The 57,671-nt window shown below is 72.5% G+C and carries 46 protein-coding genes and 3 tRNA genes; 26 read left to right on the top strand and 23 right to left on the bottom strand.

Annotated elements, in window-relative coordinates; all coding sequences use genetic code 11:
- Nucleotides 1-36: 36 nt before the first annotated feature.
- Nucleotides 37-1,215 (top strand): YibE/F family protein, encoded by a 1,179-nt coding sequence (locus tag ACWPXV_RS11070; RefSeq protein WP_454085284.1) that lies wholly within the window; start codon nt 37-39, stop codon nt 1,213-1,215.
- Nucleotides 1,216-1,419: 204 nt separating this feature from the next.
- On the top strand, nt 1,420-2,634 hold the full coding sequence (dusB, locus tag ACWPXV_RS11065) for a tRNA dihydrouridine synthase DusB (RefSeq protein WP_454085283.1): 1,215 nt from the start codon (nt 1,420-1,422) through the stop codon (nt 2,632-2,634).
- A gap of 82 nt (nt 2,635-2,716) precedes the next feature.
- On the opposite strand, the gene ACWPXV_RS11060 is transcribed toward dusB, so the two are convergent.
- The 3 genes from ACWPXV_RS11060 to ACWPXV_RS11050 all read right to left on the bottom strand — a co-directional run bounded on the left by ACWPXV_RS11060 (nt 2,717) and on the right by ACWPXV_RS11050 (nt 6,490).
- Entirely contained in the window at nt 2,717-3,544 is an 828-nt protein-coding gene (locus ACWPXV_RS11060) for an ABC transporter permease (RefSeq protein WP_454085282.1), read from the bottom strand.
- Nucleotides 3,541-4,527: an ATP-binding cassette domain-containing protein gene (locus ACWPXV_RS11055; protein ID WP_454085281.1), complete on the bottom strand. Its 987-nt coding sequence runs from the start codon at nt 4,525-4,527 to the stop codon at nt 3,541-3,543. Before ACWPXV_RS11055 ends, ACWPXV_RS11060 begins: the two co-directional genes overlap by 4 nt.
- A 169-nt stretch (nt 4,528-4,696) precedes the next feature.
- A complete protein-coding gene (locus ACWPXV_RS11050; RefSeq protein ID WP_454085280.1) occupies nt 4,697-6,490 on the bottom strand; it encodes a glycoside hydrolase family 13 protein in 1,794 nt (597 codons plus the stop codon).
- A gap of 181 nt (nt 6,491-6,671) precedes the next feature.
- On the opposite strand from ACWPXV_RS11050, the gene ACWPXV_RS11045 reads away from it, so the two are divergent.
- Nucleotides 6,672-8,219 (top strand): asparaginase, encoded by a 1,548-nt coding sequence (locus ACWPXV_RS11045; protein WP_454085279.1) that lies wholly within the window; start codon nt 6,672-6,674, stop codon nt 8,217-8,219.
- 211 nt (nt 8,220-8,430) lie between these two features.
- Here the strand turns inward: ACWPXV_RS11045 and ACWPXV_RS11040 are convergent, their stop codons facing one another.
- Entirely contained in the window at nt 8,431-9,444 is a 1,014-nt protein-coding gene (locus ACWPXV_RS11040) for a LacI family DNA-binding transcriptional regulator (protein ID WP_454085278.1), read from the bottom strand.
- Nucleotides 9,445-9,618: 174 nt separating this feature from the next.
- On the opposite strand from ACWPXV_RS11040, the gene ACWPXV_RS11035 reads away from it, so the two are divergent.
- The 3 genes from ACWPXV_RS11035 (at nt 9,619) to ACWPXV_RS11025 (ending at nt 13,460) form a co-directional block, all read left to right on the top strand.
- Nucleotides 9,619-10,863, top strand: a complete 1,245-nt coding sequence (locus tag ACWPXV_RS11035; protein ID WP_454085277.1) for a sugar ABC transporter substrate-binding protein — start codon at nt 9,619-9,621, stop codon at nt 10,861-10,863.
- An 82-nt stretch (nt 10,864-10,945) separates the two neighbouring features.
- On the top strand, nt 10,946-12,559 hold the full coding sequence (locus ACWPXV_RS11030) for an ABC transporter permease subunit (RefSeq protein ID WP_454085276.1): 1,614 nt from the start codon (nt 10,946-10,948) through the stop codon (nt 12,557-12,559).
- Between the two features lies 1 nt (nt 12,560).
- Nucleotides 12,561-13,460: a sugar ABC transporter permease gene (locus ACWPXV_RS11025; protein WP_454085275.1), complete on the top strand. Its 900-nt coding sequence runs from the start codon at nt 12,561-12,563 to the stop codon at nt 13,458-13,460.
- Nucleotides 13,461-13,466: 6 nt separating this feature from the next.
- Here the strand turns inward: ACWPXV_RS11025 and ACWPXV_RS11020 are convergent, their stop codons facing one another.
- The 3 genes from ACWPXV_RS11020 to ACWPXV_RS11010 are packed head-to-tail and all read right to left on the bottom strand — an operon-like array spanning nt 13,467 to nt 15,694.
- Nucleotides 13,467-14,654 (bottom strand): DUF3459 domain-containing protein, encoded by a 1,188-nt coding sequence (locus ACWPXV_RS11020; RefSeq protein WP_454085274.1) that lies wholly within the window; start codon nt 14,652-14,654, stop codon nt 13,467-13,469.
- A 4-nt stretch (nt 14,655-14,658) separates the two neighbouring features.
- Nucleotides 14,659-15,270: a GNAT family N-acetyltransferase gene (locus tag ACWPXV_RS11015; protein ID WP_454085273.1), complete on the bottom strand. Its 612-nt coding sequence runs from the start codon at nt 15,268-15,270 to the stop codon at nt 14,659-14,661.
- A gap of 4 nt (nt 15,271-15,274) precedes the next feature.
- The gene (locus tag ACWPXV_RS11010) at nt 15,275-15,694 is read right to left on the bottom strand and encodes a pyridoxamine 5'-phosphate oxidase family protein (protein ID WP_454085272.1); all 420 of its coding nucleotides are present in this window, start codon (nt 15,692-15,694) and stop codon (nt 15,275-15,277) included.
- Between the two features lie 78 nt (nt 15,695-15,772).
- Between ACWPXV_RS11010 and ACWPXV_RS11005 the strand changes: the two genes are divergently transcribed.
- Entirely contained in the window at nt 15,773-17,026 is a 1,254-nt protein-coding gene (locus ACWPXV_RS11005) for a deoxyguanosinetriphosphate triphosphohydrolase (RefSeq protein ID WP_454085271.1), read from the top strand.
- Between the two features lie 12 nt (nt 17,027-17,038).
- Here the strand turns inward: ACWPXV_RS11005 and ACWPXV_RS11000 are convergent, their stop codons facing one another.
- On the bottom strand, nt 17,039-18,523 hold the full coding sequence (locus ACWPXV_RS11000; RefSeq protein ID WP_454085270.1) for a PP2C family protein-serine/threonine phosphatase: 1,485 nt from the start codon (nt 18,521-18,523) through the stop codon (nt 17,039-17,041).
- A 4-nt stretch (nt 18,524-18,527) separates the two neighbouring features.
- Nucleotides 18,528-19,238, bottom strand: a complete 711-nt coding sequence (locus ACWPXV_RS10995; protein ID WP_454085269.1) for a GAF and ANTAR domain-containing protein — start codon at nt 19,236-19,238, stop codon at nt 18,528-18,530.
- Nucleotides 19,239-19,527: 289 nt separating this feature from the next.
- Here ACWPXV_RS10995 and dnaG point away from each other — a divergent pair, with 289 nt between their 5' ends.
- Both dnaG and ACWPXV_RS10985 read left to right on the top strand, forming a co-directional pair.
- Complete coding sequence (dnaG, locus tag ACWPXV_RS10990) at nt 19,528-21,543, top strand: DNA primase (protein WP_454085268.1); 2,016 nt, start codon at nt 19,528-19,530, stop codon at nt 21,541-21,543.
- A 122-nt stretch (nt 21,544-21,665) separates the two neighbouring features.
- Nucleotides 21,666-23,588: an amidase gene (locus tag ACWPXV_RS10985; protein ID WP_454085267.1), complete on the top strand. Its 1,923-nt coding sequence runs from the start codon at nt 21,666-21,668 to the stop codon at nt 23,586-23,588.
- A gap of 42 nt (nt 23,589-23,630) precedes the next feature.
- Here ACWPXV_RS10985 and ACWPXV_RS10980 read toward each other — a convergent pair whose 3' ends face one another.
- On the bottom strand, nt 23,631-24,425 hold the full coding sequence (locus tag ACWPXV_RS10980) for an endonuclease/exonuclease/phosphatase family protein (protein WP_454085266.1): 795 nt from the start codon (nt 24,423-24,425) through the stop codon (nt 23,631-23,633).
- 36 nt (nt 24,426-24,461) lie between these two features.
- On the opposite strand from ACWPXV_RS10980, the gene ACWPXV_RS10975 reads away from it, so the two are divergent.
- Nucleotides 24,462-25,028 (top strand): nucleotidyltransferase family protein, encoded by a 567-nt coding sequence (locus ACWPXV_RS10975; protein WP_454085265.1) that lies wholly within the window; start codon nt 24,462-24,464, stop codon nt 25,026-25,028.
- 111 nt (nt 25,029-25,139) lie between these two features.
- Here the strand turns inward: ACWPXV_RS10975 and ACWPXV_RS10970 are convergent, their stop codons facing one another.
- On the bottom strand, nt 25,140-25,796 hold the full coding sequence (locus ACWPXV_RS10970; protein ID WP_454085264.1) for an SMI1/KNR4 family protein: 657 nt from the start codon (nt 25,794-25,796) through the stop codon (nt 25,140-25,142).
- A 561-nt stretch (nt 25,797-26,357) separates the two neighbouring features.
- A complete protein-coding gene (locus ACWPXV_RS10965; protein WP_454085263.1) occupies nt 26,358-26,933 on the bottom strand; it encodes a hypothetical protein in 576 nt (191 codons plus the stop codon).
- A 180-nt stretch (nt 26,934-27,113) separates the two neighbouring features.
- On the opposite strand from ACWPXV_RS10965, the gene ACWPXV_RS10960 reads away from it, so the two are divergent.
- A complete protein-coding gene (locus tag ACWPXV_RS10960) occupies nt 27,114-27,518 on the top strand; it encodes a hypothetical protein (protein WP_454085262.1) in 405 nt (134 codons plus the stop codon).
- A 64-nt stretch (nt 27,519-27,582) separates the two neighbouring features.
- Here ACWPXV_RS10960 and ACWPXV_RS10955 read toward each other — a convergent pair.
- Nucleotides 27,583-27,659 (bottom strand) — tRNA-Ile (locus tag ACWPXV_RS10955).
- Nucleotides 27,660-27,725: 66 nt separating this feature from the next.
- Between ACWPXV_RS10955 and ACWPXV_RS10950 the strand changes: the two genes are divergently transcribed.
- The 3 genes from ACWPXV_RS10950 to ACWPXV_RS10940 all read left to right on the top strand — a co-directional run bounded on the left by ACWPXV_RS10950 (nt 27,726) and on the right by ACWPXV_RS10940 (nt 29,242).
- On the top strand, nt 27,726-28,232 hold the full coding sequence (locus ACWPXV_RS10950; RefSeq protein ID WP_454085261.1) for a hypothetical protein: 507 nt from the start codon (nt 27,726-27,728) through the stop codon (nt 28,230-28,232).
- Between the two features lie 81 nt (nt 28,233-28,313).
- Nucleotides 28,314-28,389, top strand: a tRNA-Asn gene (locus tag ACWPXV_RS10945).
- Nucleotides 28,390-28,660: 271 nt separating this feature from the next.
- Nucleotides 28,661-29,242 (top strand): 4'-phosphopantetheinyl transferase family protein, encoded by a 582-nt coding sequence (locus tag ACWPXV_RS10940; protein ID WP_454085260.1) that lies wholly within the window; start codon nt 28,661-28,663, stop codon nt 29,240-29,242.
- Between the two features lie 10 nt (nt 29,243-29,252).
- Here the strand turns inward: ACWPXV_RS10940 and ACWPXV_RS10935 are convergent, their stop codons facing one another.
- Nucleotides 29,253-29,897, bottom strand: a complete 645-nt coding sequence (locus ACWPXV_RS10935; RefSeq protein WP_454085259.1) for a response regulator transcription factor — start codon at nt 29,895-29,897, stop codon at nt 29,253-29,255.
- A gap of 161 nt (nt 29,898-30,058) precedes the next feature.
- Here ACWPXV_RS10935 and ACWPXV_RS10930 point away from each other — a divergent pair, with 161 nt between their 5' ends.
- From ACWPXV_RS10930 to ACWPXV_RS10895, 8 genes are all read left to right on the top strand, one after another.
- Nucleotides 30,059-31,432, top strand: a complete 1,374-nt coding sequence (locus ACWPXV_RS10930; protein ID WP_454085258.1) for a histidine kinase — start codon at nt 30,059-30,061, stop codon at nt 31,430-31,432.
- A gap of 95 nt (nt 31,433-31,527) precedes the next feature.
- On the top strand, nt 31,528-32,391 hold the full coding sequence (locus ACWPXV_RS10925) for a thioesterase domain-containing protein (RefSeq protein ID WP_454085257.1): 864 nt from the start codon (nt 31,528-31,530) through the stop codon (nt 32,389-32,391).
- 126 nt (nt 32,392-32,517) lie between these two features.
- Nucleotides 32,518-33,291: an ABC transporter permease gene (locus tag ACWPXV_RS10920; protein WP_454085256.1), complete on the top strand. Its 774-nt coding sequence runs from the start codon at nt 32,518-32,520 to the stop codon at nt 33,289-33,291.
- Nucleotides 33,292-33,475: 184 nt separating this feature from the next.
- Entirely contained in the window at nt 33,476-35,782 is a 2,307-nt protein-coding gene (locus ACWPXV_RS10915; RefSeq protein ID WP_454085255.1) for an MMPL family transporter, read from the top strand.
- A gap of 9 nt (nt 35,783-35,791) precedes the next feature.
- Nucleotides 35,792-36,040, top strand: coding sequence for an MbtH family protein (locus ACWPXV_RS10910; RefSeq protein ID WP_454085254.1), 249 nt, complete (start codon nt 35,792-35,794; stop codon nt 36,038-36,040).
- Between the two features lie 2 nt (nt 36,041-36,042).
- A complete protein-coding gene (locus ACWPXV_RS10905) occupies nt 36,043-36,978 on the top strand; it encodes an ATP-binding cassette domain-containing protein (protein ID WP_454085253.1) in 936 nt (311 codons plus the stop codon).
- A gap of 157 nt (nt 36,979-37,135) precedes the next feature.
- Nucleotides 37,136-37,981 carry an aldo/keto reductase gene (locus tag ACWPXV_RS10900; protein ID WP_454085305.1) on the top strand — a complete coding sequence of 282 codons (846 nt, stop codon included), beginning with the start codon at nt 37,136-37,138 and terminating at the stop codon, nt 37,979-37,981.
- A 72-nt stretch (nt 37,982-38,053) separates the two neighbouring features.
- A tRNA-Asn gene (locus ACWPXV_RS10895) sits at nt 38,054-38,125 on the top strand.
- Between the two features lie 56 nt (nt 38,126-38,181).
- Here the strand turns inward: ACWPXV_RS10895 and ACWPXV_RS10890 are convergent.
- On the bottom strand, nt 38,182-42,192 hold the full coding sequence (locus ACWPXV_RS10890; protein ID WP_454085252.1) for an endo-1,4-beta-xylanase: 4,011 nt from the start codon (nt 42,190-42,192) through the stop codon (nt 38,182-38,184).
- A 287-nt stretch (nt 42,193-42,479) separates the two neighbouring features.
- Nucleotides 42,480-45,857, bottom strand: coding sequence for an immunoglobulin-like domain-containing protein (locus ACWPXV_RS10885; protein ID WP_454085251.1), 3,378 nt, complete (start codon nt 45,855-45,857; stop codon nt 42,480-42,482).
- A 254-nt stretch (nt 45,858-46,111) separates the two neighbouring features.
- On the opposite strand from ACWPXV_RS10885, the gene ACWPXV_RS10880 reads away from it, so the two are divergent.
- From ACWPXV_RS10880 to ACWPXV_RS10865, 4 genes are all read left to right on the top strand, one after another.
- Complete coding sequence (locus tag ACWPXV_RS10880) at nt 46,112-47,761, top strand: FAD-binding dehydrogenase (RefSeq protein ID WP_454085250.1); 1,650 nt, start codon at nt 46,112-46,114, stop codon at nt 47,759-47,761.
- A 154-nt stretch (nt 47,762-47,915) separates the two neighbouring features.
- Nucleotides 47,916-48,404: a peptide deformylase gene (gene def / locus ACWPXV_RS10875; protein ID WP_454085249.1), complete on the top strand. Its 489-nt coding sequence runs from the start codon at nt 47,916-47,918 to the stop codon at nt 48,402-48,404.
- Nucleotides 48,405-48,719: 315 nt separating this feature from the next.
- Nucleotides 48,720-50,156 (top strand): dicarboxylate/amino acid:cation symporter, encoded by a 1,437-nt coding sequence (locus tag ACWPXV_RS10870; RefSeq protein ID WP_454085248.1) that lies wholly within the window; start codon nt 48,720-48,722, stop codon nt 50,154-50,156.
- Nucleotides 50,157-50,304: 148 nt separating this feature from the next.
- Nucleotides 50,305-50,805, top strand: a complete 501-nt coding sequence (locus tag ACWPXV_RS10865) for a DUF3145 domain-containing protein (RefSeq protein WP_251838040.1) — start codon at nt 50,305-50,307, stop codon at nt 50,803-50,805.
- Nucleotides 50,806-50,926: 121 nt separating this feature from the next.
- Here the strand turns inward: ACWPXV_RS10865 and lipA are convergent, their stop codons facing one another.
- The 7 genes from lipA to ACWPXV_RS10830 form a co-directional block, all read right to left on the bottom strand.
- The gene (lipA, locus tag ACWPXV_RS10860; RefSeq protein WP_454085247.1) at nt 50,927-51,925 is read right to left on the bottom strand and encodes a lipoyl synthase; all 999 of its coding nucleotides are present in this window, start codon (nt 51,923-51,925) and stop codon (nt 50,927-50,929) included.
- Complete coding sequence (gene lipB / locus ACWPXV_RS10855) at nt 51,922-52,629, bottom strand: lipoyl(octanoyl) transferase LipB (protein ID WP_454085246.1); 708 nt, start codon at nt 52,627-52,629, stop codon at nt 51,922-51,924. Before lipB ends, lipA begins: the two co-directional genes overlap by 4 nt.
- 114 nt (nt 52,630-52,743) lie before the next feature.
- Nucleotides 52,744-53,985 carry a beta-ketoacyl-ACP synthase II gene (fabF, locus tag ACWPXV_RS10850; protein WP_454085245.1) on the bottom strand — a complete coding sequence of 414 codons (1,242 nt, stop codon included), beginning with the start codon at nt 53,983-53,985 and terminating at the stop codon, nt 52,744-52,746.
- 65 nt (nt 53,986-54,050) lie between these two features.
- The gene (locus ACWPXV_RS10845) at nt 54,051-54,302 is read right to left on the bottom strand and encodes an acyl carrier protein (protein ID WP_152191752.1); all 252 of its coding nucleotides are present in this window, start codon (nt 54,300-54,302) and stop codon (nt 54,051-54,053) included.
- An 80-nt stretch (nt 54,303-54,382) separates the two neighbouring features.
- Nucleotides 54,383-55,390, bottom strand: a complete 1,008-nt coding sequence (locus tag ACWPXV_RS10840; RefSeq protein WP_454085244.1) for a beta-ketoacyl-ACP synthase III — start codon at nt 55,388-55,390, stop codon at nt 54,383-54,385.
- Nucleotides 55,387-56,313, bottom strand: coding sequence for an ACP S-malonyltransferase (locus ACWPXV_RS10835; RefSeq protein ID WP_454085243.1), 927 nt, complete (start codon nt 56,311-56,313; stop codon nt 55,387-55,389). Before ACWPXV_RS10835 ends, ACWPXV_RS10840 begins: the two co-directional genes overlap by 4 nt.
- Before the next feature lie 122 nt (nt 56,314-56,435).
- Entirely contained in the window at nt 56,436-57,629 is a 1,194-nt protein-coding gene (locus ACWPXV_RS10830; protein WP_454085242.1) for a PucR family transcriptional regulator, read from the bottom strand.
- Nucleotides 57,630-57,671: the final 42 nt, after the last annotated feature.

Raw genomic sequence — 57,671 nt, 5'->3', positions numbered from 1 at the left:
GACGACGGCGCCGCGGCCCGGGTTAGGTTCGCCCCGATGACCCACACCCACGTGCTCGACGAGACGCCCGCGCAGCTGCCGCCCGACCAGGCCCGCCGCGCCCGGCTCGTGCTCGCCGCGATCGTCGTCCCGCTGCTCCTCGCGACCCTCGCCGGGCTCGCGTGGATGTGGCCCACGGGGGAGACCCCGGTCGGCTCCCAGCCGCTCGTCGCCGACGGGATGTCGATCGAGACGGCGGAGGTCGTCGAGGTGACCGGCACGCCGGGCGCCGAGGTCCGCGCCGAGCTGCTCACCGGCCAGGGCGAGGGGCAGGTCATCCCGGTCCAGGTCCCGCCCGAGATCCTCGAGAACGGCACCGCCGAGGGCGACCGCATCCGGCTGCTCTTCACGCCCGCGGCCCTCGGCTCGGGAGTGCCCTACGTCTTCTGGGACTTCGAGCGGGCGGTGCCGATCGGGTGGCTGGCCGCCCTGTACGCCGTCGTCGTCCTGCTCGTGGCACGGTGGCGCGGCCTGGCGGCGATGGCCGGGCTGGGCGCCTCGCTCGCCGTCGTCGTCCTGTTCATCCTGCCCGCGCTCATGACGGGCGCCCCGCCGCTCGCCGTCGCGCTCGTCGGGGGCAGCGCGATGATGTTCTTCTCCGTCTACCTCGCCCACGGCGTCTCCATCCGCACGACGACGGCGCTGCTCGGCACCTTCATCGGCCTCGCCGTGACGACGGGGCTGGCCCTGTGGGGCACCCGCGCCGCGAACCTCACCGGCACGACGTCGGAGACCTCGCTCATGCTCTTCGGCACCTACCCGGGCCTGCGGCTGCAGGACCTCCTCCTGTGCGGGATCGTCATCGCCGGCCTCGGCGCGCTCAACGACGTGACGATCACGCAGGCCTCGGCGGTGTGGGAGCTGCACGCCGCGGACGGGACGATGGGCCGGCGCCGGCTGTGGACGGGCGGCATGCGGATCGGTCGCGACCACATCGCCTCGACGGTCTACACCCTCGCCTTCGCCTACGTCGGCACCGCCCTGCCCGTGCTCCTCATGGCCGCCTCCTACGACCGCGCCTTCCTCGACACGCTCATGGCGGGGGAGCTCGCCGAGGAGGTCGTGCGCACGCTCGTCTCCTCCGTCGGCCTCGTCCTCGCCATCCCCGCGACGACGGCGATCGCCGCCGCCCTCGTCCGCGTCAGCGCCGCCCGCGCCGAGCCCGCCGCCCGCTGAGCCCGCGACCGCGCCCACCACGTGGGCTCCCCGGTTCTCCTCCGAGCTCCCCCCGTCGCTCACCTCGCGCGGAGGGCAGGCGGGGAGGTCGACGAGCGAGACGGGACGCGGCCGACGGGGACGGCTGCCCCGCGAGCGGTGCCGGGCACCGGGCGTGAGGTCACCCACGATGACGGCCTCGCCGCGGCCTGGGAGAATGCCCGGGTGACCTCCCTCCAGATCGGCCCGGTGTCGGTGGGCAGCCCGGTGGTGCTGGCCCCGATGGCCGGCGTCACCAACCCGCCCTTCCGTCGGCTGTGCCGCGAGGCCGGCCTCGCCGCCCTCGACGAGGACGCGCGCGCCGCCGCCCGCCCCGGCGAGCACGCCCCGGCGGGCCTGTACGTCACCGAGATGGTCACCTCGCGGGCGCTGGTCGAGCGCACGCCGGAGACGATGCGGATGGTGAGCGCCGACCCGCTCGAGCCGGTCCGCTCCGTCCAGCTCTACGGCGTCGACCCCGCGACGGTCTCCGCGGCCGTGCGCCTCCTCGTCGAGGAGGACCGCGCCGACCACGTCGACCTCAACTTCGGCTGCCCCGTCCCCAAGGTCACCCGCAAGGGCGGCGGCGCGGCCCTGCCGTGGAAGCGTGACCTCTTCCAGGCCATCGTCACCGGCGCCGTCGCCGCCGCGCGCGAGGGCTCCCGCCACCGCGACCGCGAGGTCCCGGTGACGGTGAAGATGCGCATGGGCATCGACGACGACCACCTCACCTACCTCGACGCCGGCCGCATCGCCGAGCAGGCCGGGGTCTCCGCCGTCGCCCTCCACGCCCGCACCGCCGCCCAGCACTACTCCGGCGAGGCCCGCTGGGAGACGATCGCGCGCCTCAAGGAGACCGTCCGCAGCGTCCCGGTGCTCGGCAACGGGGACATCTGGTCCGCCGAGGACGCCGTCGAGATGATGAAGCAGACCGGCTGCGACGGCGTCGTCGTCGGGCGCGGCTGCCAGGGGCGGCCGTGGCTGTTCACCGACCTCGTCGCCGGCTTCGCCGGGTCCCCGCTGCGGGTGCGCCCGGGGCTCACGGAGGTCGCCGCCGTCATCCGCAAGCACGCCGAGCTCATGGTCGAGCACTTCGAGAGCGAGACCAAGGCGCTGCGCGAGCTGCGCAAGCACATGGCCTGGTACCTCAAGGGCTACGTCGTCGGTGGGGACGCCCGGCGCGAGCTCGGCCTGGTGAGCACCCTCGCCGAGCTCGACGAGCGCCTCGCCGCTCTCGACCTCACCCAGCCCTACCCGGGCGAGGGCGCCGAGGGCCCGCGCGGTCGCGCCGGGACCCCGAAGGTCCCGCACCTGCCCGAGGCCTGGCTGGAGAGCCAGGACATCGACGAGCGGCTGCGCCGGCTCCTCACCGAGGCCGAGCTCTCCATCTCCGGCGGCTGACCGCCTCCCCGCACCGCCGAGAGCTGAGCTGTTCCGCGGAACAACTCAGCTCTCGGCGCAGGGTCCGGGGTGAGGGGCCCCGTCAGCCGCGGGTGCGGTAGATGTGCATGGTGATCGGCGCGAAGACCGCGGTGAGCACGGCCGAGGCGACGAGCACCCAACCGACGTCGGAGAACGTCGCCACGCCGCCCATGAGGCCGCGCACCGCCGTGACGAGGTGGCTCACCGGGTTGAGCTCGACGACGGTCTGCAGTCCCGAGGGCATCGTCCGCGGGTCGACGAAGATGTTCGACGCGAAGGTCAGCGGCATGAGCACGAGCATCGACACGCCCATGACGGCGTTGGGGCTGCGCATGACCAGGCCGAGGATCGTGAAGATCCAGCTGAGCGAGAACGCGAAGACGAGCAGGAGCAGCAGCGCCAGCACCACCCCCGTGACCCCGCCCTCCGGTCGGAAGCCGAGGAGCAGCCCGAGCACGAGCGTGACGCACGAGGCGATCGTGTACCGCACCGTGTCCCCGAGCAGCGCCCCGACGATCGGCGCCGGCCGCCAGATGGGCAGCGAGCGGAAGCGGTCGAAGACGCCCTTGGTGATGTCGGTGTTGAGCGTGAAGCCGGTGTACACGCTGACGACGAGCACCGTCTGCACCATGATCCCCGGCAGGAGGAACTGCAGGTAGGTCCGGGTGTCCCCGGCGATCGCCCCGCCGAAGAGGTAGGTGAACATCAGGGTGAAGATGATCGGGGTGAGCGTGACGTCGAAGAGCTGTTCGGGCACGTGCTTGATCTTGAGCAGCGCCCGGTGGGCGAAGGTGAGCGTCGAGCTCACCGCCGAGGCGCGCCCGGGCCGGTCGAGGACCTCCACGGCCTCGCGCAGGGCGGTGTTGGAACCGATGTCGAGGGATCTCATGACGTGGCCTCCGCTGTCGTCTGCTCGGCCGGCTCCTCGGCCGGGCTGCCGGTGAGGGCGAGGAAGACCTCGTCCAGGCTGGGCTGGCCGAGGGAGAACTCCGGCACCGCGACCCCCGCCGCGTGGAGGGCGGCGAGCACGCGGGCGGGGGAGTCGGGAGCGTGGTCGGGCACCCGGGCGCTGAGGCCCAGGCCGTCGGGCAGCTCGGTGACGGGGGTGCCGAGGACGTCGTCGAGGACGGCGACGGCGCGGGGCCGCTCGGCGCGCTCGGCCACCCGCAGCGTCACCGTGCCCGTGCCGACGGACGCCTTGAGCTGCGGTGCGGTGCCCTCGGCGATGAGCCGGCCGTGGTCGATGACGGCGATCCGGTCGGCGAGCTGGTCCGCCTCGTCGAGGTACTGGGTGGTGAGCAGCACGGTGGTGCCCTGGGCGACGAGGAGCCGGATGATGTCCCACACCTGGTTGCGGCTGCGGGGGTCCAGGCCCGTGGTCGGCTCGTCGAGGTAGAGCACCCGCGGGCTCATGACGAGGCTCGCGGCGAGGTCGATGCGGCGGTGCATGCCACCGGAGTAGTTCTTGACCTGTTTCCCCGCGGCGTCCGCGAGGTCGAAGGCGGCGAGCAGGTCCGCGGCCCGCTGCTTGGCCCGGGCGGCGGAGAAGCCGTACAGGCGGGCGAGCAGGACGAGGTTCTCGGTGCCGGTGAGGTCCTCGTCCACCGAGGCGTACTGGCCGGTGAGGCCGACGTCGGTGCGCACGGCGTCGGCCTGGCTGCGGATGTCGTGCCCGAGGACGCGTGCCGTGCCGGCGTCCGGCACGAGGAGGGTGGCGAGCATCCGCACGATCGTCGTCTTGCCGGCGCCGTTGGGCCCGAGCAGGCCGAAGACGGTGCCGCGCTCGACGGTGAGGTCGACGCCGTCGACGGCGGTCGTCTCCTTGAAGCGTTTGACGAGGCCCTCGGCCTCGATGGCTGGACCGTTTCCCATTGGTGGCTCCTTCGCGTGGTTGGTCGGTTGGACCGGTGCCGGACCCGGAACTCATCGCTGGGAGCGACGCTACGCCCGGCCACCGACACGCGAACAGGACTTTTCGGGCACGCGAACGGCGGGAGCCGGCCCCCGCACGGGGGACCGGCTCTCGGCGGGGCACGGGGGCTCAGGCCTGGGCGCGCAGCCAGACGGTCGTGTCGGTCGGCAGGGCGCCGCCGGCGAGCGGGCCGCTGGCGATGAGGACCTCGTGGCCCTTGGGCAGCGCGACCGGCTCGGTCCCGAGGTTGGCCATGACGACGACGGCGGGGCGGTCCTCGCCGGTGTTGCGGACGGCGACGACGTCCTCGCCCGCCGTCACGAGCTCCACCGCACCGGCGCCGAGACGGTGCTCGGCACGCAGGGCCAGGGCCCGGCGGTAGAGGCTGAGCGTGGAGTCCTCCTGCTGCTCCTGGACGTCCGGGGCGAGCGCGGCCCAGGACTCGGGCTGGGGCAGCCAGGTGCGCCCGGTGGGGGAGAAGCCCAGGCCCGGGGCGTCCGAGCGCCACGGCAGGGGCACGCGGCAGCCGTCGCGGCCCTTCTCGGCGTGGCCGGTGCGCCACCACGCCGGGTCCTGGCGCAGCGAGTCGTCCAGGGTGGTGTGCTCGGGCAGCCCGAGCTCCTCGCCCTGGTAGACGTAGGCGCTGCCGGCGAGGCCGAGCATGAGGAGGGAGGCGGCGCGGGCGCGGCGCAGACCGAGCTCGGCGTCGGGCTGGGTGTCCTCGGCGCCGATCCCGTTGGGGCCCTTGCCGGTCTCGGCCAGGCCCAGGCGCGAGGCGTGCCGCACGACGTCGTGGTTGGACAGCACCCATGAGGTGGGGGCGCCGACGGCGTCGTTGGCGGCGTAGGAGCCGGCGATCGACTGCCGCAGCTCGGCGGGGCTCCACCGCGTGACGAGGAAGTTGAAGTTGAAGGCCTGGTGCATCTCGTCCGGCCGGACGTAGAGCGCGAGCCGCTCGAGGGGCTCCACCCAGGCCTCGGCGACGAGGATGCGGTCGCCGTCGTACTCGTCGAGCACGGCGCGCCACTCGCGGTAGATCTCGTGGACGTCGTCCTGGTCGAACATCGGGCTGCGCCCGGTCTGGACGTCGTCGCTCGCGTCGGGGACGAGGACCTCGTCCTCGGCCGCGGCCAGCCCCTCCTCGACGTCGGTCCCCTCGACCATGCGCACGTGGCCGGCCCAGTCGGGCAGCCCGGGTGCCTTGACCAGGCCGTGCGCGACGTCGACCCGGAAGCCGTCGACGCCCCGGTCGAGCCAGAAGCGCAGGATGCTGCAGAACTCCTCGTGGACCTCGGGGGAGTCCCAGTTGAGGTCGGGCTGGCTGGAGTCGAAGAGGTGGAGGTACCACTGACCGTCGCGCTCCCAGCTGCTGCCGGGGGCGTCGGGGCGCTCGCTCACGCGCGTCCACGCCGAGCCGCCGAAGACGGACTGCCAGTTGTTCGGGGGCTCCTCGCCGTACTCGCCGGCGCCCTCGCGGAACATGTAGCGGGCCCGGGCCGCCGAGCCGGGGCCGTCGGCCAGCGCCTGGCGGAACCAGACGTGCTGGTCGGAGGTGTGGTTGGGCACGAGGTCGACGACGACGCGCAGGCCCAGCTCGTGCGCGCGGGCGATGAGTGCGTCGGCGTCGGCGAGCGTCCCGAAGAGCGGGTCGACGTCCCGGTAGTCGGCGACGTCGTAGCCCGCGTCCTTCTGCGGGGAGCGGTAGAAGGGGGAGAGCCACACCGCGTCGACACCGAGCCGGGCGAGGTGCTCCAGCCGCTCGGTGACGCCGGGCAGGTCACCGATCCCGTCGCCGTCGGCGTCCCCGAAGGAGCGCGGGTACACCTGGTAGATGACGGCGGTGCGCCACCACTCGGCGTCGGCGGTGGGCTGGTGCACGACCTGTCCGGTGAGGGTCTGAGGCAGGTGAGGGCTGGCGGTCACGGGCGCGTCCATCTCTCGGCGGGGTGGAGGGGGTCCGCAGTACGTTACCCGCGCTCCCGAGCCGCGCCCAACGGTCCGCGAGCCGAAACGTGGCCGACGCGCGGGTGCAACGGTCGTGAAACACCTCGTTGGGACCGTGTGCCCACCGGGGGCCCGCCCGGCCGCACACGCGAGGAGCCTCATGAACACGACTCACCCACGGGCGCGTGCCCTCACCGCCCTCACCTCCGTCGCGCTCGCGGCGGGTCTCCTGCTCGCGCCCGCGGCGGGCGCGGCCCCGGAGGAGGACCTGCCGCGCGTGACGGTCGTCGCCACCGGCGGCACGATCGCCGGCAAGGCCGAGGGCCGCGACACCTTCACGAGCTACCGCGCCGGGACCTACCCGATGGCGGACATGGTTGCCCAGCTCGAGCCCGAGATCGGGGCCTTCGCCGACGTCGACGTCGTCCAGTTCGGCAACTCCGGGTCCGGCGGGTACACGATCGAGCAGTACCGCGAGCTCACCGCGACGGTGGAGGAGGCGCTGGAGGAGTCCGACGCCGTCGTCGTCACCACCGGCACCGACACGATGGAGGAGTTCGCCTACTGGCTCGACCTCACGGTGCAGAACCGCAAGCCGGTGATCCTCACCGGCGCCATGCGCCCGTGGGCGGCGGGGGAGACGGCCGGGGAGGCCGGCGTCATCGGTGCCGACGGCCCGGCCAACCTGCTCCAGGCCGTGCGGCTGGGCGCGAGCCAGCAGACCTTCTGCTTCGGCACGGTCCTCATGCTCAACGACGAGATCCACGCGGCGCGGGACGTCACCAAGGGCAACACCACCCGCAACGACACCTTCGTCACCCGCCAGCTCGGTGCGCTGGGCTGGATCGACGGCGCGAGCGTCCACGTCCAGCGGGCCCCGGCGCGCGTCCTCGACTGCGTCGACGAGGAGTGGTTCACGCCCTTCGACCTCGGCGAGCTCGGCTCAACCGCGCTGCCCCGCACCGAGGTCTTCTACAACTACCAGCAGGCCGGTGGTGAGGCGATCACCGCCTTCGCCCAGGCCGGGGTCACCGGCATCGTCACCGCGGGCACCGGTGCCGGCGGCATCTCCTCCGCGCCTGGACAGGCGCGCCGCGCCGCGATCGCCGAGGGCGTGTGGTTCGTCAGCACCAGCCGCACCGGCAGCGGCACCGTCGACGGCGGCGGTGAGGGCATCATCGCCGGCGGGGACCTGCTGCCGCAGAAGGCCCGCCTGCTGCTCCTGCTCAGCCGCGCCTTCACCGAGGACATCGAGCAGGCGCGCGAGTGGTTCGCCACGCTCGGCACGCCGAGCTTCGACCAGTCCGCCCTCGCCGGCACCGTGAGCCCCACCCCGGGCGGCGAGCCGGGCGAGGAGCCGACGACGGAGCCCACCACCGAGCCGACGACGCCGCCCGCGACGCCCGGCGAGGAGCCGACCGCCGAGGAGCCGACCGGCGAGGTGCCGGCCGGTGAGGTGCCGGCTGGCGAGGAGCCCGGGGGTGAGGAGCCCGCTGGGGAGCAGCCCGCCGGTGAGGAGCCGGACGGCTCGGAGGACCACACGGAGGCCGCCGCCGGGGCCGGCGGCAGCGGGAGTGGTGGTGGGGGGCTGCCCGCCCTCGGTGCACCGGTCCAGGCGGCACTGACGGCCGCGGCGCTCGCGGTCCTCGCGGGCGGCACGCTCTACGCGCTGCACCGTCGCCGGACCTGGGTGGTCGCCGGGGAGTGAGCCCAGCGCCGCGGGGAGGGCCGGGCGGCTCCTCCCCGCGGCGTGCTCGTGCGCCGAGCCTCCCGTTCGGCCCGCCTCCGTGCAGCCGCCGTCGCTGATCTGCGCACAGGTGCGCGACACACCGGCGACACGCCGGGACAGGTGTCGCTCGGAGACCCGGTGACGAACCTGTGCGCAGGATCCGTGCAGGGGCGGCGGGTCGGCCCGGCCGTCAGGAGCGGGGCGCCGCCGCGGTGGAGCCCCGGACGATGAGCTCGGCGACGAAGAGCAGCTCGCTGCGCGGGGCGCGCGAGCCGCTGATCTCGGCGACGAGGGACGTGACGGCCGCGTGGCTCATCGCGTCCACCGGCTGGCGCAGCGTCGTCAGCGGCGGGTCGGTGAAGGCCATGAGCGGGGAGTCGTCGAAGCCGACGACGGACACGTCCTCGGGCACCGAGAGCCCGCGGCTGCGGGCGGCGCGGACGGCGCCGAGCGCCATGAGGTCCGAGCCGCAGATGATCGCGGTGCAGCCCTGGTCGAGGAGGATGCCGGCGGCGGCCTGGCCCCCCTCGAAGGTGAAGAGGGTGGGCACGGCGTGCCCGGCGCCGTCGGGAAGGAGAGCACCGACCGCGCGCTCGAAGCCCGCGCGCTTGCGCTGGGCGGGGACGAAGCGGTCCGGGCCGATCGCCAGGCCCAGGCGGGTGTGCCCCTGGGAGACGAGGTGGCGCACGGCCAGCTCCATGCTCCCGGAGTCGTCGGTGGAGAAGGCGGCGGCGTCGAGCTCGCCGGTGTAGCCGTTGACGAGGACGAAGGGCACGCCCTTGGACTGCAGCCGCTCGTAGCGGTCGACGTCGGCCGCGGTGTCGGCGTGGAGCCCCGAGACGAAGACGATGCCGTCGACGCCGTGGTCGAGGAGCATCTCGACGTACTGGTCCTCGGTCGTCCCGCCGGGGGACTGGGTGCACAGCAGCGGGGTGTACCCGAGGGTCGAGAGCACCGACTCGATGGACTGCGCGAAGGCGGGGAAGACGGGGTTGGTCAGCTCGGGCACGACGAGCCCGATGAGCCCCGCCGACCGCGCGCGCAGGCGCTCGGGCCGCTCGTAGCCGAGCATGTCGAGTGCGGCGAGGACGGCCTTGCGGGTGTCCGCGGCGACCTCCGGCTTGCCGTTGAGGACCCGGGACACGGTGGCGGTGCTGACCCCTGCCTGGTCGGCGACGTCCGTCAGTCTGGTGCGTCCCTGCATCGCAGACTCCTCCTTGCTGTCCTGTCCGTCGGATGTGCGGGTGCAATCGTTGCATGAAAGTTACTGCAACATGTTGCACTCCGTTGCCGGAGCGGCCTACGCTGCGCCGAAACGGCACAGCGACGCGGCTACGACGCCGGCGTCGCCTCGGCCCCGACAGAGGAGAGATACCGGATGCGCCGTAGCATCGTGATCACCGCAGCCGTCGCACTGACGCTCGGACTCGCCGCATGTGGCAGCGAGTCGGAGGAGCCGGAGGAGTCCACCCCCGAGGCCTCGCAGGACTCCGAGGAGCCCACCGCCGCCGAGGGCGGCGCCCTCACCATCTGGGTCGACGACACCCGCGAGGCGGCCGTCGCCGCCGCGGCCGAGGCCTTCGAGGCCGAGACCGGCACCACCGTCGAGCTCGTCCAGAAGAACTTCGACGACATCCGCCCCGACTTCCTCGCCCAGGTCCCCACCGGCGAGGGCCCGGACATCACCGTCGGCGCCCACGACTGGCTCGGCGAGCTCACCGCCAACGGTGTCGTCGCCCCCGTCGAGCTCGGCGACAAGGCCGGCGAGTTCGAGGACGTCGCCACCTCGGCCTTCACCTACGAGGGCCAGGTCTACGGCCTGCCCTACGCGATCGAGAACATCGCCATCTACCGCAACACCGCGCTCGTGGACGAGACCCCCGCGACCTTCGACGAGATGATCGCCATGGGCGAGGAGTCCGGCGCGGAGTACCCCTTCCTCGTCCAGATCACCGAGGTCGGCGACCCGTACACGATGTACCCGTTCCAGACGTCCTTCGGGGCGCCGGTCTTCGAGACGAACGAGGACGGCAGCTACACCGCCGAGCTCGCCCTGGGCGGCGAGAACGGCAACGCCTTCGCCCAGTGGCTCGCCGAGCAGGGTGAGGCCGGCACGCTCAACACCTCGTGGGAGTACGACATCGTCGTGGAGGCCTTCGCGAACGGCGAGGCGGCCTACCTCCTCGGCGGCCCGTGGATGCTCGCCTCCTTCGAGGGCCTCGACGTCGCCGTCGACCCGATCCCGTCCGCCGGTGGGGAGCCCGCGCAGCCCTTCACCGGTGTCCAGGGCTTCTACGTGAGCGCGCAGAGCGACAACGCCCTGCTCGCCACGGACTTCCTCGTCAACTACATGGGCACCGAGGAGGCGCAGATCGCGCTGTACGAGGCCGGTGACCGCACGCCGGCGCTGACCGCCGCCGCCGACACCGTCTCGGAGGACCCGGTCGCGGCCGGCTTCCGCGAGGTCGGCGCCGACGCCGTGCCCATGCCCTCCATCCCCGAGATGGGCGAGGTGTGGAACTTCTGGGGCGTCACCGAGGGGCAGATCATCTCCGGCCAGCTCGACCCGGTCGAGGGCTGGGAGAAGATGGTCTCGGACATCCAGGCCGCGATCGGCGGCTGACGCACACGCGCGGCACGCCCGGTGACGGGCGTGCCGCGCCCGCACCGCCAGCCCCTCGCCTCTTCGCCCCGGAAGGCACGCGATGTCCCAGCCCCAGGCCCCTCAGCTCTCGACGGCGGACTCGGAGCCCGAGACGCTCCACGTCCGGCGCACGCCGCACTCGCGGACGTACACGCCGGGCTTCTTCGTCAAGGTCGCGCTCATGGCGCTCGTCAACGCCCTCGGCGTCTTCATCGTCATCCAGGCGTGGGTGGCAGAGTCGTGGGGCGTGCTCGCGGCGATGGTCGCGCTCCTCGTCGCCGCCGACTACGTGTACTTCTCGCGCCGCTCGCTGCCGATGAAGTACATCCTCCCGGGGCTGGCCTTCCTCCTCGTCTTCCAGGTCTTCACCGTCGCCTACACCGGCTACGTCGCGTTCACGAACTACGGGCAGGGCCACAACTCCTCCAAGGGCGACGCGATCGAGGCGCTGCTCATCCAGAACGAGCAGCGGGTGGAGGGCTCCAGCTCCTACCCGCTCGCCGTCGTCGAGCGCGACGGCGAGCTCGGCTTCGCCGTCGTCGACGACGGCACCGTCCGGGCCGGCACCGTGGAGGAGCCGCTCGCGGACGTCGACGGCGCCGTCGTCACCGACGGGGCGGTCGCGGAGGTGCCGGGCTGGGAGCTCGTCGACCGGCAGACGGTCATCACCCGCCAGACCGAGGTCGTCGAGCTGCGCGTCCCGGTGTCCGACGACGCCGAGCAGGGCTCGATCCGTACCCAGGACGGCCGCAACGGCTTCGTCTACCGCTCGGTCCTCGAGTACGACGAGGCAGCGGACACGATGACCAACCTCGAGACCGGCGCCGTCTACCGCCCGAACGACACCGGGCAGTTCGAGGCGGAGGACGGCACCATCCTCAACGTCGGCTGGCGCGTGCCCGTGGGCCTGGACAACTTCACCACGGCCTTCGGCGACTCCCGGTACGCGGAGCCCTTCCTCCAGGTGCTCGTGTGGACCTTCGCCTTCGCGATCCTCACCGTGGGCATGACCTTCTTCCTCGGCCTGTTCTTCGCGCTCGTCCTCAACGACGAGCGGGTCCGGGGGCGCAAGGTCATGCGGGCGCTGCTCATCCTGCCCTACGCCTTCCCCGCGCTCATGTCCTACCTGCTGTGGCGCGGCATGCTCAACACTGACTTCGGCTTCGTCAACCAGGTGCTCCTCGGCGGGGCGGAGGTGCCGTGGCTGACCAACGAGTGGCTCGCCCGCGCCGTCGTCCTCGGCGTCCAGCTGTGGGTGGGCTTCCCCTACATGTTCCTCATCACCACCGGTGCGCTGCAGTCGATCCCGAGCGACGTCATGGAGGCGGCCCGTATCGACGGCGCCGGGCGGCTGCGGATCTTCCGCTCGCTCACCCTGCCGCTCCTGTTCATCGCGGTGGCCCCGCTCCTCATCTCGTCCTTCGCCTTCAACTTCAACAACTTCAACGGCATCGAGATGCTCACCGAGGGCGGGCCACGCTTCCAGGACACCTCGGTGCCCGTGGGCGCGACCGACATCCTCATCACGATGGTCTACTCGATCTCCGGGCTCGACGGCCGGGCGGCGACCAACTACGGCCTCGCCTCGGCGCTGTCCCTCGTCATCTTCCTCATCGTCGCGACGATCTCGGCGATCACCTTCCGCAAGACCCAGGCGCTGGAGGACATCAACTGACATGGCCACCACGACCGTCCCCACCGGGCGCACCGCCGCCCCGCAGCACCGCCTCAGCCGCCGCCGCTGGTGGAGCGAAATCGGCTGGCGCTACGTCGTCGCCGTCGTCGCGATCGTCTACGCCGTCTGGCCCATCGTCTACATCGTCTCGGCCTCGCTCGCCGAGCGCGGCACCCTCACCGGCTCGAACGCGCTCTTCGCCGACATCAGCCCCGCCAACTACGGCAAGCTCGGCGACACCTACTTCTGGACCTGGCTCGCCAACACCCTCGTCATCGCGTCGACGACGGCGGTCGGCACGGTCCTCATGGGCGCGGCGGCCGCGTACGCCTTCTCCCGCTTCCGCTTCCGCGGGCGCCGCGGCGGGCTCATCGCCCTCCTCATCGTCCAGATGTTCCCGCAGCTGCTCGCCTTCGTCGCGATCTTCCTGCTGCTGCTCGTCCTGGGCGAGGTCACCCCGGTGCTCGGGCTCAACTCCCGGGTCGCGCTCATCATGGTCTACCTCGGCGGGGCGCTGGGCGTGAACACCTTCCTCATGTACGGCTTCTTCAACACCGTGCCACGGGAGCTGGACGAGGCCGCGAAGATCGACGGCGCCACCCACGCGCAGACCTACTGGACGATCATCCTGCGCCTCGTCGCGCCGATCCTCGCCGTCGTCGCGCTCCTGTCCTTCATCTCGAGCTTCTCCGACTTCCTCCTCGCCAAGCTCGTCCTGCAGTCGGAGTCGAAGTGGACGCTGGCGGTGGGCCTCTACGGGTGGGTCTCGGACCAGCTCTCGGCGAACTGGGGACTCTTCGCGGCCGGTGCGACGATCGGCGCGATCCCGATCGTGCTCATCTTCCTCTTCCTCCAGCGCTACATCGTCTCCGGCCTCACCGCCGGGTCCGTCAAGGGCTGAGCGGCCTCAGCGGCGGACGCGGGGGTCGTTCTCCCGGGGCTGCGGCTCCAGCCACTGCCACACGGCGGCGTGCGGGGGCAGCATGAGACGGCCGCCGGGGCCGGTGGTCAGCGGCGCGGAGGAGAGCAGCACCTCGCGCTCGGGAGCCAGCGGCACGTCGTCGTCGCCGACGTTCGCGACGACGAGCATCTCCCCGCTGAGGAAGGCGAGGACGGTGTCCGGCACGGGGCCGTCCAGCTCGTCGACCCAGGCGAGCGGCGCGAGGCCCAGCCGGTGGTCCCCGCGCAGGCGCAGGGCGGCGCGGATGGTCTCGAAGCACGAGCCGGTCTGCCCGCGCTGCTCCTCCTTGAGCCGGGCGGCCAGCGCGAGGCGCTCCGGCTCGGGGTGCTGGGTGGTCTTCACCGGCATGCCGAGCTCGATGCCCTGGCGCAGGTAGACCGCGCCGGGCATGGCGAGGACGACCAGCGCCGTGGCCAGCGCGAGCTCGGGGGAGCCGGCCTCGAGGACGTCGGGGACCAGCCAGGCGCCGGCGCTGCCGAGCGCGTCGCGGATCCGCAGGCTCTCCGTCACCGACTCCATGACCTGCGCGGGGTCGCTGACGTCGAGGAGGTCGGCGTCGACGAGGTGGTGCAGCCAGTCCTCGTGGAGCATGTCCGCCACCCGGGACTGGGTGGCGGGGCTGAGCCGGGTGGACAGGATCGGGTCCTCGTCGCGGGCGTGCTCGGCGAGCACGGCGTGCAGCTCGCGGTAGCGCGCGTGGGAGACCGGCTCGGACTCGGTGACCGGGCCGAGATCGAGGCCGTCCGCGCCGCGGCTGAGCCAGTAGCGGGCACACGCCTCCTCCCGCGGGTCGAGCGGGTCGATGCGCAGGACCACGCGCAGGCCCGTGCGGTGGGCGCGGGTGAGGAGGCCGACGACGGCGTCGATGGTCTCCTCAGGCGCCTCGCCCGGCAGGGGAGGGCAGCCGATGCGCACGGCCTGGACCCCGAGACGGGAGACCGCGCGGATCTGCTCCACGCGCTCGGCGACCTCCGCGAGGGTGGTCGTGCCGCTCACGAGGGGCGGCTCGTTGACGTAGACGACGGCGGAGCGCCACCACTCCGGGGAGCCGACGGGGGCGCGGTGGACCAGGCGAGTGGTCACCGTCCCCGTCGTTGCGGCCGTCGTTGGCGCGCTGGGTACGGGGTCGGTCATGGCGTCATTGTGGCACCAACGGCGCGGGCGGGACGCGCTGACGGGCGGCCCACTCGGGCCGCAGGACCGACATGAGGACCTGGTCGACGCGCGCACCGTCGTAGCGCAGCGCCTCGCGCTCCCGGCCCTCGACGACGAAGCCCGCCTTCTCGTACACGCGCTGGGCGCGGGGGTTGAAGGCGTACACGCCGAGTGAGACCCGGTGGAGGGGGAGGTGGGTGAAGGCGTGGTCGAGCAGCAGGCGGGTGGCCTCGCTGCCCAGGCCGCGGTCGCGGCCACGAGGGCCGAGGAGGATGCGGAAGTTGCACGACTCGTTGCCGGGGTCCCAGTCGTTGAGGACCACCTCGCCCACCCAGGTGCCGGTGGCCCGGTCCACGACCATGAGGTCGAGGCGGTCCTCGCGGGCCGCGAGGCCGGAGTACCAGCCGTGCAGCTGGGCGGCGTCGTGCCCCGTGGCGCGGGCCTCCTCGTCGCTGTGGACGCTGCCGGTGAGGCGCAGCAGCTCCGGGTCGGCGAGTGCCTCGAGGATGTGCGGCAGGTCCTCGTCGCGGTAGGGGCGCAGGGTGGTGAGGGTGCCGCTGAGGACGGGCTTGTGCGCCCAGGGGGAGGGAGCCACGGCGCTACCCGAGGTCCGCGCTGAGCCAGCGCCCGGGCTGCATCTCGATGACGACGTGGTCGCCCAGCTCGCGGCGGGCCATCGCGAGGTAGCCCTCGGCGGCCTCCCCGGACAGGTAGCGGTAGGTCATCTCGACGAGGTGCTCGTCGGTCTGCGGCAGCACGCCGGTCACCGGTCCCTCGACGGAGACGTAGCGGACGGTGGGAGTGACGCGCTCGGCCATGAGGCTGAAGCGGCCGGAGGCCTCGATGAGGCGGGCCTTGCGCGACTGCCCGCCGGTGAGCACCCACAGCCGCCCACCGGGCGTGTACTGGTACCAGATCGGCACGACGAGCGGCGCCCGGCCCGGCTCGGCCGCCACGGACAGCGCACCGATGTGCGGCTCGGCCAGGAACTGCTCACGGTCCTCACGGGTCAGTGCCATGGCCCCACGCTAGTGCCGGGGTCCGACACCGGTGTGGATGAGCACCGTGTTACCGCCGATCCGCCATAGGCTCGGGCCGTGGAGGACTTGGAAGCGTACGGCCCGGCCGACCGTGAGCGCTGGTGGCAGGAGGAGCCGAAGAACCCCAACCGCACCGCCTTCGAGCGAGACCGCGCCCGCGTGGTCCACTCCTCGGCGCTGCGGCGCCTCGGCGCGAAGACGCAGGTGCTGGGGCCCTCGAGCGACGACTTCGTCCGCACCCGGCTCACCCACTCCCTCGAGGTCGCGCAGGTGGGCCGCGAGCTCGGCAAGACGCTGGGCTGCGACCCCGACGTCGTCGACACCGCCTGCCTGGCCCACGACCTCGGCCACCCGCCCTTCGGGCACAACGGCGAGCGGGCGCTGGACGAGGCGGCCGCGGACATCGGCGGCTTCGAGGGCAACGCGCAGACGCTGCGACTGCTCACCCGCCTCGAGCCCAAGGCCTTCACCGCCGACGGCAGCCCCGTGGGGCTCAACCTCACCCGCGCGAGCCTGGACGCCGCCACGAAGTACCCGTGGCCGGTGGAGGAGGCGCCGAAGAAGCCGGGCGGGCGCCCCTCGCGCAAGTTCGGGGTCTACGCCGACGACCTGCCCGTCTTCACCTGGATGCGGGAGGGCGCCCCGGACCGGCGCCTGTCGATCGAGGGCCAGGTCATGGACCTGGCCGACGACATCTCCTACTCGGTGCACGACGTCGAGGACGCCGTCGTCGGGGGGCGCATCGACCTCGCGGTGCTGCGACAGGCGGACCAGCAGGCCGCCGTCGTCGCCCAGACGCGCCAGTGGTACAACCCGGCCGTGTCCGACGACGTGCTCGGCGCGGCCCTCGAGCGTCTCGTCGCGCTGCCGGTGTGGCTGGAGACGTGGAGCGAGAGCCGGCGTGACCGCGCGGCGCTCAAGGACATGACGAGCCAGCTCATCGGCCGCTTCTGCAACGCTGCCCACGACGCCACCCGCGAGCGCTTCGGGGACGGCCCGCTCACGCGCTACGGCGCGGACCTCGTCGTCCCGGACGACACGCTCGCCGAGATCGTCGTCCTCAAGGGCGTCACCGCGCACTACGTCATGGCGCCGCGGGAGAGCGAGCCGGTCTACCAGCGGCAGCGGACGATGCTCACGCAGCTCACCGAGGCGCTCCTCGCGGCCGGGCCGGCCGAGCTCGAGCCGACCTTCGTCGCGGACTGGGAGGAGGCGGCGGACGACGGCGCCCGGCTGCGTGTGGTCGTCGACCAGGTCGCCTCCCTCACCGACACCAGCGCCCAGGCCTGGCACCAGCGCCTCTGCGGGTAGCGGGCCGGGGCCTCAGGTCCGCAGGAGCGTGGGGTCCAGGTCGGCCTGACCCTCGGTCGTCCACTGGACGAGGACGATCGACGCGTCGTCCTGCAGGACTCCCTTCTGGTGCCGCAGGAGGGCCTGCAGCACGCTGCGGGAGATCTCCGGGAGCGGCTTGCCGTCGGCGGCGGCACGCTCGATGATGTCGACGAGTCGTGCCGTCCCGAAGAGCTGGCGCGCGGAGTCGCGGGCCTCGGTGATGCCGTCGGTGTACACGACGACGGTGTCGCCGGCCTCGAGCCGCTCCTCGCCCAGCGCCGCGCTCGAGACGTCGAGCCCCAGGAGCGAACGACGGCCCTGGGCGAGAGTCTTGACGACCTTGCCACGGCGCAGGAGCAGGGGAGCGGGATGCCCGGGGACGAAGTAGCGCAGGCGACCGGAGTCGAGGTCCAGCTCACCGAACACCCCGGTGGCGAACATGGAGTAGTCGCCGAAGTGCTCGGCGAGCGTGCGGTGGACGGCGTCCGCCTGCGCGAAGAGGCCGTGGCCCTGGCGGCGGGCGTTGCGGTAGGCCGCGAGGCTCACCGCCGCGGCCATCCCGGCCCGGAGGTCGTGGCCGGTGGCGTCGATGACGGCGAAGTGGGCGCGGGTGGGGGACAGCGAGTAGTCGAAGACGTCCCCGCCGACGGCGTGGGCCGGCTCGAGCCGGCCGCTGAGGAGGACCTTGTCGGTGCCGGCGGTCAGCGGCGGGAGCAGGCTCCACACGAGCTCCGCCTCGATGCTGCGCGGGCGTGTGCGACGGACCGCGTCGATGCGGTCACCGAGCACCTCCAGCACCGTGACCAGGTGACCGAGGTAGTGGGACACCATCCACACCTGGCGGTGCAGGACAGGGTCGTGCAGGTCGAGGGAGTCCTCCAGCATGACGTCGAGCACGCCGATGCGTTCGACGCCGTCGAGCACGGGCATCCAGATGCGGGCCTGGCCGTCGCCGCTGACGGTGGTCTGCGGCTTGACGTGCCGGTAGGCCCGCCCGGCGAGGGTGGCATCGATCGTCACCGGTGGGCGGTCGGTACCGTGCCGCCCGGGGAAGGGGACGAGCAGCTCGTTGGCGTAGTCGGCGAGGTACAGCACCGTCGTGAACCCCAGGTGCGCCGCCGCGGCGTCGAGGGCTGCCGGGAGCCGGTCCGGCGGTGCGAGGTGGCTGCCACGGAGCAGCTCGCGAAGCGCGGCGAGGGCGGCGTCCTGGTCGCCGACGGAGCGCACGGGGCGCGAGTACGGTGCGCGCACCTTGCCGGCGAGCGCGTCGATGTGCTCGTTGATGGCCAGCGCCACCCGGTCGCGCTGGTCGGTCGGGAGGTCGAGGGCGCCGTTGAGGTAGGCGTCCAGCTCGACGGCGCCCGCGGTCCCGCCGACCGCGAAGTACCGCCTCCACAGCTCGTCCGTGCTGAGCCGGGCGCTCACCTGGGCGTGCCGGCACAGCTCTCGTTGGCGTCCTGGCGTGAGGACGACCATGGCGCTAGCCTCCGGCCGCGGAACGGAGCAGCCGGGCGGCGGCGTCGTGGAGCGACGTCCCCTCGCTCTGCGCCCGGCCCATGAGGTAGCTGAACGCCCGGTCCTCCGGCACCTTCTCCCGTCCCATGACGAGCCCGGTCGCGCGGGTGACGGTGTCCCGCTCCCGAAGGGCGGCCTGCACGTCCTCGCTCAGGTGTCCGGCGCGCTCGGAGGTCCGGGCGCTGTTGACGAGGATCGCCGCCTGTGCGGCGAAGAGGACCAGCGCGGACCGGTCGGACTCGTCGAAGGCCGCCGGGTCCGTCGAGTACAGCTTGATCGCCCCCACGGCGGCCTCCCCGGCGACCAGGCCGGCGCTCGCCACGGAGCGCAGGCCGAGCTCGGCGGCCCGCGGCGCCCACCGGGGCCACCGCTCGTCGGCGGTGAGGTCGTCGGCCACGATGTAGCGACGCTGGCGCCACGCGTCCAGGCAGGGGCCCTCGTCGAGCTCGTACTGCAACGCGTCAGCCCTCTCCACGAGGGGGTCGGTGCCAGCGGCCGTGACATGTGCGCCGTCGGCGCCCGGCAGGGTGATGCCGGAGCCGACTGCGGCCGGGACCACGTGGAGCGCCGTCGCCGTCAGCAGCGGCAGCACGGCCTCGACCACACGGCCGGCCAGGAGGAGGCCGGATGCCCGGGCCATGGCGGGTCCGAGCTCCTCATCGAGTCTCAGGTCCATGGCGTCACCGTCGAGGCGCGGAGTGGACGAGCGGCGGGGCAGGCGCGCGCAAGTGATCGAGTCGACATCGGGTTCTCCAGGACGGTCAGCAGGGTCTGGACCCAGGTCCTCGCTCGGAGACGACCGCCGCCCCAGGGAACGCTGGGCCGCGCCTGGGGGAAGAAGCTGAGCGCTCCTGACGGCTTACCCCAGGGTATACCCCTGGTGACGCAGCACACACTGGGGATGCGACCAGCTCCCGCCGTGCGGAGACCGCCTGGGTCCGGCGCGGACGACCTACACTCAGGGCGTGGCAGGGCTGATCAAGCGGGAGGACATCGCGACCGTCCGCGAGCGTGCCCGCATCGAGGAGATCGTGGGCGCGCACGTGACGCTCCGCCAGGCGGGCGTCGGCTCGATGAAGGGCCTGTGCCCCTTCCACGACGAGCGCACGCCCAGCTTCCACGTCCGTCCCCAGCTCGGCCTGTGGCACTGCTTCGGCTGCGACGAGGGCGGGGACGTCATCTCCTTCGTCCAGAAGATCGACAGCCTCACCTTCGCCGAGGCCGTCGAGCACCTCGCCGGCCGCACCGGGATCCAGCTGCGCTACGAGGACGGCGGGCCCGCCCGCCCGGGCGGTGACCACGGCCGCCGCCAGCGTCTCATCGACGCTCACCGGGTGGCCGAGGAGTTCTTCCGCGAGCAGCTCCTCACCCCGCAGGCGCAGATCGGGCGCCGCTTCCTCGCCGAGCGCAGCTTCGACGAGCAGGCCGCGGCCACCTTCGGGGTCGGCTTCGCCCCCCAGGGCTGGGACGGACTGCTGCGTCACCTGCGCGGCCGCGGCTTCACCGAGCCCGAGCTCATTGCCTCCGGGCTCGTCAGCCAGGGCAACCGCGGTGTCTACGACCGCTTCCGCGGCCGGCTCGTGTGGCCGATCCGCGACGTCACCGGGGACACGATCGGTTTCGGCGCGCGCCGCCTGTCCGACGACGACCAGGGGCCCAAGTACCTCAACACCCCCGAGACGCCGATCTACAAGAAATCCTCCGTCCTCTACGGCATCGACCTCGCCAAGCGGGCGATCGCCAAGGACAAGCGGGTCGTCGTCGTCGAGGGCTACACCGACGTCATGGCCGCCCACCTCTCGGGCGTGGGGACGGCGATCGCGACGTGCGGCACCGCTTTCGGTGCCGACCACGTGCGCATCGTGCGCCGGCTGCTCGGGGACAGCGGCGACGCCGCGTCCGGCGTCATGCTGTCCTCCGGCGCCACGCGTGGCGGGGAGGTGATCTTCACCTTCGACGGCGACGAGGCCGGCCAGAAGGCGGCGCTGCGGGCCTTCGGCGAGGACCAGAAGTTCGCCTCGCAGACCTTCGTCGCCGTCGAGCCCAGCGGCATGGACCCCTGCGACCTGCGCCAGCAGCGCGGGGAGGCGGCCGTCCGCGGCCTCGTCGACAGCCGTGAGCCCCTGTTCGCCTTCGCGATCCGCTCGGCGCTGCGGCAGGTGGACCTCAACACCGCCGAGGGGCGCGTCTCCGGGCTGCGGTCCGCCGCGCCCGTCGTCGCCGGCATCCGCGACCGCGCCCTGCGCGCGGAGTACGCCCGCGAGCTGGCCGGCTGGCTCGGGATGGACGAGGTCGCGGTGCGTCGCGCCGTCGGCCAGGCCGAGCGCAGCGGCGGAGGTGCCGCCGAGGCCCCGCAGCGTGGGCGCGGTGAGCAGGGCGGCCGCTACGGCGGCTCCTCGCGCGGGAACGACGGCGGACGGCACCCGGCCGAGTCCTCCTCCGCCCGCCAGGCGAGCCGTCCGGGCCGCGAGGACCCGGTGGCACGCCTCGAGCGACAGGTGCTCGAGGTCGTCCTCCAGCTGCCCCACCTGGCCCTCGGCGCCGGCTTCGACGACCTGCCGCCGGACACCTTCACCGTCCCGGCCTACCGCGGCGTCCACGACGCGATCCGCGCGGCCGGCGGCACCCGGGCGTACGGGGCCGAGCTCGACCGTGCGAGCCAGGAGCGTGGCCGCGCCGACGGCGAGCGTCACGCCGCCAGCTGGTGGACCGAGACGCTGCGGGAGAACTCCGTCGGGCCCGTCGCCGGCGTCATCACGGAGCTCGCCGTCGCGCCCCTGCCCGAGGACCGGCCGGAGGCGCTGGGCAACTACGCCCGCGGCGTCCTCATGTCCCTCATCCAGATGGGGCTGACCCGGCAGATCGCCGACCTCAAGGGCCGTCTGCAGCGCACGCCGCCGGACAGCGAGGAGGCGGTCGCGCTCTTCGCCGAGCTCGTCGCCATGGAGAACCGGCGCCGTGCCCTGCGCGAGGACAGCTGAGCGCAGCTCGTCACGTGCCGAAACGCGGGCGCAACTGCTGCGAAACACGGCGCTCCTAGCGTGCGGGACAGGGCCCCGGTGGCCCTCGCGCCCCACGCGCGTCCCGCGAGACGAGGAGCACCATGCGCACACCCGACACGAGACCAGCACGCGCCAGACGGCGCGTCGGCGTGCTGGCAGCGACCGCGAGCGTCGCCTGCCTGAGCGTCGCCGCGCCGTCCGCCTTCGGCATCGTCCCCACCCCTGAGCCCTACCCTGCCGTCGTCGAGCTCGGCGTGGCCGACGCCGCCGCGCTCCTGGACTCGGGGGCGACGACGTCCGTCGCCCTCGTCGAGCGCTACCTCGAGCGCATCGCGATGTACGACGACGCCTACGACGACCAGCCCGGGCTCTCCGCGGTCATCACCCTCAACGAGAACGCGCTCGCGGAGGCGGCGGCCCTCGACGCGGAGCGCGCCGCCGGCACGGTCCGCGGGCCGCTCCACGGGGTGCCGATCGTCGTCAAGGACAACTACGACACCGGGGACATGCCCACGTCCAACGGCTCGGTGGCGCTCGCGGAATTCCAGGCGCCCGACGACGCGACCCAGGTGGAGCGGCTCCGTGCTGCCGGTGCGATCGTCATCGCCAAGACGAACCTCCACGAGTTCGCCGCCGGCATCACGAGCATCAGCTCGCTCGGCGGGCAGACCCGCAACCCCTACGACCAGACCCGCAACCCGGGCGGCAGCAGCGGTGGCACCGGCGCGAGCGTGGCGGCCAGCTTCGCGACGGCGGGGCTCGGCTCCGACACGTGCGGCTCCATCCGCATCCCGGCCGCGCAGAACAACCTCGTCGGGCTGCGCCCGACGATGGGCCTGCTGAGCCGCGACGGGATCGCCCCGATGTCCGACACCCAGGACGTCGGTGGCCCGATCGCCAAGACCGTCGAGGACGTGGCGATCTTCCTCGACGCCACCGTCGGCCACGACCCCAAGGACCCGGTGACGGTGCGTGCGGAGGGCCTGGTCCCCGAGTCGTACCGCGACGTGCTCGACGACGGCGCGCTCGAGGGCCGCACCATCGGCCTCCTCGTCAACCCCGAGTACCTCGGGGCGACGCCGGCCGAGGAGCCCACGAGTGCCCTCGTCGTGGCCGCGACCGCGGACCTGGAGGAGCAGGGGGCGACCGTCGTCGAGATCGAGATGCCGCAGGAGTACGTCGACGCGATCGCGCAGTCCGGCGTCATCGGTGACGAGTTCAAGCGCGACCTCAACACCTACCTCGCCCAGGACGGTGCCGAGTGGCCCGAGGGGCTGGCGGCGCTGACCGCGCCGGCGGACGAGCTCACGCTGTCCGACGTCGTCGCGAGCGGTGACGTCACGCCGTCGGTGCTCACGACCCTCGAGAGCTTCGACGCCGCACCCGAGATGCCCACCCCCGAGTACCTGGAGCGGCTCGACAAGCAAGACCGCGCGCGGGAGATCCTCGTCGAGACCTTCGAGGAGGGCGGCATCGACGCCCTCGCCTACCCGACGATCCGGCAGGTCGCGCAGCCGGTCGGGGAGTCCCAGCCGGGCACGAACTGCGCCTCCTCGGCGCAGACCGGCTTCCCCTCGCTCACCGTGCCCGCCGGCTTCACCGACGCCGGCCTGCCCGTCGGGCTCGAGCTCATGGGCCTGCCGTTCAGTGAGCCCGAGCTGCTCGCCATGGCCTACGACTACGAGCAGGCGACCGGCCACCGCACCGCCCCGGCGAGCACGCCGGAGATCGCGGCGCCGGCGCCGACCGACCCGGAGCCGGCCGACCCCGAGCCGACCGAGCCTGCTCCCACCGAGCCCGAGCCGGAGCCGACGACGCCGGAGCCGGTCGAGCCCGCGCCCACCGAGCCGCCCGCCGTCGACCCGCCCACCGTGGCGCCGGTGGACGTGCCGACCGGCGGTGCGGGCGGCGGACTTGCCCAGACGGGAGCCGCCGTCGGGGTGCTGGGCGGTGTCGCGGCCCTGCTCGTCGCCGTCGGGATCGCGATCCCGGTCCTGCGCCGCAGGTTCGGGCAGGCGGGCTGATCCGGGGGAGGGGCGGCCGCTGTGGGGCCGCCCCTCCCGCGCTCAGCCGTGCCAGCCGCGCTCGACGTCGACGACGAGTGCCCGGTGGTCGGAGAGGCCGGTGGCCACGGACCGTGCCTCACCGGCGGCCCGGATGGCGCCCTCGGCGAGGATGTGGTCGATCTGCCGGTCCGGGTGGGAGACCGGGAAGGTGAGCGCGTCGGCGAGGGACCGCCAGCCGGTCGCCACGGTGGGGCGTGACCCGGCCATGTTGAGGTCGCCCATGAGGACGGCGGGGCGTGGCATCTCCGCGAGGGCGGCGACGAGCCGCTCGAGCTGCACCGTCGTCCAGTCGGGGATGAAGGTGAGGTGGGTGGAGACCGCGGTCATCGGCCCCTCGGGCGTCTCGACGACGGCGGCGACGGCGACGCGCGGCTCGTCGGTCACCATCGTCGGCTCCTCGGCGCCGTCGAAGACGACCGGTACCGGGCCGTGCATGGCGTCGAGCGGAATGACGGTCCACGAGCGGACCGGCCAGCGCGAGAGAAGGGCGACGCCGTAGCTCGCGGTCCCGGGCTGGAGCTCGCCGGTGGCGGCCGACCACGTCGTCGGGAGGCCCGCCAGGGTGGCGGCGAAGCGGTGGTCGACGGCGCCCATCGCCTCGGCGGCGATCGTCGTGAGGTCGGCGCCGTGGGAACGGGGCTGGTCGCGGTCCACCTCCTGGAGGGCGAGGATGTCGGCGTCCAGGGCGCGGACCGCGCGGGCGTACCGATCGAGGTCCACCGCGTCGTCGACGAGGGAGCGTCCGTGCAGGATGTTGAAGGTGGCCAGGCGCATGACCTCGATTGTGGTTCTCACGGTGCAGGAGCGCACACCCTCGTGTAGACCCTTGCCATGGCAGACGAGGAACGAGAGGCGCTGCACGACGCCCTGCGCATGGCGGCGGTGGCCCTGACGGAGGCGGAGATCCCCTTCGCGCTGTGCGGGAGCTACGCCGCCTGGGTGCGCGGTGCGCCGGAGCCGGAGCACGACGCCGACTTCGTCATCAAGGAGGAGCACATCGACCAGGCGCGGGCCGCGATCGGCGCGGCCGGTCTCGACGTCCACGAGCCCGCGGAGAACTGGCTGTTCAAGGCGTACCACAAGGGCCAGCTCGTCGACGTGCTCTACCGGATGTCCGGGGAGCCGGTGCACGACGAGCTCTTCGAGCGGGCCGACATGCTCGAGGTGCTGGCCGTGCGGATGCCGGTGCTCAGCGCCACCGACGTGCTGTCCTCCAAGCTGCGGGTGCTCGGGGAGCACTACTGCGACTTCGGCCGGCTGCTGCCCTTCACCCGCGCGCTGCGCGAGCAGATCGACTGGGAACGCGTACGCGACGAGGTCTCCTACAGCCCCTACGCGCGGGCCTTCCTCCAGCTGGTCGAGGACCTGCAGATCATCGACCCAGCGCCGACGAGCTGAAGCGGGCGGAGGCTCCCCCAGCCCTCCTGCCCGACCGCTCCGCGCGCCACCCCCTGTCGCCGAGAGCCGGATTCCTCCGCGGAGGAGTCCGGCTCTCGGTGAATGAGGCGCTTACGCCTGCTGGGCGAGGCGGGTGAGCTCGGCGGAGGAGAGCGGACGCTCGTAGGGGTCGGGGCGCACGTCGGGCAGGTCGGGGGAGGCCCAGGCGAGGAGGCGGAGGAAGTGCTCCTCGTCGTCGGGACTCGTCTCCGGCGGGGGCGCGCCCAGCTCGGCCAGGCAGTCCGCGACGGCAGGGTCGTCGCCCGGGTCGCCGAGCGGGAGGAAGTACGCCGACCACGCGGCGAGGAAGCCGGCGAGGCTGGTGCCGAGGACCGCGAGGTCCGGCTCCTCGGCCGGCGATCCCATCATGACGACGAGGGTGCGGCGCGCCTCGGGCACGACCCACACCGCGAGGACCTCGTCCCCGCCGTTGCCCCCGATGACGAGCAGCTCCTGGGGTACCGGCCAGTCCCACTCCCGCAGCTGCCGGGACGCCGTGGTGACGCCCTCGCCATGCGGGCCGACGAGTGGGTGGAGGACGAGGTCCCCGGAGGCGAGTGCCATCCCGTTGCACGCGGCGTAGAGCTCGCGGACCTCCTGCGGGAGGGCGAACCCGAGCTCGGACTCCGCGCGGGTGATGAGCCCGTCGTCGCCGGGAGCGCCGAGGTCGACGTGGGCGCCGGCGGCGCGCCACGCGGCGAGGACCTGGGCGATGTCAGGTGTGGTCACGAGAGCAGTGTGCCGGAGAGGACCGTGTGACGTACCGAGGGGTACGTGGCTGGAAACATCCCGGCGCGAATCCCACCCGGACCGGGGCGTTCTGTCCGGTTCGTCCGGTCGACCAAGCGGAACGCTGAAAATGAGCGGAATGTGCGTTGCGCCACAGTCGCTTGCTCCTACTTCCGGAGGAGGCGTACTTCCGACTAACGTAGGACACGCACCGCCCCGGATCCCGGGTTCCTCCTTCTCCCCCCAGAGGTAGGGACTCGCCCGGGGCGGTGCCTCCATGTGTCGGGTGCCCGTGGCCTGTGACGGTACGGTTCCGGGGCCACCGACTACATCTGCGCCAACCCGACACTGCCCACTACCGACAAGATCGACATGCCGCGTCGGGGTAGAAGGCGTTGCACCCGAGCGACGTGTGGGGCGAGTGAGGGCCGATGATCGACGATGCCGGCGACACGTTCCTCAGCATCTACCACCGCACGTCGCCGCTCCGCTGCTCGCGGAGGCTCCGGCAGAGCGTAGGCAGCCCTTATTCTCTGCCGGTGGCTTGAACGGTTCCCAGCGTCAGTGAGACCGGCTACCGCTCACCGCCTTCGCCGCCGTTTCGATGGCCTTCGCCACCTCGTGGAGCGACCCCACCTGCATGGTGGAGACACCGGGGAAGTCGTTGAAGTCGAGGTCATACTCCAGGGGCCCCACCGGCCCGAAGGGCCCATCGAAGGTGACCGACACGCGGTGCTTGGTCAGGACGTTCTGCTCGTAAACCTCCGCGTGCGATCCGATTGTCCACCGCATCTCTCTCCCCGGCGGCATCGACACGAGCCCGGTGCTCAGCGCCGCCAGCTTCGTCAGGTCGCCGAAGTCGCCGTTGTTGCGGACACGGTTGACGGGCGGATCGAGTGTGATGCGCACGTTCTCAGCCACCGTCGGCCCCTCATTCTTCACCACCAGCTGGACGAGCCAGGAGTGAGTGGGGTCCATGCGAAAGTCCACCCACACGTAGGGCGTGGCGGTATCCCGCTGCGCTTGCCGCTGCAGCTCGGTCTGCTCCTTCATGGCACTCAGTTGGAACCAACTTGCGATGCCGACTCCCAGTGCGATTGCCGCACTGACGACGGCTACCCAGGCAGCGCTGTCCATGGCGGCGTCCCCTTCCTCTCCCCGGGACCCGACGCCCCCAGGTGTGATCGAGCGACCGTACTGTTTCGCGTCAGTCGCCGCCCCCGAAACGGAGACGTCTCAGTTTCGGTGTACAGCGCGGGCGAGGATCACCGCAGAGAACCGCACATGCCTGTCGGTGGTCGGCGCCACAATCGACACATGCCCTCCAACGCTGCCCTCGCCATCACCGGGATCCTCGCCGCCCTCGTCGGCGGCGGAGCCGGCGTCCTCATCGCCGGCGCGACGATCGAGCCCGAAACTATCGTCGAGACCAAGACGGAGACGGTCACCGAGACCGTCGAGACCGTGCCCGAGGCTTGCCTCACCGCCCTGGAAGAGGCCGAGCGGGCCTTCGACCTCGCGGAGGACTACGGCGACGTCTATCAGGAGTTCCGGGACATCACGACGGAAGCGCTGCAGGCCGCATTCGACCGCGACGCCGACGCACTCGACGCAGTCAGCGAGGACGTCCAGGCAAACAACGCCGACGGCGAGCGCATCCAAGGCGACCTGTTCAATATCGACTTCAACAGGCACGCCGACACCTGCCGGGCTGCCGGTTGACGCTCCGCGATGCCCGGTGAACTGTCGCATGACCCGGTGGGCCACCGGCGGCGGCTCCGACGGCTGGTGCCCCAGGTGGGGCTTGAACCCACGACCGACGGATTATGAGTCCGCTGCTCTGACCGGCTGAGCTACTGGGGCGCGGAGCGGCACGGGCCGCCACGGCCCGGCAATCCTAGCGGCCGGCGGTCGGGATACCGTGAGGGCGTGCCGATCTTCCGTCGTTCCGCCCGCCTGCCCGACGCCGTCGCCGCGCACCTTCCCAAGGGTGACCGGCCGCTCGCCTTCGCCGCCATGACCAACGGGTCCTACGCCGTCGTCGTCCGTGACGCGCTGATCGTCGTGGGCGAGGACGGGCTCGGCCAGCGCACGGCGTGGCACGAGATCGAGAACGGCTCCTGGGACGGGGAGACCCGCACCTTCACGATCACGTGGGCCGACCGGGAGCACCCGGACCAGCCGCTCGTCCTGGAGTCGGACGAGGTCGAGGTCTTCACCTCGACGCTCCGCGAGCGGGTGCAGTCCTCCGTGGTCCACCACGAGACCGTGGAGGTCGGCGGTACCCGGGTGCGCGCCATCGTCCGCCGCCGCGAGGACGGGAGCCTGTACTCCCAGGTCACCGCCTTCGGCCCGCTGCCCCGTGGCGAGGAGGCCGACCGTGAGATCGACGCGCTCGAGCGCCGGGTCCGCGAGGCCGTCGGCCTCACCGGCTGAAGTGCGGCCCAACTCACAGCCGGGGCGCCCGTGGGCGACTCCCGGTGCACGCCGCCGTCCTGTTAGAGTCGAGCCGCACGATCCCGCGTAGCTCAATTGGCAGAGCATCCGACTGTTAATCGGACGGTTACTGGTTCGAGTCCAGTCGCGGGAGCCAGCAGCAACGACGCGCCCGTGACCGAGTGGCACGGCATGACCGTAGGCTCGTGAACATGGTCGCTCGCTCTCCGGCATCCTCCGCACCGCAGGTGGCGCCGAGTGGTGACCCCGCTCCGGACGGGCTCGTCTGCCACGTCTGGATCGCGCGCGTCGGGACCCTTCGCCCGACGGGGGACCGGGCGGACCCACCGGGCGGGTTGAGCCCCGCAGAGGTGCGGCGCTGGTCCGCGTACCGCCAGCCCGCCGACCGGGCGCGCTTCGCTGCCGGGGTGGCGCTCCAGCATCGGGCGCTCCTCGAGCTCACCGGGGTCGACGCCCCCCTCGTGCGCTCCTGCCCCGGGTGTGGCAGCGACGAGCACGGACCGGTCTCCCCGGGCGGCTCACTCGCCGGCCGCGCGTCCATGTCCCTGTCGCACAGCGACGACCTCGTCGTCGTGTCGGTCGTCGAGACCCCGCCCGGGACCGCGCCCGTGCGGGTGGGTGTCGACGTCGAGTCCTGCCGGACGCGCCGCGAGGGCATCGACGAGCTCGTCAGCACCCCGGAGGAGCGGGTGGCCGACGCGGACGAACCCGACCTCGGTTGTGCCCTGATGATGACCCGATGGACTCGCAAGGAGGCCGTGCTCAAGGCGGTGGGTGTCGGGCTCATGGTGCCCATGACGCAGGTGGCCCTCTCCCCGGCCGGGCAGCCTCCCCGGGTGCTCGCGGTAGGTAACCACCCCGACCTCGCGGGGCTCGCGCCCGAGGCCGCCCACCTCACCGACCTCGTCCACCCGCTCCTCGGCGACGCGTACCACGCAAGCGTGTGCGTCATCGGCGCAGACTTTCCCGTCGTCCTGCGCCGAGCCTGAGCGACTGTTCTCAGGACCGCAGGTAGGTGAGCACCGCGAGCACCCGGCGGGACGTCTCCGCCGACTGCGGCAGGTCGAGCTTCGCCAGCAAGCTGTTGATGAGGTTGGAGACGGCCTTCTCCGTGACCACCATCTTGGCGGCGATCTGCCCGTTCGAGTCGCCCTCTGCGATGTAGGCCAGGGCCTCCATCTCGCGCGGGCTCAGCCTGCTCAGGCGCTCCTGGTGGCGACGGCGCTGCAGCAGGCGGTTGACGACGTCCGGGTCGACGACGGTCCCGCCCGATGCCACCGTCCGCAGGTCGGAGACGAACTGCGCTCCGTCGAACACCCGGTCCTTGAGCAGGTAACCGACGGCCCCGCGTGCGTCGGACAGGAGCTCGTCGACGTACAGCTGCTCCACGTACTGCGAGAGCATGACGACGGGGTGCCCCGGGTGGAGCCGTCGGATCTCCCGCGCGGCGACGAGCCCCTCGTCCGTGAGGGTCGGGGGCAGCCGGATGTCGAGCAGGGCAAGGTCCGGCTGGTGCTCGTCGATCGCCGGCAGGATCTGTGTGCTGTCACTGACCGCCGCGACGACCTCGACGTCGTGGCTCTCGAGCAGACGCACCAACCCCTCGCGGAGCAGCAGCTGGTCCTCCGCCACGACGATGCGCATGCGGGCGCCTCTCGTTCCTGCGTCCCCCGTGCGCTGCGGTTGGGACGGATCAACCTGCGGACCGGACAAGCATAGGGGAGGTCCGGACGGGCCTATGATCGCCGACAGACAGGTGCCTGCACCCCTGTGCGACCACGTGGCTGTCGACAAGACTCGGACGCATGACATCAGCAGCGACCGCCGCCGCAGGACGCCCGACGAACGACAGGACCACCGTGACCACAGGCGAGGACACCGGCCCCACCTCGACCGACGCCACCGAGCCCGGCAGTGCGCGGGCCGGTGCCCTGCGCAACCTGGGCCGCGGGACGGTCCTGTTCGCGCTCGCCGTCCGCGACGCCCTCGTCGCCCTGTGGCTGACTGTCGTGCTCTGCCTGGTCGCCGTGCTCGTCGGCATCCCCCTCGTCCGCCCCGCCCTGCTCCTCGTGCGCTCCGACGCGCAGCAGCACAGGCGGCTCGCGGCGGCCTACTCGGGCCTCCACGTGCGCGCCGGCTACCGCTTCTACGCACGCCAGGGCAGCGGGGTCGCGTCCGGCGTGAGGCACGCCCTCGCCCTGCTCCAGGACCCGATGACGCGTCGCGACCTGCTGTGGCACCTCGTCAACCCGTTCGTCGGGGGAGCGCTCGGGCTCCTGCCACTGGCGCTCGTCGTCCACGGTGTCTGGGGGATCCTCCTGCTCGTCCTGTGGGAGCCGGTGACGAGCGCCTTCGAGAACAGCTGGTACTGGTTCCTCCCGCTCCGCAGCCAGGGCCTGGCGGTGGGGGCCTCGGTGCTCGGGGCGCTCGAGATTGCCGTCGCCCTGCGAGTGGCGCGGCCCCTGGTGGACCTCCATGCCCGGTGGGTGCGCGTCATGCTCTCCCCACCCAGCGTCGCCGAGCTCCGTGACCGGGTCGACCACCTGTCCGAGACCCGGCAGGACGCGGTCGAGATGCAGGCGGCGGAGCTGCGTCGGATCGAGCGGGACCTGCACGACGGCGCGCAGGCACGGCTGGTGGCCATGGGCATGGCGCTCGGCGCCGCCGAGCAGATCCTCGAGCGCGACCCGGAGGGCGCCCGCAAGATCCTCCGGGAGGCCAAGGGCAGCTCGTCGCAGGCGCTCACCGAGATCCGTGACCTCGTGCGAGGGATCCACCCGCCGGTGCTCGCCGACCGCGGACTGTCCGAGGCGCTGCGCGCGGTCGCGGCCGACTCACCGATCTCTGCGTCGGTGACGTCGACCCTTCGGACCCGGCTGATCGCCCCTCTCGAGTCGGCCGTGTACTTCGCGGTCTCGGAGTGCCTCACCAACGCGGCGAAGCACTCCCGGGCCGACCGCGTGGACATCCAGGTGACCGAGTCGTCCGACGTCGTCGAGGTCACGGTGCGGGACAACGGCTTCGGCGGGGCGACGGAGGAGCCTGCCGGCGGGCTGCACGGGATCCGGCGGCGTCTCGCGGCGTTCGACGGGGAGCTCGCGGTGACGAGCCCGGCCGGCGGCCCGACGACTGTACGGATTGTGGTACCAAAGGTGGAGAGCGCCAGTCCAGAAGCATAAGATGACCGGCGTTCAGGTCAACCAACGGTCACCATAAGTTCACCGATTCGTCCCTATTTGCGATCGTCGTCATCGGGCGCGGCCACGCGCAGCGGTTGGCCGCCGCGTCGGGCGCGGCCGACCCGTACGCACCCGTCCTCGGGATCCGCGGTGAGGGCGCGCTCGACCCGGTGTTCTGCGTCCACGGCGGCGTCGGGCTCGCCCTCCCGTACCTGGGCCTCACCGAGTCGGTCGACCGGGACCGCCCGATCGTCGGCCTGCAGGCTCCCGCCGCGGACCCGGACGTCCCGCTGCCGGGGTCGGTGCCGGAGGTCGCCGCCGACTACGTCCGCCGGGTGCAGGAGATCCAACCGTCCGGGCCGTACCACCTCTTCGGCTGGTCCTACGGTGGCATCGTCGCCCAGGAGATGGCGGTGCAGCTGCAGGCAGCCGGTGAACGCGTCGCGCTCCTCGTGAGCGTCGACGGCTACCCGTTCCGCGCCGGGTCGCAGGACATCCCCGCCGAGCAGGACCTGGTGAGCAGCTTCACCGAGTACCTCGACGTGGACATGAGCGGGTACGAGGGCGGCCCGGAGGGGCTGCCGGGGAACGCGGCGGAGCTGCTCTCCCTCCTCGAGTCCACGGCGAGCCCGCTCGCCGCGATGGGCCTGCGGCGCGTCGAGCGCTTCGTCGACCTCATGCGCCACCACGGCGAGCTCGTCGCGGCGCACGTGCCCCGGGTCTTCGACGGCGACATCCACGTCGTCGTGTCCATGTCCGACGGGACGCCCGACCCGCGCGAGCAGGCGGCGCGGTGGCGACCCGGCGTGACGGGCGCGGTCGTCGCCGTGGCGCTCGACGCCGAGCACAACCTCATGATGCACCCGCGGCCGGGCCGGACCATCGGCCGTGTGCTCGACGGGTGGCTCACCGACCTGCCCACGCAGGCCGCCACGCGCACTCAAGGAGCAGGACGATGACGACGACCACCCCGAGCACGCCACGACCCCCCCTTGGCGAAGCGGCAGGAGCCCACTGCCGGTCCAGGGCCGGCACGACGCCCCGTCACGGGGACGGTCTCCCGCGGGACCGCGGCGGTTCGCACCGTGCAGGAGATCGGGACGCTCGTCGGTCGTCGCCTGCGGCACGTGGCGGCGGCGCCCGGACGTCTCGTCGGCGTCGTCATGAACCCGCTCGTCATGCTCGTGGGTGTCGGGTACCTCTTCCGCGACGCGCTCGTGGTCCCGGGCGGCGGGTCGAGCTACATCGACTTCCTCCTCGCCGGGGTCGCGGCTCAGACGGCGCTGGCGAACCTCGGGCCGACGGGGGTGAGCGTAGGGATCGACGTCCAGCGGGGGCTCGTGGACCGGTTCCGGTCCCTGCCGATCTCCCGCTCCGCGGTCCTCGTGGCCCACAGCCTCAGCGACCTCGTCGTGGGGCTGGGCGGCCTCGTCGTCGTCACGCTGACGGGGCTCGTCCTCGGCTGGCGGCCCACCGGCTCGGTGGGGGAGACCGTCCTCGGGTTCGGCGTGCTCGCGCTCTTCGTCTACGTGGTCGTGTGGCTGGGGATCGCCCTCGGCATGGTCGTCCGTCAGGTGGAGTCCCTCGACGCGATCGGGGCGCTCATCCTCGTGCTGTTCACCTTCGTGTCCAGCGCGATCCTCGCCCCGAGCGCCATGCCGGGATGGCTCCGGCCGGTCGCGGAGTGGAACCCGGTGAGCGCCGTCGCCCAGGTGTGCCGCGAGCTCTGGGGGAACCCGGTGGTGGCAGGCACCTCCTTCCCGGCCCAGCACCCGGGGGTCGTCCTCGCCGTGACCTGCAGCGTCATGCTCACCGGGTGCGTGACGGTCAGCCTCCGGCGCTACCGGTCGGGGGCGTGAGGAACGGACCGGTGGAGAACGGCGCAAAAGGGGTGCAGGCACCCCTGTGCGGGCACGTCTCCACGACTTGGATTGAGCATGCAGGCGCTCCTCGGTCCTCACCGGCCACCTGACCGCACACCGCGTCGCGGCGCAGGGCCGCGCACGCACGACGACCATCCGCACCTCGAGAACGGACGACGGAATGCAGATCGCTACGGATGACAAGCACAGCACCCCTGGGGCGGCACCCGCACCGGCCGCCGGTGCGCACGACGGGATCACGACGCGGATCGCCCTGTGGAGCGCGCGCAACCCGTGGAAGGCCGTGCTCGTCTGGTTCCTCCTCATCGCGGTGACGTTCAGCCTGAGCATGGTCGCCACCCCGCGACAGGCCACCCAGGCCGAGCTCATGACGGGCGAGGCGCGGGACGCGTTCCGGATCGCCGACGACGCCGGCTACGTCGCCCCCGCGGTGGAGAGCGTGCTCGTCCGGTCCGCCGCCGGTGCCGGCGACCCGGAGGCCGCGCAGCAGGCCGCCGTCGAGATCGTCGACGCCCTGGGCGGCCTGCCAGGCGTCGCGCAGGCGACCGGGCCGGTGCCCTCCGACGACGGCTCGGCACTGCTCGTCGTGGCCGAGATGGCCGGCGACCCCGACACGGCACAGGACCGGGTCGAGCCCCTCCTCGACGCCACCGCCGAGGTCGCCGCCGAGCACCCCGGGCTGACGATCGAGCAGGTCGGTCCGGCCTCCATCCAGCAGGAGTTCCAGGAGTGGCTCGCCGAGGACGTCGAGAAGGCGACGGTGCTCAGCCTCCCGGTGACGCTCGTGATCCTCCTCGTGGCGTTCGGTGCGATCGTCATGGCGGGCATCCCGGTGGTGCTCGCGCTGTCCTCCGTCGCCTCCGCGACCGGGCTGTGGGCGGTCGCCTCCCAGGTGTTCCCGGACCAGGGCATGGTCATGCACCTCATCGTCCTCGTCGGCATGGCCGTGGGTGTGGACTACTCCTTGTTCTACCTGCGCCGGTTCCGCGAGGAGCGGCACGCGGGACGCACCAACATCGACTCCATCGGGATCGCCGCACAGACGGCGGGCCACTCGGTGATCATCTCCGGCGCTGCGGTCGCACTGTCCCTCGCCGGGCTCTTCCTCGTCCAGGACGCCTTCTTCAGCGGCATGGCCGCCGGGGCCATCCTCGTCGTCCTCGTCGCGATGGTCTCCTCGCTGACCGTCCTGCCGGCCATGCTCGCGAAGCTCGGGCGGTGGGTTGACACCCCGCGTGTGCCGTTCGTCTGGCGACTGTCCGGCGGGCGTGAGCCGCGTGTCATGCCCGCGCTCCTGCGGCCCGTGATCCGCCACCCGCGCACGGCCCTCCTCGGGTCGTTGCTCGTCCTGCTGGCGCTCGCGGCCCCCGCCCTCGGCATGAGCCTCAAGACCACACAGGTGGAGGACTTCCCGCGGAGCCTGGAGACGATGCAGCGGTACGACGCGCTCGTCGAGGCCTTCCCGGGCACGTCCAACACCGCAACGGTCGTCGTGCAGGTGCCCGCCGAGGAGACCGGCTCCCTCGCGGACGAGCTCGGTGAGGTCGCCGCCCTGGTCGCCGAGCGTCCCGAGCTCTACAGCGGTGTCGGCGAGCCGTGGGCGTCGGACGACGGCCGGACCGTCGTGGTGCCGGTGGACGTGCCCTTCACGGCGGACTCGCCCGAGGCCCGCGACGCCGTCGAGACGCTCCGCGAGACGATCGTCCCCCAGACGGTCGCGACGATCCCCGGGGTTCAGCACGCCGTCGGGGGTGACATCGCGACCGATGTCGACTACACGGGCAACCTGCTCGAGAAGCTCCCGCTCGTCATCGGCATCGTCATCGCCCTGACGTTCGTGTTCATGTTCGTCGTGTACCGCTCGCTCCTCGTCGCGCTGGTGACCGTGGGTCTCAACCTTCTGTCCACCGCGGCCGCCTTCGGCGTCCTCACCCTCGTGTTCCAGAACACGTGGGCGGAGGGCCTGCTCGGGTTCGAGTCCAACGGTCACGTGGTGTCGTGGGTGCCGATCCTGCTCTTCGTCGTCCTGTCCGGGCTCTCTCTCGACTACCACGTGTTCGTCGTCAGCCGGATCCGGGAGAACGCCCTGAGCGGCATGACCGTGCAGCGCTCGGTCTTCGACGGGGTGGTACGAACCGCCGGCGTGGTGACGAGCGCGGCCGTCGTCATGGTCGCCGTGTTCGCCATCTTCGGTTCCCTGAGTTTCATGGAGCTCAAGCAGATCGGCGTGGGCCTGTCGGCCGCGATCCTGCTCGACGCGACGATCATCCGGATCGTCACCCTGCCCGCGGTCATGGTCGCCGCGCACCGGGTCCTGTGGTGGCCGGGGCGGGTGGCCGCGCCCAGCGACGAGGTGGACGCGCCGGTCACGGTCGCGAGCATCCTCGGGACGGGTCAGGACGAGGTCAGCGGGACGTCAGCCGATGACGCGAGACTCGCACAGGCACGGTCCGGCTCGACCCTCTGAGAGGAACCCATGGCGAACCCGTTCGACGACACCGAAGGAACGTTCCACGTGCTGGTCAACGCGCGGGGCGAGTACAGCCTGTGGCCGGACTTCGCGAAGGTTCCGGGCGGGTGGGAGGCACGCCTCACGTCCGTGAGCCGCGCCGAGGCCGACGCGTTCATCGAGGAGGCGTGGACGACCCTGGACCCGCGGAGCATCGCGCTCCGAGCGGCCGCCAGGGTCTCCGAGCCGGTCACCGCTCCCGTGAGCGCGGGGTAGCGGTGTCACGCCCGGCGATCGAGGCCGAGAGCCTGGTCAAGCGGTTCGGTGACCGTACCGTGCTCGACGGCGTCGACCTCAGCGTCCCCACGGGTTCCGTCCTCGGGCTCCTCGGCCACAACGGGGCCGGCAAGACGACACTCGTCCGGGTCCTCACGACGCTGCTGCGGGCCGACGGCGGCCGGGCGTGCGTGGCGGGGTACGACGTCGCGTCCCAGGCGGGTGCCGTCCGGTCGTCGATCGCCCTCGCCGGGCAGTACGCGGCTGTCGACGACCTGCTGACGGGCCGCCAGAACCTCGAGCTCGTGGCCCGGCTCCGCCACCTCTCCCGCGCGGACGCGCGGGCCCGTGCCGCGGAGCTGCTCACCGAGCTCGGGCTCGATGATGCGGCGGACCGTCGCCTCACGACGTACTCCGGCGGGATGCGCCGACGCCTCGACCTCGCCGCATGCCTGGTCACGCGGCCGTCGGTGCTGTTCCTCGACGAGCCGACCACCGGCCTCGACCCGGCCAGCCGCCTCGACCTGTGGGCTGCGGTCCGCGGCCTCGTCGACGAGGGTGTCACGGTGCTGCTCACCACCCAGTACCTCGAGGAGGCGGACGAGCTGGCCGACTCGATCGTCGTGCTCGCTGAGGGGACCGTGGTCGCCGAGGGGACCTCCGCCGAGCTCAAGGCCCGGCTGGGTCGCGAGCGCGTCGTCGTGGACCTCGGTGCCGGCGCCGACTGGGACCGGGCCGTGAGTGTCCTGGGGCCGCTCTCGACGTCCCCCCTCGAGCTCGACGAGCGGCGGCTGAGCATCACCCTCGAGGCGCCGGCCCCGCTGGCAGCCCTGAGCAGGATCGCCGCCGAGCTCGAGCTCACGCGTGTCCCCGTCCGGCACGTCGCGCTGCGCTCACCGTCGCTCGACGAGGTCTTCCTCGAGCTCGCGGGGCGGTGACAGGGGAGGCGTCGCGCTCACCTGGCTGCGGTCCTCGGCGTCGTTGCGGTCGGCCGCCTCGCGCCCTGGCGGGGCAGCGCGCAGGATGGCGGGGGCACCTGTCAGACACCCTGGTCTGCGGTGCCGCCCACCGATCGGAAGGTCTCGCATGACTCACATCCCCACGGTCACGCTCAACACCGGCACGACGATGCCCATCCTCGGCTTCGGCGTCTTCCAGGTGCCGCCGGAGGAGACGGAGAAGGTCGTCACCGACGCGCTCGCGGCCGGCTACCGCCACCTCGACACCGCCGCCGGCTACCGCAACGAGGAGGCCGTGGGGCGCGCGATCGCCGCCAGCGGCATCCCGCGCGAGGAGCTCTTCGTCACGACCAAGCTGTGGAACCACGATGGCGGCGAGGAGGGCACCCGCCGCGCCTTCGCGACCTCGCTCGAGAAGCTCGGCCTGGACTACCTCGACCTCTACCTCATCCACCAGCCCTTCGGGGACTACTACTCCTTCTGGCGCGCGATGTCCGAGCTCCACCGGGAGGGCGCGGCCAAGGCGATCGGCGTCTCGAACTTCTTCCCCGACCGCCTCGTCGACCTCGCCCAGCACACCGACGTCGTCCCGGCGGTCAACCAGATCGAGACCCACCCCTTCTACCAGCGCACCGCCGACCAGGAGGTCATGGCCGGCCTTGGCGTGCAGATCGAGTCGTGGGGACCGCTGGCCGAGGGGAAGAACGACATCTTCTCCAACCCCACGCTCACGTCGATCGGGGAGGCGCACGGGAAGTCCGTCGCGCAGGTCGCGCTGCGCTGGCTCGTCCAGCGTGACGTCGTCGTCATCCCCAAGTCCGTGCGCCCGGAGCGGATGGCGGAGAACTTCGACATCTTCGACTTCGAGCTGAGCGAGGAGGAGATGGGCCGGATCGCCGAGCTCGAGACCGGCCGGTCGATCTCCATCGACCACCACGACCCCGAGGTCGCCAAGCGCCTCGGTGGCGTCCGGCTCGGCTAGGCCGCGTGCGCCCCGCCGTCGTGATCACGACGGCGGGGCGGCGCTCCGTCCCTGGTAGCATCGTCCCCGCAATCCCGCGTAGCTCAACGGCAGAGCATCCGACTGTTAATCGGACGGTTGCTGGTTCGAATCCAGCCGCGGGAGCAACAGAAGGGCCCCGCCAGGCAGCTGCCTGGCGGGGCCCTTCCTCACTCAGCCGGTCACCCGGTGATGGTTGTCCGACGGCGGGCGGCGAGGCCACCACCGCCTGCCACGAGGAGCAGCGCGAGCAGCAGAGCGGTGAGCTCCACACCCGTCACGGGCAGGCCGCCGCGGCCCGGACCGTCCGGTCCGCCTGCGGGCGGCGGCGTGGCGCCGTCGGTCGGCCCGTCCGTCGGGGCCGGGGAGCCGGTCGGTGGCTCCGTCGGCTCCTCGGTGGGCGGCGTCGTCGGCTCCTCGGCCGCGTCCACGAGCTGGCCCACGCCCCACCGCGCCGTGCTCTGGTAGCCGAGCCCGGTCGGGTCGGCCCAGTTGCGGATCGAGGTGCGGGTCGCGACGCCGTCGACGGTGCTCGCGTCGTTGACCTGGAAGTCCAGGCCGTGGAACGTCCCGAGACCACCCTCCTCGAGGAGGCTGATCGCCACCTCGACGACGTACCCGTCCTCGGTCACGGACGTCGCGCTCTGCACCCGGTCGGCCTGGAAGGCCTCGTCGCCGGTGCCGAAGGACACGACGTTCTCGTAGCTGACCCGGATCTGGGTGTCGTCGTAGCGGTATGGGCCGTTCTTGTAGTTGCCCGCGTCGACGTAGATCTCCACCGAGTCCTGCGCCCACGGGTCGCTGTGCTCGGCGTTCAGCTCGTCGTCGGTCACCTCCATGAGGACGTAGAGCGTGTTCTCGTCCCACAGCGTGCGGACCTCGGCCGTCGCCGTCCCGTCGGGATCCGTCCCGTCGGTGAGCAGCGTCTGCTTGTCGGTGGTGACGACGTTCGCCGACTCCCACGCGTCGTCGACGTCGCCGTCGACCTCCGGCAGCGCCTCGGCCGGCGCGACCTCGAGGTAGGACAGCGGCTCGACGAGCGTGAGCTGCGCGAGGGTGCCCGGCGAGCTCCAGCCCACCGCGCCGTCGTCGAGCAGCACCCGCAGGTCGAAGCCGAGGATGTCGCCCTCCGCGGCGCCGTCGAGCGGGACGTGGACGACGGCGAGCCAGGCGTCGTCGAGGTCCGCGGTGATGGCCTCCGCGTCGCCCACCGCGGCAGCCGTGACGGCGGCCGCGGCGGCACCCGCGCTGCCGTCGCGGGTGACGGTGTAGGTGTCCTCGCCGACGACGATCTCGACCGCGTCCGCGTCGCCCGTGACGGCGGTGAGCACCGTGAGGTGGTCCTCCGCCCAGCGCAGCTGGAAGGCCGCGAGCTCGTCGAGCGCCTCGTCCTGGACCGAGTGGAGGGGCAGCTGGGCCCACTCGACGGCGTCCCACGCGTCGTCGTCGAGCGCGACGTCGCCGGCGAAGACGAACGCCGAGCGCTGCCGCGGCGGCAGCTCCTCGCTGTCGACGGCGCCGTAGTACGCCGGCTTGGCGCGCAGGCTGCCGTCGAAGAGCAGCGGCGCGCCGTTGTCGTTGCGCCAGCTGCGGGTGTCGATGAGCCCCCAGACCGTCACCGAGTACAGGTCGTCGGCGTACTCCCGGAAGACGCGGAAGGCGTCGCGGTAGTAGTAGCCCTGCTCGACGAGCAGCGCCTGCGTCACCGGAGTGCCGGTGGTGACGTCGAGCTCGGTGACCACCTGGAAGAGCCCGGTGTCCTGGAAGCGGACGATCGCGTCCTCCAGCGCCTGGACCGGCATGGCGAGGTTGACGTGGAACTGGTGGCCCACGCCGTCGATCGGCACGCCCCGGTCGATGAGCCGGTTGACGAGGTCGTAGTACCGCGTCTGCTTGCCGGACTGCTCGGTGTTGTAGTCGTTGATGAACAGCGTGACCGGGTCCGCGTCGGGGACGGCGTAGACGTCGTTGAAGGCCTCGTCCGCGTACTCGAAGGCGAGGTCGATGAACTCCTCGCCGAGAATTCGGTACCACTCGCTGCGGCGCAGCCCGTCGGAGAACTCGCCGCTGTCGGAGACGACCTCGTTGACGACGTCCCAGGCGTTCAGCGGGTTCGTCGCGCTGCCGAAGAGCCCGGACTCGTCACTCATCGTCTCGGCGATGGAGAAGATGTGCTCGCGCATGCGGTCGCGCAGGACCTGCTGGTCCGTCTCGCTCGTGGTCAGCGGGGCGCCCGCTGAGTCCTGGAAGAACCAGGCCGGGGTCTGGCTGTGCCACACGAGGACGTGGCCGTACACGTCGAGGTCCTCGGCCTGGGCGAAGTCCATGATCGCCGCGGCCTCGGGGTGCATCCGGAAGTCGCCCGCGTCGTCGTACCAGGCCTCCGGCTTCATGTGGTTCTCGCCGGTCACCTGGTTGAAGTGGCGGGTGGTGAGCGCCGCGGAGTCACCGAGGGTCTCGCGTCGGTCGATGGCCACGCCCACCGGGAAGGGGACGGTGTCCTGCAGCGGCGTGAGGTCCTCGATGCCGGTGCTGTCCTGGGACCGGATCGTCACGTCGTCGACGAGGAAGTCGCCGTCGCCGCCGGTGTTGTAGCTCGTCTCGAAGTAGATCCGGGCGCTGTCGGCGGCCGGCATCGTGACGGTGGCCGTCACCTGGCTCCACTCCGAGGCAGTGACGCCGGGGACCTGGGCGAGGGTGTCGAAGGCGTCGGCGCCGTCGGTGGTGCGCTGCATGCTCAGCCAGATGTCGTCGGGCTCCTCACCGGCGGCCATCTTCACCCACGCGGTCACCTCGTAGGTCGTGCCGGTCTCGACCAGGCCGGTGAGGTCGAGGCCGATGCCGTCGCCCTGGGAGGTGCGGTCGGACACGAGCGCAGCCTGCGCGCCGCCGTGCGCCGCGGCGTCCGTCACCGAGACGGTGGGGTCTCCGTCGGCGTCGCCGCGCGGGGCCCAGCCCTGCAGGCCGTCCTCGAAGTCGAAGGTGAGGTCGAGCGGGGCGACGGAGTCGAGGAGGCCGCCGCTGGGGAGCGTGAAGGTGAAGCCCTCGGTGAGCCGCTCGGTGACGACCGTGCGGACGGCCGCGACCGAGCTCGCCCGGTCCCCGCCGCCGTCGTGCACGAGGACGACGGCACCCGGGGTGACGGCGTCGCGCAGGCGGGCGCTCAGCGCCTCCACGGACCGGTCGAAGGTGGGGTCGTCCCAGTCCATGATGAGATTGCCCAGCCCGAGCGGCTGCATGCCGAGCGCGACGGCGACCTCGGGCGTCACACCCCAGCTGCCGTTCGGTGCGCGGAAGTAGGGGACCGGGTGGTCGGGGTCGCCGAGCGCCTCGCGGATGATCGCGAGGTTCTCCTTGAGGTCAGCCTCGACCTCCTCGTGGGACCAGGCGCCCATGTCGGCGTAGCTCGTCGTGTGGTTGCACAGGGTGTGGCCCTCGTCGACCATCCGGCGCAGCAGCTCGGCGCCGCCGTCGGCCTGGATGTTCTGGCCGATGACGCAGAACGTCGCGGTGAGGTCGTTCTCGGCGAGGAAGTCGAGGAGGTCCGCGGTCTCGCCCGGGTTGGGTCCGTCGTCGAAGGTGAGCGCGGCGACGTCACCGGTGCCGCGCGCCGTCGTCACCTGCGCCTCGACCGGGCTGGTCGCCCCGCCGGGGACGAAGTCCGGGTCCGGGGTCGGCTCCCAGTCCTCGCCGCCGCCGCCGTCGTCGGGCGCGGCCGTGATGAGGAGGTCGTCGAGGAGGTAGGTGTAGGTGCCCTCGGGCAGGTCACCGGTGCCGATGTAGACCTGGCCGTCGGCGGGCGCCGTGAGGGTGCCCGACACGGTGGTCCAGGCGTCGGCGGTCATCGTCGTGTTGCCGATCCACGTGTAGCCCGGCTTCATGACGAAGCGGACGCCGGCCTCGCCGGGCGTCCCCTCGGCGAGCCGGGCGCGCATGGAGAAGGTGTACTCGGTGCCCTCCTCGAGGAGCCCGGCAGGGGTCTCGATGCCGATGTAGTCCGCGCTGCGGCCCGCGACCTGCAGTGCCTTGGTGCCGTCGACGTCGACGACGGACAGGGTGGGCTCACCGCTGAGGGCCCAGGGCTCCCAGGAGTCGTTCTCGAGGTCGGTGCTCACGACGACGACGGGGTCGCCTGCCGCCGCGGGTGCCGGGGTGTCGCCCGGCGCTGCCGCGGCCGTGACCCCTCCGGTCATCGTGAGGGCCAGGAGGCCGGCCCCCAGGGGTCTCCAACGTGGTCGGTTCCGCGTCATCACTGCTCCTTCGCAGAGGGTCACTGGTGCCGCACAGCACCGCGGGCGGAAGCCCGGAGCGCTGTGCGGTGCCTGAACGGTAGGGCGTCGACAACGATGTCGATAACGGTATCGATGATCCCTGTCACACAGTAGAGCACGGGAGCCGGAGACGCAGAACGCCCGGCTGGAGAGCTCCAGCCGGGCGTTCCTGCGTCCGGTGTCGTGCGCGCCGCCGAGCGGCGCCGGTCCTAACCGGCCGCGGGGCGACGGATCCCGAGGGTGTCGGTCCCGTTGCCGTCCCAGTCGCCCACGTGCACCTCGTCGCCCGCGCGACCGAAGGTCACCACGCGGTCCGCGTCCCCGCCGCGCAGGGAGTTGCTCACGTAGTACGTCCGGCCTCGCTGGACGGCAAAGGTGTCGGTGCCGTTGCCGTCCCAGTCACCGGCGAGGGTGGTGTCCCCGTCCCGGCCGTAGCGGAACGTCACGTCGGCGTCGCCGCCACGCAGGGAGTTCTTCACGTGGTAGGTCGCCCCGCGGCGCACCGCGAAGGTGTCCGACCCGTCCCCGTCCCAGTCGCCCACGAGCACGAGGTCGCCCTCCCGGCCGTAGCGGAACACCGAGTCGGCGTCCCCGCCACGCAGGGAGTTCTTCACGTGGTACTCGTTGCCACGGCGCACCGCGAAGGTGTCCGTCCCGTCCCCGTCCCAGTCACCCACGAGGATGACGTCACCGGGCCGGCCGTAGGTGAGGACCACGTCCGCGTCCCCGCCCTGCTGGGCGTTGGACACGTGGAAGACGTTGCCGCGGCGCACCGCGACCGTGTCCTTGCCGTCCCCGTCCCAGTCGCCGACGTACACGGCGTCGGTCCACCGTCCGTAGGTGAAGGCGACGTCGGTCGACCCGCGCCAGGTGTTGGACAGGTGGAACTCCGCGCTCCGGCGGTCCGTGGGCTCCTCGGGCTCGTCCGGTCCGGGGACGACGACGAGCACCGCGCGGTCCTCGGAGCCCTCGAGGATGTCGAAGCCGAGGAACTCGGCCGTGACGGTCACGTCGCCGGGGGCGAGGTCCGCAGGCAGCGTCGCCGTGGCGACGCCGTCCTCGAGGAGAACCGTCTCGGACCACGAGCCCGCGCGGAAGGTGACCCCGCCGCCGGTCTCGAAGCCGTCCTCCGCCACGACCGTCGCGGTGGCCGTGGCGGTCTCGCCCTCCTGGACCTCCGCGTCGACGGTGAGCTCCGTCGTCGTCGGCACGTCCTCGTTCTCGATGCCGCGGATGTCGTTCCACTCCCGCAGCGTGATCGGGATGACGGTGCCGTGGCGCGGCCGCGGCACGCCGGCGTTGGTCATGGTGATCGCCTTGGGGTCCCAGGTGGGTGCCTCGATGTCCTCGCTGCACGCCGCCTGGTAGCCGCCGCCGTTCGTGTACCGGTCGCCCCAGAGGTAGAACTCGCCGGGGCACGAGGTGTCACCGGGGTTGGCCTGGAAGATCACCGGGCCCTCGTAGCCCTGGTTCGGGTCCCACGTGGTGCGGCCGAGCGCCGGGGCGAGCAGCTCCCAGTTGTCGATGTCGCTGTCGAGGAAGTCGGTGTGCTTCTCGGAGAAGAGGTCCGAGCCGGCGTTGCCCGCCTCGTTCTTCGTCACCCGGTAGTACTCGTCGCCCACCTTGATCGCCGTCGTGTCGATCCGGGACTGCGGCGCGGGGTCCTGCCACACCTGGGGCTCGGAGAAGGTCTGGAAGTCGCGCGTGGTGTTGTACCACATCTGGGCGTTGCCCTGACCGGTGCGGTTGACCGGGTCGTCCCACAGCGACTGGGCCCAGAACACGGCGTACGCGCCGATCTCCTCCACCCACAGCGACTCCGGCGCGAAGGCGTTGCCGGCGTCGTCCGGAGCGACCTTGACGTGCCGCTGCGGCGTCCAGCTCACGAGGTCGTTGGACTCGAATACCTCGATGTACTGGGTGTCGTTGATGTTGTAGCCGCCCTGGTCGTACCAGTTGAGGTCGGTGGCGATCATGTAGAAGGTGTCGCCCTCGGGGGAGCGGACGATGTGCGGGTCGCGCAGGCCCTGGTCGCCCAGCTGGGAGATGAGCGAGGGCTGCCCGCCGGTGAGGCCGGTCCAGTCGAGGGCGGTGTTGCCGTTCGACGTCGCGAACATGATCTGCTCGCCGTCGGCCAGGTGCTCACCCTTGAAGTAGCCGAGGAAGTAGCGCTCGAACTCCTCGACGCGGGGCGTGGCCTTGACGGTGACCTCGAAGGTCTTCGTCTCCGACGCCTCGCCCTTCGTGGCGGTGGCGGTGAGCGTGACGTCGACGTCGGGGTGGCCGTAGGCCGGGCGGGTCACCTCGCCGGTGGGGCTGACAACCTCGGGGGCGCTGGACTCCCACGTGATCGTCGAGCCGAACTCGCCCTCGGCGGGCAGGGTGATGTTCCCGCGGACGTCGTCGCCCGCGTCGAGCTCGAGGTCGTAGACGTCGCGCTCGACGGCGGGGGAGTCCTGGAACTCGGCCTTGACGGTCACCTCGATGTCCCGGGTGACGACCTCGCCGCCCTTGCGGACGGTCGCGGTCAGCGTCGCGGTGGCGTCGGGCTGCCCGACGGCTGGCCGGGTGACCCGGCCGGTGACGTCGACCTTCGGCGCGCTCGCCGGCGGCGTGTACACCTCGACGACGGACGGGTCGGAGGACTCCCACGTGATCGTCGACCCGGCCACCGTGCCGAACTTCGGCAGCGTGATGTCACGGACGATGGCCTCGGTGAGGCCGAGGTCGATCGCGGCGGCGTCCGCCTGGGCGCCGGTGGCGACCGTCTCGGCGGCGAGGGCCGCGGCGTCGTCGGCGTCCACGGCGCGGTCGTAGACGCGGAAGTCGCGCAGGGTCCCGCGGAAGGAGTAGTCGCCGGACACCTGGGACCGGCCGAGGAAGTTGCAGCTCGTGCCCGCGGCGTTGACCGACGGGGGCGTGGTGAGGTTGGCGACCTGGCTCTGCTGGGCGCCGTCGACGTAGACCGTGCCGGTCCAGGTCCCGTCCTCGTTGAGCGCCTGGGTGTAGGTGACGTGCTTCCACGCCCCCTCGCGCAGGCGCTCCTGGTGCAGCGCCTGGTTCCCGACCTGGACGCGGAAGCGGGAGCCGGGCCGGTTCGCCGCGGTGTTGGACGCGAAGATCGAGCCCTGGACGCCTGTGTCGGCGTCGCAGGAGCCGGCCTTGCTACCGAGGCTCCAGATCTGGTGGTGGCCGACGTTCGCGGGGTCGACCCACACGTCGTAGTCGACGGTGAGGTTCGACATGCCCGCGGTGAGGTTGTCCGGCAGGTCGACGTACGCGCCCTCGAGGGCGGTCTCGTAGGAATCCGGGTTGAGCCTCACCCCGTCCCCGGTGAGCGTCGCCTTGTCGGCGTTGACGAGGGTGGCCGGGGTCCCGGCGGAGCCCGAGTTCGCCAGCACGGTCCCGCTCGTCTCGTCGAGGAGGAAGTGGTGGACAAGGCCCTCGAGGTCCGGTGCCGGGTCCGGTGGGACGGTGCCCGCTGAGGCCGAGGTGGCGGCCAGCCCACCGATCCCCACGGTGACGGCGGTGATGGCGCCGAGCAGCCGCGTGCGCCGCTGCCTCGTCGCGGTCGGGTCAGGTGTCATGGATCGCGTACTCCTTCGTCGTGATCGGGCCCTGCGTGCGCACGCGGCTGGAGGGTCCCCCGACCACGGCGCGCCACCGGTCCGCGTCGGCGTGGACCGGTGAGGAAAAGCGCCTGAACCGGCGATGTTGCCGCTCACATCCGCGGGTGTCAAGGGTGTGCCCACGGAGGGGACACGGACCGTGCACCGGCGGCGCGGCGGCCCGCTAGCCTGGCTCGCGACGGTGAGGGAGCCGTCTCGGGAGGGGAGGTCGTATGGACGCGGACGTCATCGTCGTCGGGGCGGGACTGGCCGGGCTCGTCGCCACGGCCGAGCTCGCCGGAGCGGGCCGCCGGGTCCTGCTCGTGGACCAGGAGCCGCTGCAGAACCTCGGCGGGCAGGCCTACTGGTCCTTCGGCGGGCTCTTCCTCGTCGACTCGCCCGAGCAGCGACGCATGGGCGTGCACGACGACGCCGAGCTGGCCTGGCAGGACTGGCAGGCCACCGCCGGCTTCGACCGCCCGCGCGAGGACCGCTGGCCCGAGCGCTGGGCACGCGCCTACGTCGACTTCGCCGCGGGCGAGAAGCGGGCCTGGCTGCACTCCCTGGGCGTGCGGTTCTTCCCGGTGGTCGGCTGGGCCGAGCGCGGCGGCACCCTCGCCACCGGTCCGGGCAACTCCGTGCCGCGCTTCCACATCGTCTGGGGGACCGGCCCCGGCCTCGTCGCGCCCTTCGCCCGCCAGGTGCGTGCCGCCGTCGACGACGGGCTCGTGCGCCTGGCCCCGCGCCACCGCGTCACCCGGCTCACCACGAGCGGGGGAGTGGTCGACGGCGTCGCGGGGCAGGTCCTCGCGCCGGACACCGCCGCGCGGGGTGCGCCGACGAGCCGGGAGGTCGTCGGCGAGTTCGCGCTCCGGGCGCAGGCCGTCGTCGTCGCGTCCGGGGGGATCGGTGGGAACCACGAGCTCGTGCGGCGCTGGTGGCCGCAGTCCCTCGGCACGCCGCCGGAGCGGATGCTCACGGGCGTCCCCGCGTACGTCGACGGCTCGATGCTCGAGGTCGCTGCGGAGGCCGGTGCCAATCTCGTCAACCGTGACCGCATGTGGCACTACACCGAGGGCATCGAGAACTACGCGCCCGTGTGGCCGGGGCACGGCATCCGGATCCTGCCCGGCCCGTCGTCGCTGTGGCTCGACGGCGCCGGCCGTCGCCTGCCCGCGCCGCTGTTCCCGGGCTTCGACACCCTCGCCACCCTGCGTCACCTGCGCACCACCGGGTACGACCACAGCTGGTTCGTCCTCACCCAGCGGATCATCGAGAAGGAGTTCGCGCTCTCCGGCAGCGAGCAGAACCCCGACCTCACCGGCAAGGACCTGCGCCGGCTCGCCGAGCGGCTCCGTGCCGGCGCGCCCGGGCCGGTGGCCGAGTTCATGCGGCAGGGAGCGGACTTCGTCGTCGCCGACACGCTCGAGGAGCTCGTCGCGGGGATGAACCGGGTGACGCCTGAGGCGCCGCTCGAGCTCGACGTCGTCGCCCGGGAGGTTCGCGCCCGGGACCGGGAGATGGCCAACGAGTTCACCAAGGACGCCCAGGTGACGGCGCTGCGCCAGGCCCGCACCTACCGCGGCGACCGCCTCATCCGCGTTGCCCCGCCCCACCGCCTCCTCGACCCCGAGGCCGGTCCCCTCGTGGCGGTCAGGCTCCACGTCCTCACCCGCAAGACCCTCGGCGGCATCGAGACCGACCTCGACGGCCGGGTGCTGGGCGCCGACGGCGACCCGCTCCCCGGTCTTTTCGCCGCCGGGGAGGCCGCGGGCTTCGGCGGCGGCGGGGTCCACGGCTACCGCTCCCTCGAGGGCACCTTCCTCGGGGGCTGCCTCTTCTCCGGCCGCCAGGCCGGCCGCGGGGCCATCGCGGCGACGTAGCGCGTCCGGTGATCGTGTGGCTTGCGGGTTCTCCGGGAACCCGAACCCCACACGATGCGCCGGGCGGCGAACGTCGGCAATGCCACATCCCGCAGGACCGAACCGCCCCCGCGGCGGCTCGGAGCACCTCGCGGGTCGTGGGAAACTGGTCCCCATGGCTATGCGAGACATCCGTGTCGTGGGTGACCCCGTCCTGCGCACCCCGTGCGAACCGATCACGGACATCGACGAGCGCGTCAAGGCACTCGTCGAGGATCTCCTCGAGACGGTCGACCACGAGGGACGCGCCGGACTGGCGGCCAACCAGATCGGTGTCAGCCTCCGCGCCTTCTCGTGGAACATCGACGACGAGATCGGCTACGTCCTCAACCCGCGCCTCGTCGAGGTCTCCGAGGAGGAGTACCAGGACGGCGACGAGGGCTGCCTGTCCGTGCCGGGCCTCTGGTTCCCCACCGAGCGCGCCTGGTACGCCCGCGTCGAGGGCACCGACCTGGACGGCAAGAAGGTCGTCGTCGAGGGCGAGGAGCTCATGGCCCGCTGCCTCCAGCACGAGTGCGACCACCTCGACGGCATGCTCTACATCGACCGCCTCGAGCGGGCCCAGCGCAAGAAGGCGATGCGCGCGATCCGCGAGATGCTCTGAGCTCTTCCGCCGGCGCTGATTGTCGGTTAAAGTGAGCGGCTGGTCCGGCCGTCGGACCTCACCTTGGGGAGGGTGCGTGCTCAACCTCTGGAACCTCACCGCGCGCTACGACCGCGACCTCGGTCGTCTGGCCAGCGCGCTGTGTTGTCGACCCTGAGCACCCGCGGGACCTGAGCCCCGGACGCCCCCGGCGACGACGCCGACCCTGAACCACCACGCCGACCCGTGTCGGCACGCGTCCGAGTACCCGCGCCGGCGCGCGCACTGCGCGTGCGCCGCCACCCTTGCCACCTTCGCGTACCCGGAAAGGCAGTCATGTCCACGTCCACTGCACCTACCCGACGGCGTCTGCGCGCGCCGTCCTTCACCGTCCAGATCCTCGCCGCCCTCGTCCTGGGCGTGCTGCTCGGCTGGTGGGCGCTCGCGATCGGTGAGGGCCCCAACGAGGAGCCCAACGGGCTCACCGTCGCGCTGAGCACCATCGGCTCGACCTTCGTCAGCCTGCTGCGCGCCACCGTCCCGCCGCTGGTCTTCACCGCGATCGTCGCCTCGATCGCCAACCTGCGCGGCGTCGCCAACGCCGCGCGCCTCGCCGGCCAGACCCTCCTGTGGTTCGCCATCACCGCGGCCGCCTCCGTGGCGATCGGCATCGGCCTGGGCCTGGTCATGCAGCCGGGCATCAACACGTCCGTGGGTGCCGACGCGGCGCAGGACCCGGGCCGCTCCGGCAGCTGGCTCGACTTCCTCAGCGGCCTCGTGCCGGTGAACTTCCTCGGCCTGGAGACCTCGGCCTCCCTCGAGAGGAACGAGGCGGGCGACATCCTCGGCGTCGGCAGCTCGCTGAGCTTCAACGTCCTGCAGATCCTCGTCATGGCGCTCGTCGTCGGCATCGCCGCGCTCAAGGTGGGGGACAAGGCCGAGCCCTTCCTCTCGGTCAACCGCTCGCTGCTCGCGATCATCCAGAAGCTGCTGTGGTGGATCATCCGCCTCGCGCCGCTGGGCACGCTCGGACTCATCGGCCGCGCCATCGCCACCTACGGCTGGGACGCCCTCGCGCCGCTCGGCACCTTCGCCGGCGCCGTCTACATCGGTCTCGCGCTCGTCCTCGTCGTCGTCTACCCGATCGTCCTCAAGACCAACGGGCTCGGCGTCATGCGCTTCTTCCGCGGCGCCTGGCCGGCCATCCAGCTCGGCTTCGTCTCGCGCTCCTCGATCGGCACCCTGCCGCTCACGCAGCGGGTGACTGAGCGCAACCTCGGTGTCCCGCGGGCCTACGCCTCCTTCGCCGTGCCGCTCGGCGCGACGACGAAGATGGACGGCTGCGCCTCGATCTACCCGGCCCTCGCCGCGATCTTCGTCGCCCAGTTCTTCGGGCTCGAGCTCGGCGTCACCGACTACCTCCTCATCGCGTTCGTGTCCGTCGTCGGCTCGGCGGCGACGGCGGGGCTCACCGGCGCGATCGTCATGCTCACCCTCACGCTGTCGACCCTGGGTCTGCCGCTCGAGGGTGTGGGCCTGCTCCTCGCCATCGACCCGATCCTCGACATGGGCCGCACGGCGACGAACGTCGCCGGCCAGGCGCTCGTGCCGACCGTCGTCGCCAAGCGCGAGAGCATCCTCGACCTCGAGCGGTACAACTCCGCCAACGCGGAGAACATCTTCTCCGACGAGGACGAGGAGTACGCCGCCCAGGCGCCCGAGCAGGTGAGCGGCCGCCCCGAGGCCGCCGAGCCGCAGCCGGCACGCGCCTGAGCCGAGCGCCGGGACGGTCCCACGCGGGGACCGTCCCGGCGCCGGTGTGGCATGATGAGCCCGTCACGCCGTGATCGTGGAGAGCCACTGGTTCCAGCCCTGAGGTCGTAGGGGAAGACGTACCTCAACCGGAACCAGGAGGGTCGACATGAGTGGTGCCAGCACCCGCGGTGTCATTTTCGTGCACTCTGCGCCCCGTGCGCTGTGCCCGCACATCGAGTGGGCGGCGGGGACGGTCCTCGACGGACGCGTCACCCTGGAGTGGACGGAGCAGCCTGCCGCGCCCGGACTCTTCCGCGCCGAGTACTCGTGGGCCGGGCCCGTGGGCACCGGGGCACGTCTCGCCTCGGCGCTGCGCGGCTGGACGCACCTGCGCTACGAGATCACCGAGGATCCCGCGCCCGGCATCGACGGCGGTCGCTGGTCCCACACCCCCGAGCTGGGGATCTTCCACGCCCAGACCGACGCCCACGGCAACGTCGTCGTCCCCGAGGACCGCATTCGCGCGGCCCTGGAGTTCGCCGCCGACCCCGCCCGCATGCGCCACGAGATGAACCTCGCGCTCGGCCAGGCCTGGGACGACGAGCTCGAGCCCTTCCGTTACGCCGGCGCCGGCGCTCCCGTGCGCTGGCTCCACCGCGTCGGCTGACCCCCGGCCCCCTTTTTGCATCGAGCGCTGAGTTGTTACCGGCTGCGCCTGGTAACAGCTCAGCGCTCGACGCGTGAGGGGTGCGGCGCTTGGAGGCTCAGCGCTCGGCGCTGGTCGTGCTTCAGCGGAGGAGGGCGGTGGCTTCCTGGCGGGACTCGGCGGGCTCCAGGAGGTGCTGGAGCGAGGCCGGCACCGGCTCGCCCCGGCGGCGCATCGCCGTGCCCCACAGGCGCCCGGCCCGGTAGGACGAGCGCACCAGCGGGCCGGCCATGACCCCGAGGAAGCCCATCTCCTCGGCTGCCTCGGACAGGTCGACGAACTCCTCGGGCCGCACCCAGCGCTCCACCGGGTGGTGGCGCACGGAGGGACGCAGGTACTGGTTGATCGTCAGCAGGTCGCAGCCCGCGTCGCGGAGCAGCTCCATCGCCTCGAGCACCTCGGTCATCGTCTCGCCCATGCCGAGCATGAGGTTGGACTTGGTGACGAAGCCGTCGTCCCGCGCGGACCGGAGCACGCCGAGCGAGCGCTCGTAGCGGAAGCCGGGGCGGATCCGGCGGAACACCCGCGGGACCGTCTCGACGTTGTGGGCCAGTACCTCCGGGCGTGAGGAGAAGACCTCGGCCAGCTGGGAGGGCTCGGCGTCGAAGTCGGGGATGAGCAGCTCGACGCCGGTGCCGGGGTTGTGCGCGTGGATCTGGCGCACGGTCTCGGCGTAGAGCCAGGCACCGCCGTCGTCGAGGTCGTCACGTGCCACGCCCGTGACGGTCGCGTACCGCAGCCCCATCGTCGCGACCGAGCGGGCGACCTTGAGCGGCTCGAGCCGGTCGAAGGCGTCCGGCTTGCCGGTGTCGATCTGGCAGAAGTCGCAGCGGCGGGTGCACTGCGAGCCGCCGATGAGGAAGGTCGCCTCGCGGTCCTCCCAGCACTCGAAGATGTTCGGGCAGCCGGCCTCCTCGCACACGGTGTGCAGGCCGTTGCCGTGCACCAGCTGCTTGAGGTCGCGGTACTCCGGCCCCATCGTGGCGCGGGTCTTGATCCACTCCGGCTTGCGCTCGATCGGCGTCTGCGCGTTGCGGGCCTCGACCCGCAGCATGCGGCGGCCCTCGGGGGCGATCGTCATCGGTCTCCGTTCGGTGTCGTGTCGACGGGGGTCGGCGCAGCGCCGACCGAGGCGAGCAGCCGGTCCGACGGCGTGGCGAGGCACGGGGTGAGCGCGGCGAGGAGGTGCCGCTCGGTGGCCGCGGCGATGTCGAGAGGGCCGATGCGCCGCCCGGCCTCCGCGGTCAGCGAGGTGACCCCGGCGTCGGTGATCCCGCACGGGACGATGGTGGAGAAGGCGGTGAGGTCGGCGTCGGCGTTGATGGCCACCCCGTGCATGGTCACCCCGCGCGCCACCCGGACGCCGACGGCGGCGAGTTTGCGTTCCGGGGTGCCCGCGACCCAGACCCCCGAGCGCCCCGGCACACGAACGCCCGTGACGCCCCACTCGGCGGCCGTGCCGATGACGGCCTGCTCCAGCGCGCGGACGTAGGCGACGACGTCGACGGGGTCGGCGAGCCGGACGACCGGGTAGACGACGAGCTGTCCGGGCCCGTGCCAGGTGAGGCGCCCGCCACGGTCGATGTCGACGACGTCGCTGCCGTCGGTGGGCCGCTCCGCGCGCGCGGTGCGCCGTCCGGCGGTGTAGACGCTCGCGTGCTCGAGGAGCAGCACGGTGTCCGGACGGCGCCCGGTGACGACGTCGTCGTGGATCTCCCGCTGCAGCGCCCACGCCTCACGGAAGTCCACCTGAGCCATTCCTAGACTCAGTCGAACAATGTCCATTCGGCCACACTACCCGCTCCGCGCACGCGAGTACGCACCAACGGTCACCAGGCTGCCCCCGCAGGGACGCCCCGATGACCGTTGGTGCGTACTCGGCGAAAGAAGGGGCGTGCGTTACGCGTTGCGCAGCGCCAGGGCGACGTTGTGGCCGCCGAAGCCGAAGGCGTTGTTGACGCCCACGACGTCCCCGGCGGGCAGCTCGCGCGGCTTGTCGCGGACGAGGTCGATCTCGAGGTCCGCGTCCATCTGGGTGACGTTGATCGTCGGGGGAGCGGTGCGCTCCTTGATCGCGAGGACGGTGAAGATCGTCTCCAGCGCACCGGCGCCGCCGAGGAGGTGGCCGGTCATCGACTTCGTCGCGGAGATCGTCACGTGGTCGGCGTCCGAGCCCAGGCCGCGGCGGATCGCGGCGGCCTCGATGCCGTCACCGACGGGGGTGGACGTCGCGTGGGCGTTGACGTGGACGACGTCGCGGCCGGTGACGCCCGCGTCCTCCAGCGCGAGGCGCATGGCCCGCTCCTGCCCGGCGCCGGTGGGGTCGGGCGGGGCGATGGCGTACGCGTCGGACGTCATGCCGACGCCGCAGATCTCGGCGTACACGCGCGCGCCGCGGGCGGCGGCGTGCTCGGCGCTCTCCAGGACGACGATCCCGGCGCCCTCGCCCATGACGAAGCCGTCACGGGTGGTGTCGTAGGGCCGCGAGGCACCCGCGGGGTCGTCGTTGCGCGTGGACAGCGCCTGCATCTTGGCGAAGGCGGCGAGTGGCATCGGGTGGATCGCGGCCTCGGTGCCGCCGGCGACGACGACGTCGGCCCGGCCCGAGCGGATCATCTCCACGCCCATGGCGATCGCCTCCGCGCCCGAGGCGCAGGCGGACACCGGGGCGTGGGCCCCGGCGCGGGCGCCGACCTCGAGGGAGACGTAGCCGGCGGGGGAGTTGGGCATGAGCATGGGCACGGTGAGCGGCATGACGCGACGTGCGCCGCGCTCCTTGACCGTGTCCCAGGCGTCGAGCAGCGTCCAGACACCACCGATCCCGGAGGAGACCACGGCGCCGAGGCGCTCCGGCTCGACCTCGGGTGCGCCGGCGTCGGCCCAGGCCTCGCGCGTGGCGATGACGGCGTACTGGGCGCTGGGGTCCATCTTGCGGGTCTCGTTGCGCGCCAGGACGTCGGCGGCGGGCACGGCGAGCTGGCCGGCGAAGGTCACCGGGATCTCGTAGCGCTCGGACCAGTCGTTCTCGAGGGTGCGCACACCCGAGCGTCCGGCGAGCGCACCGGCCCAGGTGGAGGGCACGTCGCCGCCGAGCGGCGTGGTGGCTCCGAGCCCGGTGACGACGACGGTGGGGGTGGCCATGACAGCTCCTCGGGTGTGGCGGGGTGTGGGGACGACCGGCGGCAGCGCCGCCCCGGTCGACTCGGTCAGGCGTTCTGGGCGCCCTGGATGAAGGAGACGGCGTCCTGGACGGTCGCGAGGTTGGCGACCTCCTCGTCGGGGATGCGGACCTCGAACTTCTCCTCGGCCAGCGTCACGATCGTCATCATCGACAGGGAGTCGATGTCGAGGTCGTCGGTGAAGGACTTCTCCGGGAGGACCGCGTCGACCGGCAGGCCGGTCTCCTCGTTGACGATCTCCGCCAGTCCAGCCAGGATCTCCTGCTCGCTGTAAGCCATGCGCGTTGCTCCAATTCGGTGTGGGTTGGTCGAAAACAGTGTGGTCTACGACGTGCTCGTCGCTCCGGGCGACGCGCCCGTCACGGCAGGGCCACCACCTGGGCCGCGTAGGCGAGACCGGCGCCGAAGCCGATCTGCAGGGCCAGGGCGCCGGACTCCACCGCACCCTCCCGCTGCAGCCGCTCGGTCGCGAGCGGGATGGAGGCGGCGGAGGTGTTGCCGGTCTGGGCGATGTCACGCGCGATGACCACGGACTCGGGCAGCCCGAGCTGCTTGGCGAGCTGGTCGATGATGCGCATGTTCGCCTGGTGGGGGATGAACACCTCGATGTCCTCCGGGCGCAGCCCCGCGGCCTCGATGGCCTCCTTGGCCACCTTCGCCATCTCGAAGCTCGCCCACTTGAAGACCGTGGGGCCCTTCTGGCGCAGCGTCGGCCACGAGGTGTCGGTCCCGTCGCGGAAGGTGAGCCACGAGTGGGTCTGGTAGATCGCGTCGGCCTGACCGCCGTCGGAGCCCCACACCGTGGGGCCGATGCCCGGGGTGTCGGACGGGCCGACGACGGCGGCACCCGCGCCGTCGCCGAGGATGAAGGAGATCGTCCGGTCGGTCGGGTCGATGAAGTCGGACATGCGCTCCGCGCCGACGACGAGCACGTACTCGGCGGTGCCGGCCCGCACGAGCGCGTCGGCCTGGGCGATGCCGTAGCAGTACCCGGCGCACGCGGCGGAGATGTCGTAGGCCGCGGCCGGGGTCGCGCCGATGCGGTCGGCGATGATCGTCGCCAGCGCGGGGGTCTGCTCGAGGTGGGTGACGGTGGCGACGATGACGGCGCCGAGCTGGGAGCCCTCGATGCCCGCGGCGGCCAGCGCCCGGCGGGCGGCCTCCTCGGTCATCGCCGCGATGGTCTGCTCGTCGGTGGCCCGGCGGCGCTCGATGATCCCCGTGCGCTGCTGGATCCACTCGTCGGAGCTGTCGATGGGCCCGACGATGTCGTCGTTGGGCACGACGTTCTCACCGCGCACGCCCCCGATGCCGAGGATGCGCGAGTAGGTGGTCGGCTGCGCCGAGCGCAGGGTGGGACGGGTCATCGGGAGCCTCCGTGCTCGCGCACCAGCTCGCGGGCCGCGTCGATCTGGTCGGGGGACTTCAGGGCGAGGGTCTGCACGCCGGGCAGCGTACGTCGGGCCAGGCCGGTGAGGACACCGGCGGGCGCCAGCTCGATGACGGCGGTGACGCCGAGCTCGAGCATCGTCTGGCAGCACAGGTCCCAGCGGACCGGGCGGGCGACCTGGGCGACGATCCGCTCGAGGGCGTCGGCTCCGGAGGTGACGGCCGCGCCGTCGGCGTTGGACAGGAGGGTGGCGCGCGGGTCGGCCGGCGCGATCGCCGCGGCGGCGGCACGCACCTGCTCGACGGCGGGGGCCATGTGCTCGGTGTGGAAGGCGCCGGCCACCTGGAGCGGGACGACGCGGGCCTTGGCGGGCGGCGCGTCGGCGAGCGCGGTGAGCTGCTCGAGCGTGCCCGCGGCGACGACCTGCCCGCCGCCGTTGACGTTGGCGGCGGTGAGCCCGTGGGCGGCGAGCGTGGCCTCGACCTCGGCGGGGTCCCCGCCGACGACGGCGCTCATGCCGGTGGGCGTGACGGCGGCGGCCGCGGCCATCGCCCGTCCCCGCACCCCGACGAGCGTGAGGGCGTCCGTGGCGCTCAGCGTGCCCGCGACGGCCGCGGCGGCGAGCTCACCGACGGAGTGGCCGGCGGTGACGCCGACGGCGCTGGTGTCCTCACCGAGCAGGGCCTGCAGGGAGAGCAGGGACGCGGCGACGATGAGCGGCTGCGCGTACTGCGTGTCCCGGATCGTCTCGGCGTCGGCCTGCGTGCCGAGCTGGCGCAGGTCCACCTCGGCGGCCTCGCTGAAGGCCTCGAGGGACGCGTCGAGAGCGGGCAGCTCGAGCCAGGGGCTGAGCATGCCGGGGGCCTGGGCGCCCTGACCGGGGCAGAGGATGGCAAGCACGGATTCCACTCTGCCAACAAAACGATGCCCGCCCCCGCCTACGACGCCTACCAACTCGATTCCGAGGCCTTGTGGAGTGTCCACAAACCCGGGGCTCCGGCGTCGTCAGGGTGCGACGCCGGTCACACGCCCGAGTGGTCTCCCGCCCCGGCGGAGAGCCGGCCGACGACGAGCGCCACCTGGAGGACGAAGGCCTCCCGCGGGACCGTCGCGTCCCAGCCGACCACCTGGGAGATGCGGCGCAGGCGGTAGCGGACGGTGTTGGGGTGGACGTACAGCGCCCGGGCGGCGGCCTCGAGGGAGCGGCCCTGCGCGAGGTACTCGCCCAGCGTCTCCAGGAGCGGGCCGCCGGTCGTGGCCAGGGGCCGGTAGATCTCGGTGAGAAGGGTGCGGCGGGCGAGCGGGTCGCCGTTGACGAGGCGTTCGGGAAGCAGCTCGTCGGCCTCGACGAGCTCGGGGGCGTCGGGCCAGGCCGGCGCGGCGATGAGGCCGGCGAGCGCGGCGCGGGCCGAGCGTCCGGCGTCGGCGATGTCGGCGACCTGCGGGCCGATGACGACGGTGCCCGGACGCAGCCGCGGCATGAGGGAGTCGGCGGCGGCGCGCAGCTCCTCACCGCCGAGGACGACGACGAGCCGGTCGCCCTGGATGCCCACGAGGGCGTCGGCGGCGGCGCGGCGGCAGGCGCGGCGCAGCTCGGCGGTGCTGCGCTCGTCGAGCGGGCCGCGGGTGGTGCCGACGAGGACGACGGTCGAGCCGGTGCCCGACCACCCGAGCGCGGAGGCGCGCGAGCGCAGGGAGGCGTCGGTGTCGCCGCGCACGAGGGAGTCGACGACGAGCGCCTCGAGGCGGGCGTCCCACGCGCCGCGGGCCTCGGCGGCGCGGGCGTAGACCTCCGCGGCGGAGAAGGCGACCTCGCGGGAGTAGCGCAGGACGGCGTCGCGCAGGTCGCGCTGCTGTCCGGGGGCCGCGAGCTGGACGGCGTTGTCCTCGACGACCTCGACGACGAGCCGCACGAGTTGGAGCGTGTGCTGCAGGGAGATGGAGCGGGTGAGCTCCGGCGGCGCTGCGCGGAAGATCTCCGCCGCGTTGTAGGTGGCCGCCGAGGAGCTCTCGTACCAGGTGATGAAGGCGGCGATGCCGGACTGGGCGACGAGCCCGATCCACGAGCGGTCCTCGGCGGCGAGCTCGCGGTACCAGGGGATCTCGGCGTCGAGGCGCTTGAGCGCCGCCGAGGTGAGCAGGTCGGTCCCGCCGCGGAGACGACGGACGACGTCGGAGCTGTCGTGCGCGTCGGCGGAGGCGCTGCCAGGGACCATGGGCCAGAGCATAGGGGAGCGCTTGTGGGAAGCCGACAAGAG

Source organism: Georgenia sp. Marseille-Q6866, assembly GCF_965111665.1.
This window is presented reverse-complemented; position numbering and strand designations above follow the sequence as displayed.

Coding starts and splice junctions, on each gene's coding strand:
- ACWPXV_RS11070 (WP_454085284.1), top strand. CDS start 37: ATGACCCACACCCACGTGCTCGACGAGACGCCCGCGCAGCTGCCGCCC.
- ACWPXV_RS11060 (WP_454085282.1), bottom strand. CDS start 3,544: ATGAGATCCCTCGACATCGGTTCCAACACCGCCCTGCGCGAGGCCGTG.
- ACWPXV_RS11055 (WP_454085281.1), bottom strand. CDS start 4,527: ATGGGAAACGGTCCAGCCATCGAGGCCGAGGGCCTCGTCAAACGCTTC.
- ACWPXV_RS11045 (WP_454085279.1), top strand. CDS start 6,672: ATGAACACGACTCACCCACGGGCGCGTGCCCTCACCGCCCTCACCTCC.
- ACWPXV_RS11040 (WP_454085278.1), bottom strand. CDS start 9,444: ATGCAGGGACGCACCAGACTGACGGACGTCGCCGACCAGGCAGGGGTC.
- ACWPXV_RS11035 (WP_454085277.1), top strand. CDS start 9,619: ATGCGCCGTAGCATCGTGATCACCGCAGCCGTCGCACTGACGCTCGGA.
- ACWPXV_RS11030 (WP_454085276.1), top strand. CDS start 10,946: ATGTCCCAGCCCCAGGCCCCTCAGCTCTCGACGGCGGACTCGGAGCCC.
- ACWPXV_RS11025 (WP_454085275.1), top strand. CDS start 12,561: ATGGCCACCACGACCGTCCCCACCGGGCGCACCGCCGCCCCGCAGCAC.
- ACWPXV_RS11020 (WP_454085274.1), bottom strand. CDS start 14,654: ATGACCGACCCCGTACCCAGCGCGCCAACGACGGCCGCAACGACGGGG.
- ACWPXV_RS11010 (WP_454085272.1), bottom strand. CDS start 15,694: ATGGCACTGACCCGTGAGGACCGTGAGCAGTTCCTGGCCGAGCCGCAC.
- ACWPXV_RS11000 (WP_454085270.1), bottom strand. CDS start 18,523: ATGGTCGTCCTCACGCCAGGACGCCAACGAGAGCTGTGCCGGCACGCC.
- ACWPXV_RS10995 (WP_454085269.1), bottom strand. CDS start 19,238: ATGGACCTGAGACTCGATGAGGAGCTCGGACCCGCCATGGCCCGGGCA.
- ACWPXV_RS10985 (WP_454085267.1), top strand. CDS start 21,666: ATGCGCACACCCGACACGAGACCAGCACGCGCCAGACGGCGCGTCGGC.
- ACWPXV_RS10975 (WP_454085265.1), top strand. CDS start 24,462: ATGGCAGACGAGGAACGAGAGGCGCTGCACGACGCCCTGCGCATGGCG.
- ACWPXV_RS10965 (WP_454085263.1), bottom strand. CDS start 26,933: ATGGACAGCGCTGCCTGGGTAGCCGTCGTCAGTGCGGCAATCGCACTG.
- ACWPXV_RS10960 (WP_454085262.1), top strand. CDS start 27,114: ATGCCCTCCAACGCTGCCCTCGCCATCACCGGGATCCTCGCCGCCCTC.
- ACWPXV_RS10935 (WP_454085259.1), bottom strand. CDS start 29,897: ATGCGCATCGTCGTGGCGGAGGACCAGCTGCTGCTCCGCGAGGGGTTG.
- ACWPXV_RS10930 (WP_454085258.1), top strand. CDS start 30,059: ATGACATCAGCAGCGACCGCCGCCGCAGGACGCCCGACGAACGACAGG.
- ACWPXV_RS10915 (WP_454085255.1), top strand. CDS start 33,476: ATGCAGATCGCTACGGATGACAAGCACAGCACCCCTGGGGCGGCACCC.
- ACWPXV_RS10910 (WP_454085254.1), top strand. CDS start 35,792: ATGGCGAACCCGTTCGACGACACCGAAGGAACGTTCCACGTGCTGGTC.
- ACWPXV_RS10890 (WP_454085252.1), bottom strand. CDS start 42,192: ATGACCGGAGGGGTCACGGCCGCGGCAGCGCCGGGCGACACCCCGGCA.
- ACWPXV_RS10885 (WP_454085251.1), bottom strand. CDS start 45,857: ATGACACCTGACCCGACCGCGACGAGGCAGCGGCGCACGCGGCTGCTC.
- ACWPXV_RS10880 (WP_454085250.1), top strand. CDS start 46,112: ATGGACGCGGACGTCATCGTCGTCGGGGCGGGACTGGCCGGGCTCGTC.
- def (WP_454085249.1), top strand. CDS start 47,916: ATGGCTATGCGAGACATCCGTGTCGTGGGTGACCCCGTCCTGCGCACC.
- ACWPXV_RS10870 (WP_454085248.1), top strand. CDS start 48,720: ATGTCCACGTCCACTGCACCTACCCGACGGCGTCTGCGCGCGCCGTCC.
- ACWPXV_RS10865 (WP_251838040.1), top strand. CDS start 50,305: ATGAGTGGTGCCAGCACCCGCGGTGTCATTTTCGTGCACTCTGCGCCC.
- lipA (WP_454085247.1), bottom strand. CDS start 51,925: ATGACGATCGCCCCCGAGGGCCGCCGCATGCTGCGGGTCGAGGCCCGC.
- lipB (WP_454085246.1), bottom strand. CDS start 52,629: ATGGACATTGTTCGACTGAGTCTAGGAATGGCTCAGGTGGACTTCCGT.
- fabF (WP_454085245.1), bottom strand. CDS start 53,985: ATGGCCACCCCCACCGTCGTCGTCACCGGGCTCGGAGCCACCACGCCG.
- ACWPXV_RS10845 (WP_152191752.1), bottom strand. CDS start 54,302: ATGGCTTACAGCGAGCAGGAGATCCTGGCTGGACTGGCGGAGATCGTC.
- ACWPXV_RS10840 (WP_454085244.1), bottom strand. CDS start 55,390: ATGACCCGTCCCACCCTGCGCTCGGCGCAGCCGACCACCTACTCGCGC.
- ACWPXV_RS10830 (WP_454085242.1), bottom strand. CDS start 57,629: ATGGTCCCTGGCAGCGCCTCCGCCGACGCGCACGACAGCTCCGACGTC.